General features: G+C 62.2%; 54 protein-coding genes (2 of these 54 running past the window's edge). 30 read left to right on the top strand and 24 right to left on the bottom strand.

Going from position 1 to position 56,518, the window contains the following annotated elements; all coding sequences use genetic code 11:
• Nucleotides 1-1,051: the 5' portion of an aldehyde dehydrogenase family protein gene (locus tag IB241_RS14620; protein WP_192299049.1), read on the bottom strand. The gene continues 470 nt to the left of window position 1, outside the view; only the first 1,051 of its 1,521 coding nucleotides appear in the window; its start codon is at nt 1,049-1,051; its stop codon lies off the left edge, out of view.
• Between the two features lie 271 nt (nt 1,052-1,322).
• Between IB241_RS14620 and IB241_RS14615 the strand changes: the two genes are divergently transcribed.
• The 5 genes from IB241_RS14615 to IB241_RS14595 all read left to right on the top strand — a co-directional run bounded on the left by IB241_RS14615 (nt 1,323) and on the right by IB241_RS14595 (nt 6,819).
• The gene (locus tag IB241_RS14615; RefSeq protein WP_192299048.1) at nt 1,323-3,224 is read left to right on the top strand and encodes a sigma-54-dependent Fis family transcriptional regulator; all 1,902 of its coding nucleotides are present in this window, start codon (nt 1,323-1,325) and stop codon (nt 3,222-3,224) included.
• A gap of 185 nt (nt 3,225-3,409) precedes the next feature.
• Complete coding sequence (locus IB241_RS14610; protein WP_225595494.1) at nt 3,410-4,462, top strand: hypothetical protein; 1,053 nt, start codon at nt 3,410-3,412, stop codon at nt 4,460-4,462.
• Nucleotides 4,463-4,566: 104 nt separating this feature from the next.
• Entirely contained in the window at nt 4,567-5,916 is a 1,350-nt protein-coding gene (gene mpl, locus IB241_RS14605; protein ID WP_192299047.1) for a UDP-N-acetylmuramate:L-alanyl-gamma-D-glutamyl-meso-diaminopimelate ligase, read from the top strand.
• The gene (gene ubiX, locus IB241_RS14600; RefSeq protein WP_017735613.1) at nt 5,913-6,542 is read left to right on the top strand and encodes a flavin prenyltransferase UbiX; all 630 of its coding nucleotides are present in this window, start codon (nt 5,913-5,915) and stop codon (nt 6,540-6,542) included. The genes mpl and ubiX overlap by 4 nt, the downstream gene beginning before the upstream one ends.
• A complete protein-coding gene (locus tag IB241_RS14595) occupies nt 6,535-6,819 on the top strand; it encodes a YceK/YidQ family lipoprotein (RefSeq protein WP_192299046.1) in 285 nt (94 codons plus the stop codon). Before ubiX ends, IB241_RS14595 begins: the two co-directional genes overlap by 8 nt.
• Nucleotides 6,820-6,942: 123 nt before the next feature.
• Here IB241_RS14595 and IB241_RS14590 read toward each other — a convergent pair whose 3' ends face one another.
• The 3 genes from IB241_RS14590 to IB241_RS14580 all read right to left on the bottom strand — a co-directional run bounded on the left by IB241_RS14590 (nt 6,943) and on the right by IB241_RS14580 (nt 9,892).
• Complete coding sequence (locus IB241_RS14590; protein ID WP_192299045.1) at nt 6,943-7,584, bottom strand: oxidoreductase; 642 nt, start codon at nt 7,582-7,584, stop codon at nt 6,943-6,945.
• A 28-nt stretch (nt 7,585-7,612) separates the two neighbouring features.
• On the bottom strand, nt 7,613-9,331 hold the full coding sequence (locus tag IB241_RS14585; protein ID WP_192299044.1) for a C13 family peptidase: 1,719 nt from the start codon (nt 9,329-9,331) through the stop codon (nt 7,613-7,615).
• Between the two features lie 105 nt (nt 9,332-9,436).
• On the bottom strand, nt 9,437-9,892 hold the full coding sequence (locus tag IB241_RS14580; protein ID WP_003194496.1) for a MaoC family dehydratase: 456 nt from the start codon (nt 9,890-9,892) through the stop codon (nt 9,437-9,439).
• A gap of 160 nt (nt 9,893-10,052) precedes the next feature.
• On the opposite strand from IB241_RS14580, the gene IB241_RS14575 reads away from it, so the two are divergent.
• From IB241_RS14575 to IB241_RS14565, 3 genes are read left to right on the top strand one after another with little or no spacing between them, the layout of a single operon-like run.
• Nucleotides 10,053-10,406 (top strand): CidA/LrgA family protein, encoded by a 354-nt coding sequence (locus tag IB241_RS14575; RefSeq protein WP_192299043.1) that lies wholly within the window; start codon nt 10,053-10,055, stop codon nt 10,404-10,406.
• Nucleotides 10,403-11,119, top strand: a complete 717-nt coding sequence (locus tag IB241_RS14570) for an LrgB family protein (RefSeq protein ID WP_192299042.1) — start codon at nt 10,403-10,405, stop codon at nt 11,117-11,119. Before IB241_RS14575 ends, IB241_RS14570 begins: the two co-directional genes overlap by 4 nt.
• Nucleotides 11,120-11,140: 21 nt before the next feature.
• Nucleotides 11,141-11,734 (top strand): LON peptidase substrate-binding domain-containing protein, encoded by a 594-nt coding sequence (locus IB241_RS14565; protein WP_192299041.1) that lies wholly within the window; start codon nt 11,141-11,143, stop codon nt 11,732-11,734.
• Here IB241_RS14565 and IB241_RS14560 read toward each other — a convergent pair.
• Entirely contained in the window at nt 11,728-13,044 is a 1,317-nt protein-coding gene (locus tag IB241_RS14560) for a bifunctional DedA family/phosphatase PAP2 family protein (protein WP_192299040.1), read from the bottom strand. The two genes, IB241_RS14565 and IB241_RS14560, sit on opposite strands and share 7 nt — an antisense overlap.
• A 218-nt stretch (nt 13,045-13,262) precedes the next feature.
• On the bottom strand, nt 13,263-13,946 hold the full coding sequence (locus IB241_RS14555; RefSeq protein ID WP_192299039.1) for a DNA-3-methyladenine glycosylase: 684 nt from the start codon (nt 13,944-13,946) through the stop codon (nt 13,263-13,265).
• A 175-nt stretch (nt 13,947-14,121) separates the two neighbouring features.
• Between IB241_RS14555 and IB241_RS14550 the strand changes: the two genes are divergently transcribed.
• The 13 genes from IB241_RS14550 (at nt 14,122) to IB241_RS14490 (ending at nt 26,586) form a co-directional block, all read left to right on the top strand.
• Nucleotides 14,122-15,387 (top strand): glutamate-5-semialdehyde dehydrogenase, encoded by a 1,266-nt coding sequence (locus IB241_RS14550; protein WP_192299038.1) that lies wholly within the window; start codon nt 14,122-14,124, stop codon nt 15,385-15,387.
• Nucleotides 15,387-16,031, top strand: coding sequence for a nicotinate-nucleotide adenylyltransferase (gene nadD / locus IB241_RS14545; protein WP_120450098.1), 645 nt, complete (start codon nt 15,387-15,389; stop codon nt 16,029-16,031). Before IB241_RS14550 ends, nadD begins: the two co-directional genes overlap by 1 nt.
• A 69-nt stretch (nt 16,032-16,100) precedes the next feature.
• A complete protein-coding gene (gene rsfS, locus IB241_RS14540; RefSeq protein ID WP_192299037.1) occupies nt 16,101-16,595 on the top strand; it encodes a ribosome silencing factor in 495 nt (164 codons plus the stop codon).
• A gap of 9 nt (nt 16,596-16,604) precedes the next feature.
• The gene (gene rlmH, locus IB241_RS14535) at nt 16,605-17,072 is read left to right on the top strand and encodes a 23S rRNA (pseudouridine(1915)-N(3))-methyltransferase RlmH (RefSeq protein WP_003176297.1); all 468 of its coding nucleotides are present in this window, start codon (nt 16,605-16,607) and stop codon (nt 17,070-17,072) included.
• Between the two features lie 15 nt (nt 17,073-17,087).
• Nucleotides 17,088-18,986, top strand: coding sequence for a penicillin-binding protein 2 (gene mrdA, locus IB241_RS14530; RefSeq protein WP_192299036.1), 1,899 nt, complete (start codon nt 17,088-17,090; stop codon nt 18,984-18,986).
• Nucleotides 18,987-19,017: 31 nt separating this feature from the next.
• Entirely contained in the window at nt 19,018-20,121 is a 1,104-nt protein-coding gene (gene rodA / locus IB241_RS14525; protein WP_050572452.1) for a rod shape-determining protein RodA, read from the top strand.
• Between the two features lie 17 nt (nt 20,122-20,138).
• Nucleotides 20,139-21,149: a lytic murein transglycosylase B gene (gene mltB, locus IB241_RS14520; protein WP_192299035.1), complete on the top strand. Its 1,011-nt coding sequence runs from the start codon at nt 20,139-20,141 to the stop codon at nt 21,147-21,149.
• Nucleotides 21,149-22,147, top strand: a complete 999-nt coding sequence (locus IB241_RS14515; protein WP_192299034.1) for a septal ring lytic transglycosylase RlpA family protein — start codon at nt 21,149-21,151, stop codon at nt 22,145-22,147. Before mltB ends, IB241_RS14515 begins: the two co-directional genes overlap by 1 nt.
• A gap of 179 nt (nt 22,148-22,326) precedes the next feature.
• Complete coding sequence (locus tag IB241_RS14510; RefSeq protein WP_192299033.1) at nt 22,327-23,484, top strand: D-alanyl-D-alanine carboxypeptidase family protein; 1,158 nt, start codon at nt 22,327-22,329, stop codon at nt 23,482-23,484.
• A gap of 83 nt (nt 23,485-23,567) precedes the next feature.
• Entirely contained in the window at nt 23,568-23,843 is a 276-nt protein-coding gene (locus IB241_RS14505; RefSeq protein WP_192299032.1) for a DUF493 domain-containing protein, read from the top strand.
• A complete protein-coding gene (gene lipB / locus IB241_RS14500; protein WP_192299031.1) occupies nt 23,843-24,490 on the top strand; it encodes a lipoyl(octanoyl) transferase LipB in 648 nt (215 codons plus the stop codon). Before IB241_RS14505 ends, lipB begins: the two co-directional genes overlap by 1 nt.
• A 26-nt stretch (nt 24,491-24,516) precedes the next feature.
• Complete coding sequence (gene lipA, locus IB241_RS14495) at nt 24,517-25,518, top strand: lipoyl synthase (RefSeq protein WP_166794335.1); 1,002 nt, start codon at nt 24,517-24,519, stop codon at nt 25,516-25,518.
• Between the two features lie 150 nt (nt 25,519-25,668).
• Nucleotides 25,669-26,586 carry a S66 peptidase family protein gene (locus IB241_RS14490; RefSeq protein ID WP_192299030.1) on the top strand — a complete coding sequence of 306 codons (918 nt, stop codon included), beginning with the start codon at nt 25,669-25,671 and terminating at the stop codon, nt 26,584-26,586.
• A 125-nt stretch (nt 26,587-26,711) separates the two neighbouring features.
• Here the strand turns inward: IB241_RS14490 and IB241_RS14485 are convergent, their stop codons facing one another.
• The 5 genes from IB241_RS14485 to leuS all read right to left on the bottom strand — a co-directional run bounded on the left by IB241_RS14485 (nt 26,712) and on the right by leuS (nt 32,861).
• On the bottom strand, nt 26,712-28,037 hold the full coding sequence (locus IB241_RS14485) for a lytic murein transglycosylase (RefSeq protein ID WP_192299029.1): 1,326 nt from the start codon (nt 28,035-28,037) through the stop codon (nt 26,712-26,714).
• 61 nt (nt 28,038-28,098) lie between these two features.
• Nucleotides 28,099-28,263, bottom strand: coding sequence for an alternative ribosome rescue factor ArfA (arfA, locus tag IB241_RS14480; protein ID WP_003176285.1), 165 nt, complete (start codon nt 28,261-28,263; stop codon nt 28,099-28,101).
• A 220-nt stretch (nt 28,264-28,483) separates the two neighbouring features.
• Nucleotides 28,484-29,521: a DNA polymerase III subunit delta gene (gene holA / locus IB241_RS14475; protein WP_192299028.1), complete on the bottom strand. Its 1,038-nt coding sequence runs from the start codon at nt 29,519-29,521 to the stop codon at nt 28,484-28,486.
• Nucleotides 29,522-29,560: 39 nt separating this feature from the next.
• On the bottom strand, nt 29,561-30,166 hold the full coding sequence (lptE, locus tag IB241_RS14470) for an LPS assembly lipoprotein LptE (RefSeq protein WP_192299027.1): 606 nt from the start codon (nt 30,164-30,166) through the stop codon (nt 29,561-29,563).
• Nucleotides 30,167-30,254: 88 nt separating this feature from the next.
• Nucleotides 30,255-32,861, bottom strand: a complete 2,607-nt coding sequence (leuS, locus tag IB241_RS14465) for a leucine--tRNA ligase (protein ID WP_192299026.1) — start codon at nt 32,859-32,861, stop codon at nt 30,255-30,257.
• Nucleotides 32,862-33,123: 262 nt separating this feature from the next.
• On the opposite strand from leuS, the gene IB241_RS14460 reads away from it, so the two are divergent.
• Nucleotides 33,124-33,441 carry a hypothetical protein gene (locus IB241_RS14460; protein ID WP_192299025.1) on the top strand — a complete coding sequence of 106 codons (318 nt, stop codon included), beginning with the start codon at nt 33,124-33,126 and terminating at the stop codon, nt 33,439-33,441.
• A 97-nt stretch (nt 33,442-33,538) separates the two neighbouring features.
• Nucleotides 33,539-34,300, top strand: coding sequence for a YdcF family protein (locus IB241_RS14455; protein WP_192299024.1), 762 nt, complete (start codon nt 33,539-33,541; stop codon nt 34,298-34,300).
• 144 nt (nt 34,301-34,444) lie between these two features.
• Here IB241_RS14455 and lnt read toward each other — a convergent pair whose 3' ends face one another.
• The 5 genes from lnt to miaB form a co-directional block, all read right to left on the bottom strand.
• Nucleotides 34,445-35,968: an apolipoprotein N-acyltransferase gene (lnt, locus tag IB241_RS14450; RefSeq protein ID WP_192299023.1), complete on the bottom strand. Its 1,524-nt coding sequence runs from the start codon at nt 35,966-35,968 to the stop codon at nt 34,445-34,447.
• Between the two features lie 8 nt (nt 35,969-35,976).
• Nucleotides 35,977-36,816: an HlyC/CorC family transporter gene (locus tag IB241_RS14445; protein ID WP_017528925.1), complete on the bottom strand. Its 840-nt coding sequence runs from the start codon at nt 36,814-36,816 to the stop codon at nt 35,977-35,979.
• A 42-nt stretch (nt 36,817-36,858) separates the two neighbouring features.
• Nucleotides 36,859-37,317, bottom strand: coding sequence for an rRNA maturation RNase YbeY (gene ybeY, locus IB241_RS14440; protein ID WP_017735642.1), 459 nt, complete (start codon nt 37,315-37,317; stop codon nt 36,859-36,861).
• Nucleotides 37,310-38,314 (bottom strand): PhoH family protein, encoded by a 1,005-nt coding sequence (locus IB241_RS14435; protein WP_192299022.1) that lies wholly within the window; start codon nt 38,312-38,314, stop codon nt 37,310-37,312. The genes ybeY and IB241_RS14435 overlap by 8 nt, the downstream gene beginning before the upstream one ends.
• 237 nt (nt 38,315-38,551) lie before the next feature.
• A complete protein-coding gene (gene miaB / locus IB241_RS14430; protein ID WP_192299021.1) occupies nt 38,552-39,880 on the bottom strand; it encodes a tRNA (N6-isopentenyl adenosine(37)-C2)-methylthiotransferase MiaB in 1,329 nt (442 codons plus the stop codon).
• 131 nt (nt 39,881-40,011) lie between these two features.
• Between miaB and IB241_RS14425 the strand changes: the two genes are divergently transcribed.
• Complete coding sequence (locus tag IB241_RS14425) at nt 40,012-40,338, top strand: DUF1820 family protein (protein ID WP_017735645.1); 327 nt, start codon at nt 40,012-40,014, stop codon at nt 40,336-40,338.
• A gap of 128 nt (nt 40,339-40,466) precedes the next feature.
• Here the strand turns inward: IB241_RS14425 and IB241_RS14420 are convergent, their stop codons facing one another.
• The 4 genes from IB241_RS14420 to IB241_RS14405 form a co-directional block, all read right to left on the bottom strand.
• The gene (locus IB241_RS14420; RefSeq protein WP_192299020.1) at nt 40,467-41,021 is read right to left on the bottom strand and encodes a tetratricopeptide repeat protein; all 555 of its coding nucleotides are present in this window, start codon (nt 41,019-41,021) and stop codon (nt 40,467-40,469) included.
• 225 nt (nt 41,022-41,246) lie between these two features.
• Entirely contained in the window at nt 41,247-42,530 is a 1,284-nt protein-coding gene (gene hemL / locus IB241_RS14415) for a glutamate-1-semialdehyde 2,1-aminomutase (RefSeq protein WP_192299019.1), read from the bottom strand.
• A 29-nt stretch (nt 42,531-42,559) separates the two neighbouring features.
• The gene (gene thiE, locus IB241_RS14410) at nt 42,560-43,186 is read right to left on the bottom strand and encodes a thiamine phosphate synthase (protein ID WP_192299018.1); all 627 of its coding nucleotides are present in this window, start codon (nt 43,184-43,186) and stop codon (nt 42,560-42,562) included.
• 18 nt (nt 43,187-43,204) lie between these two features.
• Complete coding sequence (locus tag IB241_RS14405) at nt 43,205-44,002, bottom strand: hydroxymethylpyrimidine/phosphomethylpyrimidine kinase (protein WP_192299017.1); 798 nt, start codon at nt 44,000-44,002, stop codon at nt 43,205-43,207.
• 275 nt (nt 44,003-44,277) lie between these two features.
• On the opposite strand from IB241_RS14405, the gene IB241_RS14400 reads away from it, so the two are divergent.
• The 4 genes from IB241_RS14400 to IB241_RS14385 all read left to right on the top strand — a co-directional run bounded on the left by IB241_RS14400 (nt 44,278) and on the right by IB241_RS14385 (nt 50,755).
• Nucleotides 44,278-46,647 (top strand): hybrid sensor histidine kinase/response regulator, encoded by a 2,370-nt coding sequence (locus tag IB241_RS14400; protein ID WP_192299016.1) that lies wholly within the window; start codon nt 44,278-44,280, stop codon nt 46,645-46,647.
• Between the two features lie 90 nt (nt 46,648-46,737).
• Nucleotides 46,738-48,390, top strand: a complete 1,653-nt coding sequence (locus tag IB241_RS14395; RefSeq protein ID WP_192299015.1) for an acyl-CoA dehydrogenase family protein — start codon at nt 46,738-46,740, stop codon at nt 48,388-48,390.
• Nucleotides 48,391-48,576: 186 nt separating this feature from the next.
• Nucleotides 48,577-50,049, top strand: coding sequence for an AMP nucleosidase (gene amn, locus IB241_RS14390; RefSeq protein ID WP_192299014.1), 1,473 nt, complete (start codon nt 48,577-48,579; stop codon nt 50,047-50,049).
• 70 nt (nt 50,050-50,119) lie between these two features.
• Nucleotides 50,120-50,755, top strand: a complete 636-nt coding sequence (locus tag IB241_RS14385) for a pseudouridine synthase (protein ID WP_225595493.1) — start codon at nt 50,120-50,122, stop codon at nt 50,753-50,755.
• Here the strand turns inward: IB241_RS14385 and IB241_RS14380 are convergent.
• Nucleotides 50,750-50,959 (bottom strand): DUF2788 domain-containing protein, encoded by a 210-nt coding sequence (locus tag IB241_RS14380; RefSeq protein WP_025999909.1) that lies wholly within the window; start codon nt 50,957-50,959, stop codon nt 50,750-50,752. The genes IB241_RS14385 and IB241_RS14380 overlap by 6 nt on opposite strands.
• A gap of 196 nt (nt 50,960-51,155) precedes the next feature.
• Nucleotides 51,156-51,635 (bottom strand): Lrp/AsnC family transcriptional regulator, encoded by a 480-nt coding sequence (locus IB241_RS14375; protein ID WP_017735654.1) that lies wholly within the window; start codon nt 51,633-51,635, stop codon nt 51,156-51,158.
• Nucleotides 51,636-52,050: 415 nt separating this feature from the next.
• Between IB241_RS14375 and IB241_RS14370 the strand changes: the two genes are divergently transcribed.
• A complete protein-coding gene (locus tag IB241_RS14370; protein ID WP_192299013.1) occupies nt 52,051-53,136 on the top strand; it encodes a DUF6515 family protein in 1,086 nt (361 codons plus the stop codon).
• Here IB241_RS14370 and IB241_RS14365 read toward each other — a convergent pair.
• Both IB241_RS14365 and IB241_RS14360 read right to left on the bottom strand, forming a co-directional pair.
• Nucleotides 53,133-54,026: a cation diffusion facilitator family transporter gene (locus tag IB241_RS14365; RefSeq protein WP_192299012.1), complete on the bottom strand. Its 894-nt coding sequence runs from the start codon at nt 54,024-54,026 to the stop codon at nt 53,133-53,135. The genes IB241_RS14370 and IB241_RS14365 overlap by 4 nt on opposite strands.
• Before the next feature lie 14 nt (nt 54,027-54,040).
• Complete coding sequence (locus tag IB241_RS14360) at nt 54,041-54,460, bottom strand: polyribonucleotide nucleotidyltransferase (RefSeq protein ID WP_192299011.1); 420 nt, start codon at nt 54,458-54,460, stop codon at nt 54,041-54,043.
• Nucleotides 54,461-54,675: 215 nt separating this feature from the next.
• On the opposite strand from IB241_RS14360, the gene hrpB reads away from it, so the two are divergent.
• Nucleotides 54,676-56,518: the 5' portion of an ATP-dependent helicase HrpB gene (gene hrpB / locus IB241_RS14355; RefSeq protein WP_192299010.1), read on the top strand. It continues 665 nt past the right edge of the window; the window shows 1,843 of its 2,508 coding nt (coding positions 1-1,843); the start codon lies at nt 54,676-54,678; the stop codon falls past the right edge of the window.

Genomic DNA, 56,518 nt, shown 5'->3' with positions numbered 1-56,518 from the left:
TGTCGAACTGCTGCTCGGATGCCTGGGCGCCAACCATGGTGTCGGTGTCCAGCGGGTCGCCACGTTTGATCGATTCGATCTTTTTCATCACCACTTTCATGAAGTCGTCGTAGATCGACTCCTGCACCAGGGCGCGAGATGGGCAGGTGCACACTTCGCCTTGGTTGAAGAACGCCAGCACCAGGCCTTCGGCGGCCTTTTCGATAAAGGACGGCTCGGCCTTCATGATGTCTTCGAAGAAGATGTTCGGCGACTTGCCACCCAACTCAACGGTCGACGGAATGATGTTGTTAGCCGCCGCATGCATGATGTGCGAGCCCACCGGCGTCGAGCCGGTGAACGCAATCTTGGCGATGCGCTTGCTGGTGGCCAGGGCTTCACCGGCTTCTTTACCGAAACCGTGCACCATGTTGAGTACGCCCGGTGGCAGCAGGTCGCCGATCACTTCGAGCAGCACGTTGATGCCCAGTGGGGTTTGCTCGGCCGGCTTGAGTACCACGCAGTTGCCGGCGGCCAGGGCCGGGGCGAGTTTCCAGGCGGCCATCAGGATCGGGAAGTTCCACGGGATGATCTGGCCGACCACGCCCAGCGGTTCGTGGAAGTGATAGGCGGCGGTGTGTTCGTTGATCTCGGCGCTGCTGCCTTCCTGGGCGCGGATGCAGCCGGCGTAGTAGCGGAAGTGGTCGGCGGCCAGCGGGATGTCGGCGTTGAGGGTTTCACGCACCGCCTTGCCGTTGTCCCAGGTTTCGGTGATGGCCAGCAGTTCGAGGTTCTGCTCGATACGGTCGGCGATTTTCAGCAGCACCAGCGAGCGGTCCTGCACTGAGGTTTTGCCCCAGGCGTCCGCAGCAGCGTGGGCGGCGTCAAGCGCCTTGTCGATGTCCTTGGCAGTGGAGCGCGGGAACTCGGCGATAGGCTTGCCGTTGACTGGCGAGGTGTTGGTGAAATAGTTGCCTTCGACCGGCGGCACAAACTCGCCGTTGATGTAGTTGCCGTACTTGGCCTTGAACGAAACGATTGCGCCTTCAGTACCGGGGTGTGCGTAACGCATGGTGGGTATCTCCTGGCTTTTATGTTTATTTGGAGTGCAGCGCTGCTGCGCTTGATAAGCGTAGAGCAAAGGTTGGGCCACCGCTGCGCAGGCCAGCTAAATCAAGGGCTTGGACTTTGTTGCAAGGCGCTACTGTGGCAGCGTTGACACAGGTGATGTGACAGGTTGTGCCATAAACGGTACAGCCCGTGACCAGTGAGTCTGCCCGGGATTGCATTGGTCGGATGGCTGGGGGATGCTGGGCGCTCTCACGCAGGGAGAATAATAAGAAATGCACAACGATCATTTCAGTCGCCATGCCCAGCAAGTCTTGACCGTGACACGCGGACAAGCACGTTCCCAAGGCCCCGCCAGTGATCCGTCGATCGCCCGGTCCTGGCTGCGTTGCCTGGAGGACTATCATCTCGACCCTGCGCAGACCCTCGCGCCCACCGTGCTTGAGCACGGCCGCTTGCTGGAAAGCCGCGAGCGCCTGCAACAGGTGCTGCACATTGCCGGCAGTGAGATGAACAGCCTGCACCAACAGCTCTCGGGCGCCGGTCATGCGGTGCTGCTGACCGATGCGCGCGGGGTGATCCTCAACTGTGTCACCGCGCCGTCCGAGCGCAAGATCTTCGAGCGTGCCGGGTTGTGGCTCGGTGCCGATTGGAGCGAAGCCTGCGAAGGTACCAACGGTATCGGCACTTGCCTGGTAGAGCGCCAGTCCCTGACCATTCATCGCGATGAGCATTTTCGCGGCCGCCATACCGGGCTGACGTGTTCGGCGAGCCCGGTGTTCGACCCTCATGGCGAATTGCTGGCGGTGCTGGATGTGTCTTCAGCCCGTGAGGCCGTATCGCGCCAGAGCCAGTTCCATACGATGGCGCTGGTCAACCTCTCGGCGAAGATGATCGAAAGTTGCTATTTCCTGCGCCACTTTGAACATCACTGGCTGCTGCGTTTTCATCTGCAAGCCGAGTCGGTGGGCCTGTTCAGCGAAGGACAGCTGGCGTTCGACGGCGATGGGCGGATTTGTGCGGTCAACCAGAGCGCCCTCAACCTGCTGGGGCAAATGCGCGGCAGTTTGCTGGGGCAGTCGGTAGACGCATGCTTCGACTGTTCCCTGGATCAACTGCTCGGACGCGCCAGTGCCAATGCCACTGCCAGTTGGCCTCTGCGCACACGTGACGGCCGGCACCTGTTCGCCGCGTTGCGCGGTCAGTCGCGCACGGTGCCGGTGTCGATGCCAGTGGCCAAGCCCGCGCCGGCGCGCTTGCCCGGTATCTGCCTGGGCGATCCGGCGCTGCAAAACGAGTTTCGCAAGGCGCTGCGGGTGTTCGAGCGCGATGTGCCCTTGTTGATCAACGGCGAGACCGGCTCTGGTAAAGAAGCCTTCGCCAAGGCCGTGCACCAGGCCAGCCAGCGCGCAGACAAGGCGTTTGTTGCACTCAACTGTGCGGCCATCCCGGAAAACCTGATCGAAAGCGAACTGTTCGGCTATCGTGGCGGCAGCTTCACCGGCGCGCTTAAAGAAGGCATGCGCGGCAAGTTGCAGCAAGCGGACGGCGGTACCCTGTTCCTCGATGAAATCGGTGACATGCCGCTGGCGTTGCAGACCCGCTTGTTGAGGGTGTTGGAGGACCGCCAGGTGGTACCCATCGGCGGTGCGCCCCAGGCGGTGAATGTCAGAATCGTCAGCGCGACCCACCGCAATCTGCTGGCGCGCGTGCAGGACGGCAGCTTTCGCGAGGATTTGTACTACCGCCTCAACGGTCTGGAAGTGGCCTTGCCGGCATTGCGCGAGCGCAGTGACAAGCAGCAGTTGTTCGACTTCCTGTTGACCGAGGAGGCGCAAGGACAGTCGATCAGCCTGGAGCCGGCGGCGCGTCAAACGTTGCTGGGCTATGCCTGGCCTGGGAATGTGCGGCAATTGCGCACCGTGTTGCGCACCCTGGTGGCGCTGTGTGATCACGGACGCATCGGGCTGGCCGACCTGCCGGCGCTATTGCACCAGGCCCCGCTGAACCGGGCCAGCGAGTTGCCGCTCGACGATGCCGAGCGCCAGACTTTGTTGGCGGCGCTGGAGCGTCAGCATTGGCGCATGACGCAAACGGCGGAGCATCTGGGTGTCAGTCGCAATACCTTGTACCGCAAGTTGCGAAAACACGGGATTACCCGTTTTGCTTCGGTTTAATTGAAAGTTGTAGGAGGGTGTTCTTTTCAACGGTCAGCTGAATTGATTTTTTATTGTTAAGTGGGAAGTTCCACGCACATTGAGTTGGCCTGTTCCTATAGGAACTGGTCAATGCCATTTATTCACTCAATTAGGGCAACTGCTCAAGGTGTTTTCATTTAATAAAAATCACTCGGGTGAACACGATGATAATTACAACTCCAACGCTTGCGTATATTCCCCAGCTGTCGGCAACTATCGATAAACCTGCGGCGCCGACGGTGGTGCGCAACAGCGATACCACCGCACAGCCTTTGGCGCGCAGCAAGCGCGGTATAAAAGACAAAGGCATTTTTTCGTTGTTCGGCAGTAAGTCGTCGGCGGCGCCACCCGTGGTCGTGCCGCCAAAACCACAGGTCCCTCCCAAGCCTACCGTGTCACCACCCCCTAAGCCGAAGCCGTCGAACAAGCCGTCCGGTTCAGGGCTGCCGACCCCGATCAACCGCTTCCAGAACGTGGCGAGCGCGGTGATTCATGCCAATAAGGTCAAACAAAATGACGCGTTGCTGTTGGCCAGCCTGTCCAAGCAAACGCCGAAAATCAGCGTTGCCGAGGCGGCCAAGCGGCTTATCGATGCGGACAGCCTGGTCAAGGCCGGCGTGATTTCCTCGGCGCCCAAAGCCAGCCAGGTTGCGCGGGATGCCTTTATCAGTGCCGGCATTACCGGCATCGTCAGTGCGCCGGTCAACGTGGGAGCCTATGCTGGCTCCGTGGCCGCCGGGGAGTCGATCAAGGCGACGTACGCTCCGGGCGTGCTGCCGCCGCCGTTTTTGCCGAGCGCCGCGACCGCGCCCAAGGCAGTGCAGTCGCCTGCCCCAGCGGAAACGACCCTCGGCGCGCAACTGGAGGACGCCGAGACCAAACTGTTAGGAATGGCTTCCACGGTGATGTTCATTCTTGGTGATACCAAGAGTGTGTTCACTAAAAATGAAAGTTGGCCAAAAGATGAGCCTGGGCGTCTGGGTAACCTGGAGAAACTGCTCGATGTATCAGAGCAGCAGCTTAAAAAGGCCACTCGTCAGAACGGCATTATTTTCAAACCCTATAAACCTGGCATGACACCTCCAGTCGATGCCAAGGGGCGTCTCGAGCTGATTGAAAAGCGCTTTGAGCGGATGGCCGAGTCGTATGAAAAGTTGCGCGTGTTCGCGGCCATCAAACAAAGTGAAAATGAAGAACAGGCGCTAGCCAAGGTCTGAAGTGTTCGCCGCCGGTGGGAGCGCCTGCTGCGCTCCTACCCGTATAAAGAGTGCGATTTCCCCCCTCCTGCGCTAACCTGCCTCGATGTTTTACGAGGTCGACTATGCACATTCATATTCTCGGTATTTGCGGCACGTTCATGGGCTCGATGGCGGTTCTGGCCAAGGAACTGGGCCATCACGTCACAGGCTCCGATGCCAACGTTTACCCGCCCATGAGCACGCAACTGCAGGCCCAGGGCATTGAGTTGACCCAAGGTTACGACCCGGTGCAATTCGACCCGGTCCCGGACCTGGTGGTGATCGGCAATGCCATGTCCCGTGGCAACCCGGCGGTCGAATACGTGCTCAACAAAGGCTTGCCGTATGTGTCGGGCCCGCAATGGCTGGCCGATCATGTGTTGCAAGGTCGCTGGGTGCTGGCAGTCGCCGGTACTCACGGCAAGACCACTACCAGCAGCATGCTGGCCTGGGTGCTGGAACATGCCGGCATGAGCCCGGGGTTCCTGATCGGCGGCGTGCCCCAGAACTTCTCGGTGTCGGCGCGCCTGGGCGATACGCCGTTCTTCGTGATTGAAGCGGATGAATATGACAGCGCCTTCTTCGACAAACGCTCCAAATTCGTCCACTACCGCCCGCGCACGGCGATCCTGAATAATCTTGAGTTCGATCACGCGGACATCTTCCCGGATCTGCCAGCCATTGAGCGGCAATTCCACCATTTGGTGCGCACCATCCCGAGCGAAGGCCTGGTGATTCACCCCACCACCGAGCCCGCCTTGCAGCGCGTGATCGAAATGGGCTGCTGGACCCCGGTGCAAACCACCGGCGCGGGCGGGCAGTGGCAGGTCAAGTTGCTCAGCGAAGACGGTTCCAGATTTGAAGTGCTGTTCGAAGGCCAGGCCCAGGGCGTTGTCGAGTGGGACATGACCGGCCAGCACAACGTTGCCAACGCCCTGGTCACGCTGGCAGCCGCACGGCACGTGGGCGTGGTGCCGTCGATGGGCATTGCGGCGTTGAGCGCATTCAAGAGCGTGAAGCGGCGCATGGAAAAAGTCGCCGACGTGAATGGGATTACCATCTACGACGACTTTGCCCACCACCCGACGGCGATTGCCACCACCCTGGACGGCCTGCGCAAACGCGTGGGCGATGCGCCGATCATCGCGATTGTCGAGCCGCGCTCCAATTCCATGAAGCTTGGTGCGCACCGCGATGGCCTGCCGGAAAGCGTCAACGATGCCGACGAGGCCGTCTGGTACGCGCCGGCCAACCTCGGTTGGGACCTGCCGGCGATCGCTGCGTTGTGCACCGTGCCGTCGACGGTCTGCGATTCCATCGAAGGCATCATTGAACACGTCAAACAGCAAGCCAAGCCCGGTACCCACGTGGTGGTGATGAGCAACGGCGGCTTCGGCGGCCTGCACGGCAAACTGGCCGAGGCCCTGAAATGAGTGGCCCGGAACGCGTCACCCTGGCGATGACCGGTGCTTCCGGCGCGCCTTACGGCTTGCGCTTGCTTGATTGCCTGGTGCGCGAGGACCGTGAGGTGCACTTCCTGATCTCCAAGGCTGCGCAGTTGGTGATGGCGACCGAGACCGACGTCGCGCTGCCGCCGAAGGTGCAGATGATGCAGGCGTTCCTCACCGAGTACACCGGTGCGGCGGCGGGGCAGATCAAGGTCTACGGCAAGGAAGACTGGATGTCGCCGGTGGCCTCGGGCTCCGGCGCGCCGGCGGCGATGGTGGTGGTGCCGTGTTCCACCGGCACCTTGTCGGCGATTGCCACGGGCGCGTGCAACAACCTGATCGAGCGCGCGGCGGACGTGACCTTGAAGGAACGTCGCCAGTTGATCCTGGTGCCGCGCGAGGCGCCATATTCGAGCATTCACCTGGAGCACATGCTCAAGTTGTCGAACATGGGCGTGACCATCTTGCCCGCGTCGCCGGGTTTCTATCACCAGCCACAGACCATCGATGACCTGGTGGATTTCGTGGTGGCGCGCATCCTCAATCTGCTGAACATTCCCCAGGACATGCTGCCGCGATGGGGTGAGCATCATCTGAGCAGCGATGAATAAGGCGCTGATGTTGGTTGTCGCGTTGCACCTGACGGGGTGCGCCACGGCGCGCACGTTGGATGCGGCGCAACCCGGCGCGCCGGTGGTGTATGCCGGCACGCGCCTGGATCTGTATGCCATGAACGGCGGCTGTTGCGCCAAGGATCGGTTTGGCGCGCAAGCGCCGAGTTATCCCGGCGTGGATCTGCCGGCCAGTGCGTTGCTCGACACGCTGTTGTTGCCGCTGTCGGTGTTGACGGTGCTGGGGGTTGGCTTCAACGCCACGGGCGGTCTTTAAGAGAAGTGGGTGCCTGTGCTGGCCTCTTCGCGGGCAAGCCCGCTCCCACATTTGAACGGTGTGAACCTGATCCGCTGTGGGAGCGGGCTTGCCCGCGAAGAGGCCCGCCCAGCCACCGCGAAATCACTTGCCGAGTTTGCGCAACTCATCCGACTCCACCACCCGCACACCATCCTGCTCTTCCAGCGCCAGGCGCCACATCGCCCGGGCCAGTTCGCATACTTCAATACCACGGTATTTGCCCGGAATCAGCCGCGACAACGGCCCCGCCAGTTGTTCGGCCAGGCGCGGTTCCAGGCGTTCACCCAGCAACAGCGAGGGCCGCACGATGGTCAACTGCGGCCAGCCTTGGGCTTTCAGCGCCTGCTCCATCTCGCCTTTGACACGGTTGTAGAAGATCGAGGATTTCGCGTCGGCGCCAATCGCGCTGATCACGATCAGGTGGCGCGCGCCCAGTTCCCGTGCACGCTTGGCGAAAGCCACCACCAGGTCCAGGTCAACTGCGCGGAACGCTTCTTCGGAGCCCGCGCTCTTGATGGTGGTGCCCAGGCAGCAGAAGGCAATGTCCACGCGCCCGCTCAATTGCGGCAAAACCACCGCCGGGTCGCCCACCGGGTTTTCCAGGTGCGGGTGTTCGGCCAGTGGCTTGCGGCTGGGCGCCAGCACGCGGGTCACGGTGGGTTCATTGAGCAGGCGATCCAACAGGTGTTCGCCGGTCAGGCCGGTAGCTCCGGCCAGCAGGATATGTTGAGGCGTCAGGTACATGGTGTTTCCCCCTGTTACACGTTACAGCTTAGTTGCCTTTGGCTTCCTTGCTATTCATTGAGACGCTTTCCAGCGCCTTTCGTGCCTGCTGTTTGCGTAATAACTGCCAGTGGGCGATCACGCCTTTCGGCGCCCAGATCTGCGGTTCCGAAGCTTCGAAGTTGTCTGCCTGTTCGCGTTCGCTGACATGCAGTTGCGCCAGTTTGAAGGCTTGCTGCAGGTCGTCGGTCTGGTTGAAGGCCTGGGCGAAGAGGGCGTCGCCGAAATAGGTGAAGTCGGCTTCTTCGGAGCAACCGAAGGACACCCGGTCGGCGCGCGAGGCGGTCATGATCAGGGTACGCTCATCCTTCAGCGTCGGGATAAACCCGCCGGAATAACACGCGGAAATCACGATGACCTTGTCGCGGTTTTTCAGCGGTGCGAGCACGGCGGCCAGTTCGTCGGCCGGCAAGTCAGCCAGCTCCATGCGCGGCTGGTCCAGCACCAGTTCGTGTTCATGGGTACCGTGGCTGGTCATGTAGATAAACACCAGGTCTTCCGGCCCGGTGCGTTCGGCCAGGGTCTGCACGGCGCGGCGCAGGCTTTCACGGGTGGCCAGGGGGCGGTCGGCGATATGGTCACGGTGGTTGACCAGGCGGATCTGCCCGCGCGCGCCGAAGCGGGTGGCGAGCATGTTGCTGACGTAATCGGCCTCACGCAGGAACACGCTTTGTTTACCATCGCCGGCCAGCACCAGGGTGTACAGCTCGACGGCGGGGGTGGAGGCGGGCACGGCGGCGAGGGCGGCATCGAGCAATTGGCCTTGGGCCAGTACGCCGATTTCCAGTGGGTCGGGGAGCAGTTTGCCGTCGGCGTCGCGCACGCGCATGCCGTTGACCCAGGTGCCGGCTTGCACGGTGCCGTCGGTCAGCACGAGAGTGCCGCGGCCCTGGTAGTTGTCGCTGTCGAAGCCGCCGATATAGAAACTGCCGTCGGTGAGGTTCAGGCGGCCCTCGCCGGTAAAGCGCCAATCGCTGAACTGGCCGACATAGTGGCTGCCGTCCACGCCGATCAACTCGCCTTTGCCACTCAGCGCGCCTTCCTTGAACTGGCCGATCCACACGTCGCCGTCGGCGTTTTCATAACGGCCCTTGCCGTTGAGCTGGTTTTGTTTGAACTGGCCCACATAGATGTCGCCGTCGGCGCTATTGAAAGTGCCATTGCCTTCGAGCTGACCATCGACGAAGTGGCCGCTGAACTGGTTGCCGCTGTCGTCGTTGCGCTGGCCTTCGCCATTGGGCTTACCGTGGGCGAACTGGCCCTGGTATTGGCTGCCATCGGCCAACTCCAGGCGCCCGAGGCCGGAGTACTGGTCATCCTTGAATTCGCCGCGATAGGTCATCTGCCCCTCTTTGAGGGTGCCTTCGCCGTTGCGTCGGCCACGCTTGAAACCACCGACATAGCTGCTGCCCGGCGTGGTCAGGCTGCCCTGGCCGTCGAACAGGCCTTGCTGGAACTCGCCTTTGTAGACTTCGCCGTTGCTGCCGTGCCATTCACCCAGGCCGTGCCACTGGCCGTTGTCGAACTGGCCGGCGTACCAGCTGCCATTGGGGTAGTCGACGCGGCCCTGGCCTTGCAGCAAACCATTGACCACATCACCCCGGTAGCGGCCGCCATCGGGCAGGCGCGCATCGGGCGGCAACAGCGATTCGCCGTCTCCGCAAGCGGTGAGCAACAGGGCAAGGGCAAGGGGAGCAAGTGGGCGCATAGCGGGATCCGGATAATTGAGCGCCGAGTATGCCGCAGCCGCGAGGTTCATACATAAATTTACATACCCTGTGATGAGTTTCAGTGCCTCATCACAGGGCCGGGCTTATACGAAGCAGAGTGACAGCGACTCGGCGATGTAAGCGGGTTTTTCCTGGCCTTCGATTTCCAGGGTCGCCGTGGCCTTGAACAGCCATTGGCCGGGTTTTTTCTCGGTGACGTCCGTCAGCGTCACGTTCAGGCGCACCTTGGAATTGACCTTGACCGGCTGGATAAAGCGCACGCTGTCCAGGCCATAATTGACGGCCATTTTCAGGCCTTCGGGCATGATCAGGATGTCTTCCATCAACTTGGGCATCAGCGACAGCGACAGGAAACCGTGGGCAATCGTGCTGCCAAACGGGGTTTGCGCGGCCTTGACCGGGTCGACATGGATGAACTGATGATCGCCGGTGGCCTCTGCGAACAGGTTGATCCGCGCCTGGTCGATGGTGAGCCATTCGGAACGTCCCAGTTCCTTGCCGACATAATCTTTGAGCTGCGCTACAGGTACATAGGGCATTGCGTCTCTCCTTGGTTCATCGGTTTTTATAGGTAGGCGAAATCCATCTTAGATCATCATGGGCAACAGGCTCGGTCAACCCACCATGCTTTTGGCGAATGCCGGAGCATAGGGCGGGCGTGCTTATAATGCGGGCGGGTTTTGACGGGGGAGAGAACGGATGCTGTTACGTGGGCTGACATGGCTGGTGCTGTTCCAATTGATCGGCACGGCGATCAACCATTTGCTGCTGCCGATATTGCCGGGGCCGATTATCGGCTTGCTGCTGCTGCTCGGCTTCCTGATCTGCACTGGCGAAGTCGGCGAGCCCCTGAGCCTGGCGGCCGGCAGCCTGCTGCGTTATCTGCCGCTGCTGCTGGTGCCGCCGGCGGTGGGGGTGATGGTCTATGCCAAGGACATCGCGGCGGACTTCTGGGCCATCGTCGGCGCGCTGGTGCTGTCGCTGGTGATCGCCATGGGGTTTGTCGGTGTGCTGATGCAGCGCATGGTCAAGCGCAAGGAGAAGGATCAATGATCTTCGACTGGCACGGCGCGTGGGCCGCAGTGATTCACCACCCCTTGTTCGGCATTGGTATTACCCTCGGCGCCTATCAGTTGGTGCTGGCCGGTTTCGAGAAAACCCGTTGGATCTTCCTGCAGCCGGTGCTGGTGTCCATGCTGCTGGTGATCGGCATCTTGCTCACCTGTGGCCTGAGTTACGCCGAGTACCGCAAGAGCACCGAGATCATGGGCACCTTGCTCGGCCCCGCGACCGTGGCGCTGGCGGTGCCGCTTTATCTGAACCTGCGGCGCATTCGTCAATTGTTCTGGCCGATTTTTACTACGCTGGTGATAGGCGGGGTGTTGGCCACCGGCCTGTGTGTGCTGCTGGGCTGGTGGTTTGGCGCCGAGCACATGATGCTGATGACCATGGCGCCCAAGTCGGTGACGTCGCCGATTGCCATGCTGGTGGCCGAGCAGATCGGCGGCGTGGCGGCCTTGGCCGCGGTGTTTGTGCTGATCACCGGCGTGGTCGGCGCAATGGTCGGCCCGGCGCTGTTGTCGCGCCTGGGGGTGCACAGTCCCGAGGCGCGCGGCATGGCACTGGGCATGACTGCCCACGCCGTCGGCACCTCGGTGGCATTGCAGGAAAGTGAAGAGTGCGGTGCCTTTGCGGCGCTGGCCATGAGTCTGATGGGCGTGGCTACGGCGGTGTTCCTGCCGCTGGCTGTGTCGGTGATCGTTTAAACCGGGTTTAAGGAAACCTTTATGAGTCTGGCGCTGTTTCCGCTCAATACCGTGTTGTTCCCTGGCTGCACCCTCGACTTGCAACTGTTCGAGGCGCGCTATCTGGACATGATCAGCCGCTGCATGAAAAAGGGCGAAAGCTTCGGCGTGGTGTGCATCCTCGACGGCAAGGAAGTGGGCCTGGCCCCGGATGGCTACGCGTTGATTGGCTGCGAAGCGTTGATCCGCGACTTCAAGCAACAGGACAACGGCCTGCTGGGGATTCGTGTCGAAGGCGGGCGGCGTTTCCGCGTGCTTGATGCCGGGGTGCAGAAGGACCAGTTGCTGCTGGCCGAGGTGCAATGGCTGGACGAGGCGCCGGACCAGCCGCTGGAAGAGGAGGATGCCGACCTGCTGGCGTTGCTCCAGGCGCTGGCCGAGCATCCGATGGTGGCCTCGCTGGACATGGACACCCACGCCGACGGCCAGCAAGCCCTGGGCAACCAGTTGGCCTATCTACTGCCGTTCACCGAGGCCGACAAGATCGACCTGCTGCAACTCGACGATCCGCAGCAGCGCCTGGATGCGATCCAGATGTTGCTCGACGAGTTGCAGGGCGAGCTCTTCACTCAATAGGCGTATCGCAGCAGCGCGTGAGGCGTGCCGGTGAGGGCGATAAAGCTCAGTACCGCGACGATGGCCGGCAACAGTAACCACCAGGCTTTGCGCGACAAGGCTGGCAGTGGGCTGCGCTGCTGGCTGAGGCTCAGGCTGAAGGCGCAGACGCTCATCGCCAGCAGGGTACCGGCGAGGATGTCGGTCGGCCAGTGCACGCCCAGGTAGACCCGCGACAAGGCGATGAACGCGGCGGGAATGCAGCCCAGCAGGAGCCAGGTCATGCGCAGTCGTGTCGGTTGCCCAAGGCCGGCCAGCATCGCCAGCGCCAGGAAAAATGCGAAAGAGCCCGACGCATGGCCGCTGGGCATGCTGAAGCTGGTCAGCGGGTCGGTGAGGATCTCCGGGCGGCCACGGGCGAAAAACAACTTGGCGGCGGTGTTGATCACGGCGGCGCCGGCCAGCGTGGCGCCGACAAACACCGCATGGCGCCATTGCCGGGCCAGCAGCAGCAAGCCGGTGAAGATCGCACTGGCAACGAACATCTTCTTGAATTCACCCAGTTGGGTGATCCGCACCATCACTTCGTCCAGCCATGGGCTGCGGTGCTCTTGTACCAGCGCGATCAGGCCCTGGTCGAAGTCATTGAGGTGGGGGTAGCCGATAAACAGCGCGATCAACAGCGTCAGGCTGGCGCAACCCACCCACAGCGTGGCCCGCCGATGGCCGCGCAGGCTGCTGTTCAGGCTCAGTCCCAGCAATATGGCGATAGATGCCGCGACAACCGCCGCTTCCGGCCAGAATCCCTCCGGCAATGGCAGGCGCAACGCCGCACCGGTCGCCCAGCCGGGCAGCAGGTAGGCCACCGACCAGCCAGCGCCCGCCAGAATACTCACGGCGACGAAGCGGGGGAGCGGCATGTCGCACATGCCGGCAACCATCGGCAGCATAGGGCGCAAGGGGCCGATAAAACGTCCGACCAGCAGGCTGGCAATGCCGTACTTGTGGAAGTAACTCTCGGCAGCGTTCATCCATTCAGGATGATGGCGCAGGCCGGGCAGGCGCCGGATGTTCTGATGGAAGTGTCGGCCAAGGAAGTAGGAAATTGCGTCGCCGAGCAAGCCGCCGAGAAAGCCCAGCAACAGGGTTTCACTCAATGACAGTGCACCGCTGCCGGCGAGTGCGGCGATCGCAAACAGCATCACCGTGCCCGGCACGATCAACCCGGCGATGGCCAGGCACTCCACGCACGCGACGATAAACACTGCCGCCGCCAGCCATTCGGGGTTGAGGGTCAGCCAGCCGGTGACGCTATCGAGCCATTGGCCCATACAAATCCACTCCATCTATTCTATTCAGCTTGCGCGCTTGGTAATGCGTAGCCCGAAACACTGAAGATCAAACTGTGGGAGCGGGCTTGCTCGCGAAAGCGGTGTATCGGTTGATAAAATCGGTGACTGAGCCACCGCTTTCGCGAGCAAGCCCGCTCCCACATGGGGTCTGCTGTGCCTGCGAATTTATGTTCAGCAGGCATAACTGGCCAATCAGTTCACATCAAAAAATAATCGCGACCTTCGACCTGGCCCCTGCGCAGCGGGTTCCGTGTGCAATAAGGCGCGTAGCCCGCATCGACGAAGCGATACATCAGGTGCTCGTCGCGGCCGCTGGGGATGCCCAGGCGGGTGGTCTGGATGGTCTGCGTCGGCACCTGGCCTACGTCTTCAACGTAGAGATTCTGCGGGTCGAAGCGTTTGGCATCCCACATCGGCACCTTCAATCCCAGCGCCTTGCACAACAGCGTCTGGCCCGCACACAGCTTTTGCGCGGCGCGCGGGCTGCCATTGGCATCGGGGTTGTTCAGCAGCATCTGCGCCAGGCTCGCTGGCCCGGACAGTTCATCGACCCATGGATAAGCCGATTTGATCAGCACGGCATTGCCCGGCCCCTGGGCGCTGAAGTTCAGCGAATCACCGCCACGGGCGTAGTACATGTAGATGTGCCCACCGTCCAGAAACAAAGCCTTACGCTTTTCTGTGTAGCCGAGTGAGGCGTGGCTGCCTTTTTCGGCCACGTAATAGGCTTCGGTTTCGATAATTCGCGCCGAAAGCCAGATTTCACCGACACGATGACGTATGACTTTTCCGAGCAATTCCCGCGCGAGAATCTGCGCGTCACGGTCGAAGAAGCTGTCGGGCAGGGCGCTGGCGGGGCGTCGGGTGGCTGAATTGGGCATGGCGGTCAGGGGTTGATACGGCTAAAAGTGACGGAATAGTAACAACTCCCACCTTAATTACCGCTGAACCCCAGGTTTTTACAGTTCATTTCGACCATCCGCCCCTCACCGCTGTCAGTCGAGCGGCGTCACAGCTATAATCTGCCGCTTTCCTCCCTGCCAAGACTCCCTGACTATGACTGAGTCCGTTCTTGACTACATGACCCGCCTGGGTCGCGCTGCCCGTCAGGCCTCGCGGTTGATCGCCCGTGCGAGCACTGCGCAGAAGAATCGCGCCCTCCTGGCGGCCGCCGACGCTCTGGATGCCTCGCGCTCCGAGCTCAGCGCCGCCAACGAACTGGACCTGGCCAACGGCCGCGCCAATGGCCTGGAGCCGGCACTGCTGGACCGCCTGGCGCTGACCCCGGCACGTATCGACGACATGATCGAAGGCCTGCGTCAGGTGGCCAAGCTGCCTGACCCCATCGGTGAAATCCGCGATATGCGCTACCTGCCGTCCGGCATCCAGGTCGGCAAGATGCGCGTGCCCCTGGGCGTGATCGGCATCATCTATGAGTCGCGTCCGAACGTGACCATCGACGCTGCGAGCCTGTGCCTCAAGTCCGGCAACGCCACTATCCTGCGTGGCGGCTCCGAAGCCATCAACTCCAATCGCGCCATTGCTACGTGCATCCAGCAGGGCCTGGCCGTGGCCGAATTGCCGGCCGAAGTGGTGCAAGTGGTGGAAACCACCGACCGCGCCGCTGTTGGCGCGTTGATCACCATGCCGGAATTCGTCGACGTGATCGTGCCGCGCGGTGGCAAGAGCCTGATCGAGCGCGTCAGCCGTGATGCCAAGGTGCCGGTGATCAAGCACCTGGACGGCGTGTGCCACGTGTACATCGACATCGCTGCCGACATCGACAAGGCGATCCGCATCGCCGACAACGCCAAGACCCACCGCTACGCCCCGTGCAACACCATGGAAACCCTGCTGGTGCACGCCGGCATTGCCGAGCGCGTGCTGCCGCCGCTGGCTGCCATCTACCGGGATAAAGGTGTGGAATTGCGTGGTTGCGAGCGTACCCGCGCGCTGCTCGGCGCGGACGTGATCGAGGCGACCGAGCTGGACTGGTACACCGAATACACTGCGCCGATCCTGTCGATCAAGATCGTCGATGACCTGGACGAGGCCATCGAGCACATCAACACCTATGGCTCCAAGCACACCGACGCGATCGTCTCCGAGCATTTCAGCGATGCGCGGCGTTTCCTCAACGAAGTGGACTCCGCTTCGGTGATGATCAACGCCTCGACGCGTTTTGCCGACGGCTTCGAGTATGGCCTGGGCGCCGAGATCGGTATTTCCACCGACAAGCTCCACGCCCGCGGCCCGGTTGGCCTCGAAGGCCTGACCAGCGAGAAGTACGTGGTGTTCGGCGACGGTCACGTGCGCACTTGATGGCTAAACGCATCGGGCTGCTCGGCGGTACTTTCGACCCCGTGCACATCGGCCATTTGCGCAGTGCCCTGGAAGTCGCGGATGCCCTCGCGCTGGATGAGTTGCGCCTGATCCCCAATTTCCGGCCGCCGCACCGCGATACACCGCAGGTGTCGCCGCAGCAGCGCCTGGAAATGGTGCGCCTTGCCGTTGAAGGCATCGCGCCGCTGGTGGTGGACGACCGTGAGCTCAAGCGCGATAAACCGTCCTACACTGTTGACACCCTGGAGCTGATGCGCGCCGAACTGGCCGCCGATGACCAGTTGTTTTTGCTTCTGGGCTGGGACGCATTTTGCGGCCTGCCCTCTTGGCATCGCTGGGAGGAACTCCTCCAGCATTGCCACATCCTGGTTCTGCAACGCCCGGATGCCGACAGCGAACCGCCGGATGCCTTGCGCAACCTGCTGGCCGCGCGGTCGGTAAGTGACCCCTTGGCCCTGACCGGGCCGAACGGGAATATTGCATTCGTCTGGCAGACCCCGCTTGCGGTGTCCGCCACCCAGATCCGTCAACTGCTGGCCAGCGGTAAGTCGGTACGTTTCCTGGTGCCTGACGCGGTCCTGGCCTACATCGATGCGCACGGGCTTTACCGTGCGTCGAACTGAAAAGGCGTGCTTGAACGTACGAACAGTCGTACAGCGAGCACCCGAACATACGAGCAAAACGAGTTTTATATGACGAACAAAGACGTAAGCAAAGTTAAGCGCAAAGGCACCTTCAAAAGCGCCCCGCTGCCGGTTGAAGCCCACGTTGGCCCAGAGCTGGCTGGCGAAGAGCTGGTCAAAGTCGCCGTGGCGGCCCTGGAAGACGTCAAGGCCCAGGACATCCAGGTGCTGGACGTGCGTGACAAGCAAAGCATCACCGACTTCATGATCATCGCCACCGGTACGTCGAACCGTCAGATCGGCGCGATGCTCGATAAAGTCCGCGAAGCCGTCAAAGCCCAAGGCGTCAAGCCGCTGGGTGAAGAAGGCAAGGGCGACAGCGACTGGGTCCTGCTGGATATGGACGACGTGATCGTTCACATGATGACCGCCAGCGCCCGTCAGTTCTACGACCTCGAGCGTCTGTGGAAAGGCGCCGAGCAGAGCCGTGCCGCCGATGGCAAGCACCACAGCCCGGAAGTGGGCCACGCGCACTTCGACAAGCTGAACAAAGACCAGGAATAAGGAACGGCTGTGCGCCTGCGTCTGATTGCTGTCGGTTCACGCATGCCCAAGTGGGTAGAAGAAGGCTGGCACGAGTATGCCAAGCGTCTGCCCGCCGAGCTGTCGCTGGAACTGGTGGAGATACCGCTCAATACCCGGGGCAAGAATGCCGATGTGGCGCGCTTTATCCGTCAGGAAGGCGAAGCCATGTTGGCCAAGGTCGGCCCCAACGAGCGCATTGTCACCCTCGAGGTGCACGGCAAACCCTGGAGCACCGAGCAGTTGGCGGTGGAACTGGATCGCTGGCGCCTGGATTCGCGCACGGTCAACTTCATGGTCGGTGGCCCCGAGGGGCTGGCGCCGGAAGTCTGTGCGCGGGCGGACCAGCGCTGGTCGCTGTCGGCGCTCACGTTGCCGCACCCGTTGGTAAGGATTCTGATCGGTGAACAGCTGTATCGCGCCTGGACAGTCCTGTCCGGGCACCCTTACCACAAATAGCCTGCGCCCCTCCCGATGACCCAGCCGATCCGCATCAAGGACCACGAGAAAGACGCACGTCTGGTACGCGCTCGCGTGGTGTTTGGTGCGTTTCTGGTGGTGGGGTTGATCGGCGTGCTGATCGCGCGCCTGTATTTCCTGCAAGTGATCCAGTACGACTATCACTCCACGCTGTCGGAAAACAACCGGGTGCATGTGCAGCCGATTCCACCGACCCGTGGGCTGATCTTCGACCGCAATGGCGTGGTGGTCGCGGACAACCGGCCCAGCTTCAGCCTGAGCATGACCCGCGAGCGTTCCGGCGATTGGCAGCAGGTCCTCGATGTGATCGTCGAAGTGCTGCAACTGACCCCGGAAGACCGGGTGGTCTTCGAAAAACGCATGAAGCAGGGGCGCCGGCCATTTGAGCCGGTGCCGATCCTGTTTGAGTTGACCGAAGAGCAGATCGCCCGGATCGCGGTGAACCAGTTCCGTTTGCCAGGTGTGGAAGTGGTGGCGCAGTTGGTACGGCATTACCCGCAAGGGCCGCACTTTGCCCACTCCGTCGGCTACATGGGGCGGATCAACGAGAAAGAGCTGAAAAGCCTCGATCCGGTCAATTACAGCGGCACCCACCATATCGGCAAGACCGGCATCGAGCGTTTCTACGAGCCGGAACTGCACGGCCAGGTGGGTTACGAGGAAGTCGAGACCAATGCCCGTGGCCGTGTGCTGCGGGTGCTCAAACGCACCGACCCGGTGCCGGGCAAGGACATCGTGTTGAGCCTGGACATCAAGCTGCAGGAAGCGGCGGAGATGGCCCTGGGCGGGCGGCGTGGTGCCGTCGTGGCGCTGGACCCGGCAACGGGCGAAGTGCTGGCGATGGTCAGCCAGCCGAGTTTCGACCCCAACCTGTTTGTCACTGGTATCAGCTTCAAGGCGTATGCCGAGTTGCGCGATTCGATCGACCGGCCACTGTTCAACCGCGTGTTGCGCGGCCTGTATCCACCGGGCTCGACGATCAAGCCGGCGGTGGCGATTGCCGGGCTCGACGCGGGCGTGGTCACGGCCTCCAGCCGGGTGTTCGACCCGGGCTACTACATGCTGCCCAACTACGATCACAAATACCGCAACTGGAACCGTACCGGTGACGGCTATGTCGATTTGGACACCGCGATCATGCGCTCCAACGACACCTATTTTTACGACCTGGCCCACAAGCTGGGGATCGACCGCCTCTCTGCCTACATGGGCAAGTTCGGCCTTGGCCAGAAAGTCTCCCTGGACATGTTCGAAGAATCCCCTGGCCTGATGCCATCGCGGGAATGGAAGCGCGCGACCCGCCGCCAGGCCTGGTTCCCCGGCGAAACCCTGATCCTCGGGATCGGCCAGGGCTACATGCAGGCCACGCCGTTGCAACTGGCCCAGGCCACCGCGCTGGTGGCCAACAAAGGCATCTGGAACCGTCCGCACCTGGCCAAGACCATCGAAGGCGAGAAACCGGTGGACGAAAACCCGATTGCCGACATCGTGCTGCGCGACCCGTCTGACTGGACCAAGGTCAACCACGGCATGCAGCAAGTGATGCACGGCGCCCGTGGCACCGCGCGCAAGGCGGCGATTGGCGCGCAATACCGCATCGCCGGCAAGAGTGGTACGGCCCAGGTGGTCGCGATCAAGCAGGGCGAGAAGTATGACCGCTCCAAGGTCCAGGAGCGCCACCGTGACCACGCCTTGTTTGTCGGCTTCGCGCCGGCGGATGATCCGAAGATCGTGGTCGCGGTGATGGTCGAGAACGGCGAGTCCGGCTCCGGTGTCGCCGCCCCCGTGGTGCGCCAAGTGATGGACGCCTGGCTGTTGGCCGACGACGGCAGGCTAAAGCCCGAATATGGCGGCCCCCCTTCAAGCACCGAGGTTACGGCCAGTGAAGAGTAATTTTGACCGCATCCTCTCCAGCGAGGATGTGATGCGTCGCCGCGCGACGTTGTTGCAACGCATGCACATCGATGGCCCGTTGCTGATCCTGCTGCTGACCCTGGCGGCCGGCAGCCTGTTTGTCCTGTATTCGGCCAGCGGCAAGAACTGGGACCTGCTGATCAAGCAAGCGTCGTCGTTCGGCCTGGGCCTGTTGTCGATGGTGGTGATTGCCCAGCTGGAGCCGCGATTCATGGCGCGCTGGGTGCCGCTCGGTTATGTGGCCGGTGTGCTGCTGCTGGTGGTGGTGGATGTGATGGGGCACAACGCCATGGGCGCGACCCGCTGGATCAACATTCCGGGGGTGATTCGCTTCCAGCCGTCGGAATTCATGAAGATCCTGATGCCGGCGACCATCGCCTGGTACCTGTCCAAGCGCACCTTGCCGCCGCAGCTCAAGCACGTGGGTATCAGCCTGATCCTGATCGGCATACCGTTCATCCTGATTGTGCGCCAGCCCGACCTCGGCACCTCGCTGCTGATTCTCGCGGGCGGTGCGTTCGTGCTGTTCATGGGCGGCTTGCGCTGGCGCTGGATTCTCAGCGTGCTGGCCGCCGCCGTGCCCGTGGCGATCGCCATGTGGTTCTTCTTTATGCACGACTATCAGAAGCAGCGGATTCTCACGTTCCTCGACCCGGAAAGCGATCCGCTGGGCACCGGCTGGAACATCATCCAGTCGAAGGCCGCCATCGGCTCCGGCGGCGTGTTCGGCAAGGGCTGGCTGCTCGGCACCCAGTCGCACCTGGACTTCCTGCCGGAAAGCCATACCGACTTCATTATTGCGGTGATGGGCGAAGAGTTCGGCCTGGTGGGCATTTGCGCGCTGTTGCTGATCTACCTGCTGTTGATTGGTCGCGGCCTGGTGATCACCGCCCAGGCGCAGACGCTGTTCGGCAAACTGCTGGCCGGCGCCTTGACCATGACTTTTTTTGTTTACGTTTTCGTCAACATCGGTATGGTCAGTGGCCTGCTGCCGGTGGTTGGGGTGCCGTTGCCGTTCATTAGCTACGGCGGAACTTCGCTGGTGACATTGCTGTCAGCGTTTGGGGTTTTGATGTCGATTCATACGCATCGCAAATGGATCGCACAGGTTTGAATAAGGTGAAGATGTCAATGCAAGTAATGCGCGGCTGGGCGACTCGGCACGCGTCCTGGATGGGCCTGATTGGCCTGCTGGGCGCAACGCAAGAGGCGCAGGCCGGTGACTACGATGGTTCACCCCAGGTCGCCGAATTTGTCGGTGAAATGACCCGCGACTACGGTTTTGCCGGCGAACAGCTGATGGGCGTGTTTCGCGAGGCCCAGAAAAAGCAGGCGATCCTCGACGCCATCTCCCGCCCGGCCGAACGCGTGAAGCAGTGGAAGGAATATCGCCCGATGTTCCTCACCGACGCCCGTGTGGCGCGGGGCGTGGACTTCTGGCGCCAGCACGAAGCGGTGCTGGCCCGCGCCGAGCAGGAATACGGCGTGCCAGCCCAGGTCATCGTGGCGATCATTGGCATTGAAACCTTTTACGGGCGCAATACCGGCAGTTACCGGGTGATCGACGCGTTGTCGACCCTGGGCTTCGACTACCCGCCGCGCGCCGAATTCTTCCGCAAGGAACTGCGCGAGTTCCTGCTGCTGGCCCGCGAAGAGCAGGTCGACCCGTTGACCCTCAAGGGCTCCTACGCCGGTGCGATGGGCTTGCCGCAGTTCATGCCGAGCAGTTTTCGCGCCTATGCAGTGGACTTTGACGGCGACGGGCATATCAATATCTGGAGTAACCCGGACGATGCCATCGGCAGCGTGGCCAGCTACTTCAAGCGTCATGGCTGGGTGGCCGGCGAACCTGTGGTGATCCGCGCGGATGTCAGCGGGGAGCGCGCCGATGAAGGCCTGACCCAGGGCATCGAGCCGGCCAAGACGGTCGGGGAGTTGCGGGCGCTGGGCTGGTCGAGTCAGAATGCGCTGCCTGATGATATGCCGGTCACGGCATTCCGTCTTGAGGGCGAAAACGGCCCGGAATACTGGATGGGCCTGAAGAATTTCTACGCAATCACGCGTTATAACCGCAGTGTGATGTACGCCATGGCCGTGCATCAGCTGTCAGACATGCTGGTCCAAGCACGGGGCAACAAGTAATGCGGGTATCGCCGATCAACAAACCGCTCAAGCTGGTGGCGTTTGCCGCGTTGTCCTTGCTGGTTGTCAGTTGCTCCACCAGCCGAGGTCCGGCGCAGAAGTCCGGGGGGGCGGTAGTCCGTTCCCAGCCGGGCCTGGACATCAACCGCGCGCACAAAGACGGCGCGCCGTGGTGGGACGTCGATGTCTCGAAAATCCCGGATGCCACGCCAACCCTGCACACCGGGCCCTACAAGGCCAACCCGTATACCGTGCTGGGCAAGAATTACTTCCCGTTGCAAGAATCCAAGACCTACGTGCAATCGGGCACGGCGTCCTGGTACGGCACCAAGTTCCATGGCCAGAACACCGCCAACGGCGAAGTGTATGACCTGTACGGCATGAGCGCGGCCCACAAGACCTTGCCGCTGCCCAGCTATGTACGGGTGACCAACCTGGACAACAACCGCACGGTGATCCTGCGGGTCAACGACCGTGGGCCGTTCTATTCGGATCGCATCATCGACCTGTCCTACGCCGCCGCGAAGAAGCTCGGCTATGCCGAAACCGGCACGGCGCGGGTGAAGGTCGAAGGCATCGACCCGGCGCAATACTGGGCCCAGCGTGGCAAGCCGGCGCCGTTGATGCTCAATGAGCCGACCACCCAGCAACCGCAAGTCAACGCGTCGGCTGGCAAGATCGAACAGTGGACGCCACCGCCGCAGCAACACGCACCGGACACCGTGGTTGTACCGCGGGCCGCGCCTGGCGCCTCGCTTGCGGGCGGGCAATACCTGCAGGTGGGCGCTTTCGCCAACCCGGATGCGGCAGAGCTGTTAAGGTCGAAACTCAGCGGCATGGTCAACGCGCCGGTTTTCATCAGCTCCATCGTGCGTAACCAGCAGACCCTGCACCGCGTGCGCATGGGCCCGATCAGCTCGCCAAGCGAAGTCGCGCAAGTACAGAACAGTGTGCGTCTGGCCAACCTGGGGCAACCCAGCGTGGTCACCGCCGAATAACAGAGGATTGATGGCTCGGGCGCGCATGCGTGCCTGAGCCGTGGTTGTTGGCTCGTTGAACAATAAAACCCAGGGGCAAGGGGTGAGCGGGCAACCGAACACGCGACAGTCTGGTAGCGGGCTGTCTGAATAAGTTTTGCCCGAGAGGGCAAGTTTCCATAAGCAATTTCGAGAGACGGATGAACATCACCACCTTAGCCAAACGCACGTGCCTGCTTCTTTCGCTGATCATCACCCCGGCCGCCTGGGCGGTCGAAATGGTGCCGGCTTCCCCGCAACTGGCTGCCAAGGCCTGGGTCCTCATGGATGCCGCCAGCGGCAACGTGCTGGTCGAGAGCAACGGTGACCAGCGTCTGCCCCCAGCCAGCCTGACCAAGCTGATGACCGCCTACATCGCGACCCTGGAAATCCGTCGCGGCCAGATCGGCGAAAACGATCCAGTGACCGTCAGCGAAAACGCCTGGCGCACCGGCGGTTCGCGGATGTTCATCAAGGTTGGCTCGCAGGTGACTGTCAGCGACCTGCTGCACGGCATCATCATCCAGTCCGGCAACGATGCCAGCGTGGCCCTGGCCGAGCACATCGCCGGCAGCGAAGATGCGTTCGCCGACATGATGAACAAAACCGTCGCTGACCTGGGCATGACCAACAGCCACTTCATGAACCCGACCGGCCTGCCGAACCCGGAGCACTACTCGTCGGCTCACGACATGGCGATCCTGGCGCGCGCGATCATTCGTGTCGACCCGGTGCACTACGCGATCTACTCCCAGAAAGAATTCTTCTGGAACAACATCAAGCAACCTAACCGCAACCTGTTGCTGTGGCGTGACAAGACCGTCGATGGCCTGAAAACCGGTCACACCGACGAAGCCGGTTACTGCATGGTGTCGTCCGCCGTACGTGATGGCCAACGCCTGATCGCCGTGGTCTTCGGCACCAACAGCGAGCAGGCCCGTGCGGCCGAGACGCAAAAACTGCTGACCTACGGTTTCCGTTTCTTCGAAACCCAGACCTTCTACCAGAAGGGTGCCGAACTGGCACAGGCGCCGGTTTGGAAGGGCGCGACCCACCAAGTCAAGGCCGGCCTGGCTGAAGACCTGACCCTGACCATGCCAAAAGGCCAGCTGAAAAAGCTCGCCGCCAGCATGACCATGAACCCGCAATTGGTTGCTCCAATCGCCAAGGGTGATGTGATCGGTAAAGTCGAAGTGAAGCTGGACGACAAGGTGGTGCACAGCGCCGACCTGATCGCGCTGGACGCCGTCGACGAAGGTGGCATCTTCCGCCGCGTGTGGGATAGCATCCGTCTATTCTTCTACGGCTTGTTCAACTGACACTGAGCATCTGCAAAGCCCCGCGTTGATCCGACGCGGGGCTTTGTCGTCGCCAAGGCTTACGCTTACGAGGCCGTTACGCCATGACCGATACCGAAGTAAAGGCGCCAAAGATCGAATTCCCAGTGACGGACTATCCCGTCAAAGTGATCAGCGATACCGGCGTGGGCAACAAAGACAAGATTATCGAGATCGTGCGTAAACACGCGACGATCAACGACAACCGGGTGGACGAGCGTTCGAGCACCAACGGTAAATACACCACGATCCAGTTGCACATCGTTGCGACCGGTCAAGACCAGCTCTACGACATCAACAGCGAACTGCGGGCCACCGGCTTCGTGCACATGGTGCTTTGATGCCAGGCGTCCTGGGCTTTCGCGAGCTCGGCCAGATGGCCTACGAGCCGGTCTGGCATGCCATGCAGCGGTTCACCAACGAGCGCGGTACGTCGGCCCCGGACGAAATCTGGCTGGTCGAACACCCGCCGGTGTTTACCCAGGGCCAGGCCGGCAAGGCCGAGCACCTGCTGGTGCCGGGGGATATTCCGGTGGTGCAGGTCGACCGAGGTGGCCAAGTGACTTACCATGGCCCCGGACAACTTGTCGCATACCTCTTGCTGGATGTGCGCAAGCTGGGGTTTGGCGTGCGTGATCTGGTCAGCCGCATGGAGGCTTGCCTGATCGAGCTTTTGGCCAGCTACGGCGTGAGCGCTGCGGCCCAGCCCGATGCCCCGGGCGTGTATGTGGATGGCGCGAAAATCGCCTCCCTGGGCTTGAGGATTCGCCACGGTTGTTCGTTTCATGGCCTGGCCCTGAACGTGGACATGGACCTCGCACCGTTTCGCCGGATCAACCCGTGCGGCTATGCCGGGCTGGCGATGACCCAGCTGAGCGAACACGCCACACCGATTAAATTTGCCGAGGTAAGTGCCCGGCTGCGTGCGCAGCTCGTCAAACACCTCGACTATGCTGAGCAGACGACCCTTACGGGCGGAATCGACTGATTATGACTACTGATGCAGTGCAAACCATGATCCCGACGGTGGACGTTACCGAACGTCCGGCCCCGGCCCCGCGTGCCAAGGTGGAAGCCGGCGTCAAGCTGCGCGGCGCCGAGAAGGTTGCACGCATCCCGGTGAAGATCATTCCGACCACCGAACTGCCGAAGAAACCCGACTGGATTCGCGTGCGCATCCCGGTTTCGCCGGAAGTCGACCGTATCAAGGCCCTGCTGCGCAAGCACAAGCTGCACAGCGTGTGCGAAGAAGCCTCGTGCCCGAACCTGGGTGAGTGTTTCTCCGGCGGCACCGCCACCTTCATGATCATGGGTGACATCTGCACCCGTCGTTGCCCGTTCTGCGACGTGGGCCACGGCCGACCGAAGCCACTGGACGTCAACGAGCCGGAAAGCCTGGCCATCGCCATCGCCGACCTGCGCCTCAAGTATGTGGTGATTACCTCCGTTGACCGCGACGACCTGCGTGACGGCGGTGCCCAGCACTTTGCCGACTGCATCCGCGAGATCCGCAAGCTGTCGCCGAACGTGATGCTCGAAACCCTGGTTCCGGACTACCGTGGCCGCATGGACGTGGCGCTGGAAATCACCGCCGCCGAGCCGCCGGATGTGTTCAACCACAACCTGGAAACCGTGCCACGCCTGTACAAGGCGGCGCGTCCGGGGTCGGACTATCAGTGGTCGCTGACCCTGCTGCAGAAATTCAAGCAGATGATGCCGCACATCCCAACCAAATCCGGCCTGATGCTGGGCCTGGGCGAGACCGACGAAGAAGTCATCGAAGTCATGAAGCGCATGCGCGAACACGACATCGACATGCTGACCCTGGGCCAGTACCTGCAACCGTCCCGCAGCCACTTGCCGGTGCAACGTTTCGTGCACCCGGACACCTTCGCCTGGTTCGCCGAGGAAGGCTACAAGATGGGCTTCAAGAACGTCGCGTCGGGCCCGTTGGTGCGTTCTTCGTACCACGCTGACGAGCAGGCCAAACTGGTCAAGGCGAGCCTGGTTTCGTAAATATCGCTGCTCAAATTTGGGAGTGGGCTTGTGTGGGAGCTGGCTTGCCTGCGATAGCATCACCTCGGTGCGACTGATACACCGAGGTGCCTGCATCGCAGGCAAGCCCGCTCCCACATTTCGTTCTGCGTTATTTAGGGAGAATTGTGGATGAGCATTGCCGTACCTGCGTTGCGACCAGAAGGCACCATCGCCCTGATCGCCCCCGCCGGCCCTGCCGCACTGGACGTCGAAAAAGCCGGCCAATGGATGCGCGCCCGAGGCTACGACCTGCACATCTTCCCTGGCGTCTACGAGCGCGACGGCTACCTCGCCGGCAGCGATGAAGTGCGCCTGCGCGACCTCCACGCCGCCTTCGCCAGCCCTGAGATCGACGCCATCTTCTGCCTGCGCGGCGGCTACGGTACGCCACGTCTGCTCGATGGCCTGGATTTCAACCTGCTGCGCGCCAATCCCAAACCGTTTGTGGGCTACAGCGACATCACCGCCCTGCACCTGGCGATCAGCCGCTACGCCGGCTTTGTGACCTTCCACGGGCCGATGCTCAATGCCGACCTGCTGGGCGGCAAGCAACCGCCGACCGAGTCTTCGCTACTGGGCCTGCTGCGCGGCGATCTCGGCGCCGGCAGCGTGCTGGCGCACCCGGTGGCCTACCCGTTGACCACGATTGCACCTGGCATCGCTTGTGGGCGCTTGCTGGGGGGGAACTTGTCGATGATCGCAGCGGTGATGGGGACGCCATACGAAATCGATGCCGAGGGCATCATCCTGCTGATCGAGGACGTCAACGAGCCGATTTACCGCATCGACCGCTTGCTCACACACCTGCGCCTGGCAGGCAAGCTGGCCCAGGTGGCGGGGGTGCTGGTGGGCGATGTGGCGGGTGTGGACGGCATGGCGCTGGAGCGGTTGCTCAAGCAGACCTTTGAACCGCTGTGCATTCCAGTGTTGGCCGGTTGGCGCAGTGGGCATTGTGATCCGAACCTGACGCTGCCGATGGGCGCGTTGGTGCGGTTGGATGCGGGGGAGCAGCGGGTGGTGTTGGAACAGGATGTGGTCTTTAAATAGTTGTTGCTTGTGATGCCGCTATCGCAGGCAAGCCAGCTCCCACATTCAACCCTGTACATCCTTTGGAATGCGGTTGAATGTGGGAGCTGGCCTGCCTGCGATAGCGGCAGTAGCCATAAGCAGATCTAGCGGTTCTGCAAAGACTCCAGCAGTTTCACCGTCGGATACCCATCCGCGGGCCATCCCAGCGCCTGCTGCGCCGCACGGATCGCCTTGCGTGTATTGGCACCGATAATCCCATCCGGGTTGCCCGCGTCATACCCCTTGGCGCTCAGCGCCGTCTGCAGGTCGATGCGCTGGGAGCGACTCAGTGGCAGCTCATCCTTTGGCCAATCGCCCCGAATCACGCCGCCGCCGCCAAAGCGCTCCGACAACAGGCCTACTGCCAACGCGTAGGACGACGAGTTGTTGTACTTGAGGATCGCGCGGAAGTTATCCAGCACCAGGAACGCCGGGCCACGGTAACCCGCCGGCAACAGCAGGGCGGCAGACAGTTGCTCGACGTTCGGCGGCATGCTTGCGCCAAACGGCAGCTGCACGCCGAGTTTCATCCATTCGGCCACGGTCTTGCGCACACCGCCGTCGGCCAGGGCGTAATCGAAATTCGTCGGCAGTTGTTTGACCTCAAAGCCCCACGGCTGGCCTTTCTGCCAGCCGGAGCTTTGCAGGTAGTGGGCGGTGGAGGCGAGGGCGTCGGCCGGGCTGTTCCAGATGTCGCGGCGGCCGTCGCCATCGAAGTCGACGGCGTGGGTGTTGTAGGTGGTCGGGATAAACTGGGTCTGGCCCATGGCGCCGGCCCAGGAGCCTTTCATCTGGTCGGCCTGGATGTCGCCGTGCTGGATGATCTGCAATGCGGCCAGCAATTGCGCCTGGGCAAACGCCGGGCGACGACCTTCGTAGGCCAGGGTTGCCAGTGAGCGGATCACCGAGTTGTTGCCCTGGAACTGGCCGAAGTTGCTCTCCATGCCCCACACCGAGACCAGTGCCTGGCGGTCGACGCCGTAGCGTTCTTCGATGCGTTGCAGGATGTCGGCGTGCTTGATCAGCAGCGCCTGACCGTTGCGCACGCGCAGAGCTGACAGGGCGCCGTCGAGGTATTCCCACACCGGACGGGAAAACTCCGGCTGGCTGCGGTCGGCACGGATCACCGCCATGTCCGGCGTGACATTGGCGAAGGCGTTATCAAAGACGGCGGGGGTGATCCCGGCTTTCAACGCTTGCTCGCGGAAAGCGGCCTGCCATTCGGCAAAGGTCTGGGTCGGCTGTATGTCGAGGTTGTCGACGGCCAGGGGCGCCACGACGGCAGGTGCCGCGACCGGTGCGGCCTGGAGTTTGGGCAGGGGTTGAGCGTCCGCGGCGGTGGGTTTCTCCGCGCAGGCGACGAGCAGAATGAGGCTGGAGGCAGCGATCAGCTGGCGAAGGTGCCAACGACGGGAAAGACAAGAGGGCATGCACAGGTCCAGGGATTACAAATCAGGTGCAGACCTTATCATGCCGAAGGGGCGCTTGCCTTCAGGCAGCCAGAAAGTAAGAAGCCTCCCAGCTATTAGACTGGAAGGCTTCGCGGCGGTAGCTGCCTTTGCCCTTGCCGGCGCGTTCCTGACGGCTGCGGAACAGTGGCTGGGCGATGATGGATTTGGCCTTGTTGGGGCCATGCTTGGATGGCTTTTTGCTCATGCTTGATACTCTCTGGGTGGGTTGGAGCGGTGCAAATCATCTGCCGAAGTTACGCTACTGTAAAGCCCGGCGAAATGTAGGAAAGGTAGACACGGTTAAAACTGTGGGAGCGGGCTTGCTCGTGAATGCGGAGTGTCAGTTTATAGACCAAGTGACTGACCCAACGCATTCGCGAGCAAGCCCGCTCCCACATTGGACTGTGGTGTTTTTGAGGGAGGGGTTATTCGGCAGGCAATGTCAGGCGTTGTCCGGCCATCAGCAGCGACAACCGGCTCAAGCTCATCCATGGCGAACCCGCCGCCTGGCCCTTGATCTGTGCATCGATGCGCTGGGCCTCCAGCAACAGTTGCGCCCAGCGTTGCGCCGAGTGCCGTTGCAGGGCTTTGCTCATCAGGGGCTTGCGCTTGTCCCACACGGGCGGTCGGGCCTGGCTGAAGCACTTGTCCAGCGGCGTGCCCTGGCTGTATTGCAGGGCAATATTGGCCAATACCCGCAGCTCCCGGGCCAGGGCCCAGAGAATCACCGGCGGCTCCACGCCTTCGCCGCGCAGGCCTTCGAGCATGCGCAAGGCGTGGGCAGGTTCGCCATTGAGGATCGCATCCACCAGCCCGAACACGTCAAACCGGGCACTGTCAGCCACCGCACCCTGTACGGTTTCGACAGTGATCTGCCCGTCTTCGGCCATCAGCTTGAGCTTTTCGATCTCCTGGGCGGCGGCCAGCAAGTTGCCCTCGACGCGCGCGGCAATCAGCTCCACGGCGTCTTGCGTCGCCGATAGCCCCGACTGGGACAGGCGCTGACGAATCCACTGCGGCAATTGATTGCTGTCCACCGGCCAGATCTGGATGAACTGGGTTTGCGGACCCTCCACCAGCGCCTTGCCCCACTTGGTTTTCTGCGCACTGCCGTCAAGCTTGGGCAGGCTGATCAGCAGCACCGTGTCTTCGGCGGGGCGTGAGCAGTATTCCATCAAGGCGGCCGCGCCTTTGTCACCCGGCTTGCCCGAAGGCAGGCGCAGTTCCAACAGGCGCTTTTCGGCAAACAGCGACATGCTCGCACCGGCCTGCAGCAACGTGCCCCAGTCGAAACTGGCGTCGGCGGCAAACACCTGGCGCTCGTCGAAACCTTGCTGGCGCGCAGCGGTGCGGATGGCGTCGGCGGCTTCCTGGCACAGCAACGGGTCATCACCGCTGACGATGTAGACAGGCGCAAGGCCACCTTGCAGGTGTTTGGCGAGTTGGGCGGGGGCGAGTTTCATAGGCGGGGCGAACGGGGCGCTTGGGGCGCCCCGCATGGCTTACTCGACAGGGACTTCAACAGGCGATTGTTTCGGCGTGTTGTCTTCGTATTCCTGCGCCGCTTTCAGGGCGTCGGCTTCAGCCTTGGCCTTGTTGTCAGCGGCTTGCTGCAAGGTTTCGAGTTTTTCCGGGGTCAGCATCTGCAGACGCAGGACGACACGTTGTACCAGCTCGCGACGGATTTCCTTGCGGACCTGGATGGTCTCGGAGTCCGAACCGACCAGGTTGTTGCCGTCGTGGCTGACGATTTTCTGTACCACGATCTTGTCGCCCATCAATGGCAAGTGATCGCGGCCCTGGACTTCGATGTTCAGCTCGGTGGCCAGTTCGATGTCCGACGCGCGGCCAGCGCTGGCGTAGCTCAGGTTACGCTGGGTTTCTTTCTCGTTGACCAGGACCAGCTTGTACGTCGCGCCGGTGTAGACGTGCACGCCGCTGTTTTCCAGTACCTGGCGCAGCTGGGTGACGGTATCGCCGTAGGCATCGCGTGCGCTGACGTCCAGTTCCTTGATTGCCAGCTCGTTGGTGCCGGTGCCGCGCAGCTGGAAGCCGCAAGCGCTCAGCAGTACGGCCAGGCCCATCACCAGCAGATTGCGTTTGATCATTGTGTTGCTCCCCTTGAAACCAGATGGGCCTTATCGAGGCCCTGAAGGTTTAGTTCGGCGCGGGCTCGAGCTCCGCGCCTGATCCGATTTAGCTGGCGACGATGTTGACCAGTTTGCCGGGCACCACGATCACTTTGCGGATCGTCAGGCCTTCGGTGAAGCGCAGCACATTCTCGTTGACCCGTGCGGCGGCTTCGACGTCTTCGCGACTGGCGCTGGCCGGCATGTCGATCTGGCCACGCAGTTTGCCGTTGACCTGGATCACCAGTTGCAGCGTGTCCTGTACCAGGGCGCTGTCATCCTGCTTTGGCCAGCCGGCATCGATGACTGCACCGCTGTGGCCCAGACGGCTCCACAGCTCATGGCTGATGTGCGGTGTGATCGGCGCCAGCAGCAGGGTGACCGTTTCCAGGCCTTCCTGAACCAGCGCGCGGTCCTGTTCGGTTGCCTGTGGTGCTTTTTCCAGCACGTTCATCAGCGTCATCACCTGGGCGATGGCGGTGTTGAACTTGTGGTTCTGGCCCACGTCCTGGCTCGCTTGGCGGATGGCCAGGTGAGTGCTGCGGCGAACGGCTTTCTGCTCGTCGCTCAGGCTCGCAACGTCCAGCTTGCCCGGCAGGCCCTGGCTCACATGGGCGTGCGCCAGGCGCCAGACGCGCTTGAGGAAACGATGCGAACCTTCGACGCCGGAGTCGGACCATTCGGCGCTCATGTCAGGCGGCGACGCGAACATCATGAACAGGCGGCAGGTGTCGGCGCCGAACTGGTCGATCATCGATTGTGGGTCGACGCCGTTGTTCTTCGACTTGGCCATCTTCTCGGTGCCGCCGATTTCTACCGGCAGGCCGTCCGAGATCAGCTTGGCGCTGATGACCTTGGCTTTGCTGTCACGCTCCAGCTCGACGTCCGCCGGGTTGAACCAGGTGTAGGCACCATTGGCTTCGCGACGGTAGTAGGTCTCGGCGATCACCATGCCTTGGGTCAGCAGGTTCTTGAACGGCTCGTCGGAGCTCACCAGGCCTTCGTCACGCATCAGCTTGTGGAAGAAGCGCGCGTAGAGCAGGTGGAGGATGGCGTGTTCGATACCGCCGATGTACTGGTCCACTGGCAACCAATGGTCGGCTGCGGATTTTTCCACCAGGCCACCCTCGTAGTGCGGCGAGGCGTAGCGGGCGTAGTACCACGAGGACTCGACGAAGGTGTCCATGGTGTCGGTTTCACGCTTGGCAGGCTGGCCGCATTTCGGGCAGTTGCACTCGTAGAACTCAGGCATGCGCGCCAACGGCGAACCGGCGCCGTCCGGCACCACGTCTTCGGGCAGGACGACCGGCAGTTGGTCTTCCGGCACCGGCACGTCACCGCAGGTTTGGCAGTGGATGATCGGGATCGGGCAGCCCCAGTAGCGCTGACGGCTGATGCCCCAGTCGCGCAGGCGGAACTGGGTGCGCGAGGCGCCCAGGTTCTTTTTGATCAGCGCAACTTCGATGGCGTCGAACGCGCCCTGGAAGTCCAGGCCGTCGAACTCGCCGGAGTTGATCAGGGTGCCGTGTTCGCCATAGGCGTCTTGCCACGGCGCCGGGTTGGTGTCACCGGAGCTGGTGCGCACCACGGATTTGATCGGCAGGTCGTACTTGGTGGCGAATTCGAAGTCGCGTTCGTCGTGAGCCGGCACTGCCATTACGGCGCCATCGCCGTAGTGCATCAGCACGTAGTTGGCGACCCATACCGGCAGCTTTTCGCCAGTCAGCGGGTGCTCGACGAACAGGCCGGTCGGCAGGCCTTTTTTCTCCTGGGTAGCGACGTCGGCTTCCGCCACGCTGCCGCCTTTGCATTCGGCGATGAACGCCTGCAGCTCAGGGTTGTTCTGTGCCGCCTGGGTGGCCAGCGGGTGCTCGGCGGCCACGGCGACGTAGGTCGCGCCCATCAGGGTGTCCGGGCGGGTGGTGAATACTTTCAGTGCGCCAGCAACGCCGATCGAATCAACGTTGTACGGGAACTGTACTTCCATGCCCTTGGACTTGCCGATCCAGTTGCGCTGCATGGTCTTGACCTGTTCAGGCCAGCCCGGCAGATCGTCGAGGCTCGACAACAGTTCATCCGCGTAGGCGGTGATCTTGAAGTAGTACATCGGGATTTCGCGCTTTTCGATCAGCGCGCCGGAACGCCAGCCGCGACCGTCGATCACCTGTTCGTTGGCGAGTACGGTCTGGTCGATCGGGTCCCAGTTCACGGTACCGCTCTTTTTGTAGATCACCCCTTTTTCGAACAGGCGAGTGAACAGCCATTGTTCCCAGCGGTAGTAGTCCGGCTTGCAGGTGGTCACCTCGCGGGACCAGTCCACCGCCAGGCCCAGGCTGCGCAGCTGGGTCTTCATGTAGGCGATGTTTTCGTAGGTCCACTTGGCGGGGGCCACGTTGTTTTTCATCGCGGCATTTTCCGCCGGCATGCCGAAAGCGTCCCAACCCATGGGTTGCAGAACGTTTTTACCGAGCATGCGCTGGTAGCGGGAAATCACGTCACCGATGGTGTAGTTGCGCACGTGCCCCATGTGTAGCTTGCCGCTGGGGTAAGGGAACATCGATAGGCAGTAGTAAGTCTCCTTGCCTGGCTGTTCACTGACTTCAAAGGACTTTTGCTCGTCCCAGAAGGTTTGGGCGGCATTTTCGATTTCACGGGGCTGATATTGTTCGTGCATGGCTACTTTTGAACTGAATAGGGGTGGCCTAATCCTCTTCGGTGCATGGCCGGGGTTGATCGACACCAAAAAGCGGCGCGTCCGTGCCCAAACCCTGCGGGAAGTGGAGTTACAGGAAGCGCCGTAGCATACATGACCCCACTCTATCGAGGGAAACCCTGATTGCGCAGGCCTGGCCGTCTGTCGCGGCACCGGGCAGGCGCAGCCACGGGGGCTACGCTGTTTATTGGGGAGCAAGAACTTTCTTCAATGAGGTGAGGGGATGGCTGAATCGCAGCGAACTTTAACGAAACCGCAGTTGTACGAAGGACTGATCGACCGTTTGGGTCGTGCATTGGATGCAGCAGATACCGCAGGCCGTTTGTGTGATGAGCGGCCTCAGGAGCTGGAGTTGCGTGGCTTGAGCCAGGCAGAGCTTGAATTGATCAAGGTTTACCTGGAGTCCAATCACCACCGCGCAGCACTTGGGCAGGCCTCCCCGCCAGCCCAGGAGCCCTCGCGCTCGGCTAAGGTGATTTGGCTGAAAGACTTGCCCACCGCCCGCGGCCCGGAAAAGCGCCGGGCCGTACGGTGCAAGTGAAGCACAGCGTTATCCGTTAACCTTCTCAAAATGTGCTGGTAAAGATTGTCGCTAAATCCCGTTGCATCTAGGCTTCGGGCATCTTTGGAGATGCCCGATGCCTTTTCGTTATTTCATTAAACAATTGTTGTTGCCGCCCGGCATTTTCTTGCTGCTGCTCGCACTTGCCTGGTGGTTTCGCCGCAGCCGCCCGCGCCTGGCTGGCGTGTGCTTTGCCCTTGGGTTTGGCGGCATGTGGCTGATCAGCCTGCCGGTGATGGTGGAGTGGGGCGCCCGGGCCCTGGAGACGGAGCCGCCTTTGGCGCAGGAAGACTGGTCGACCCTGGCCCAGCGTGCGGATGCCATTGTGGTGCTGGGTTCGGGGCGTGAGCGCGGCGATCCGGCGTGGGGCACCGACCAGCCGACCGGCGTCGGGCTTGAGCGCCAGCGCTATGCGGCGCGCCTGGCCAAGGCGTCGGGGTTGCCGGTGCTGACCAGCGGCGGGCTGCACTACGGCACGCCGCCCAGTGAGGCCGAGTTGATGGCGGTGTCGATGCGTGACGACTTCGGTGTGACGGTGCGTTGGAAGGAAGAGCGCAGCCGCACCACCTGGGAGAATGCGCAGATGAGTGCCGAGATTCTATTGCCCCAAGGCATCAAGCGCGTGGTGGTGGTGACTCAGGCGTGGCACATGCCGCGTTCGGTGTGGAGCTTTGAGAAGGCCGGTTTCACCGTGGTGCCCGGGCCGGTCGGCTTTCTGGGGGTGGACAACTCCCGGCCGCTCGGTGGCTGGATGCCGGAGTTCGTGTCGGTATGGCGCAGCGGGCAGTTGATCAATGAGGCAGTGGGGCAGGTAGGTTATCGATTGTTTTATAAGTAGCACCGCAGGACAAATGTGGGAGCGGGCTTGCTCGCGAATGCGGTGGATCAGTATCAGATGTGTTGACTGACACGCCGCCTTCGCGAGCAAGTCGCACCGCCGCTCCCACACAAGCCCGTTCCCACATGGGTTTTGTGTTGTCGTTTAGACCGTCTTGGCCATTCTTGCGGCCAGCAGCGCCCAGCCAAACAGCAGTACACACACAATGATCAACGGCCACGACCGCCATTGCAGGTACGGCGTGAGGTTGTGCATCGGCACCACTTCACCGTAAAGAATGCCGCGCTCGAACTGTGGGATCTGCTCGGTGATCTGCCCGTAGGGGTTGATCAGGCCGGTCACGCCGTTGTTGGTGGCGCGGATCATCCAGCGGCCGGCTTCCAGCGCACGCATCTGCGCCATTTGCAGGTGTTGCAAGGGGCCGATGGACGTGCCGAACCACGTGTCATTGCTGATCGTCAGGAGCAAATCGCTCTGTGCCGAGAGGCCGGCGGCAAACTCCGGGTACACCACTTCGTAGCAAATGAACGGTGCGATCTGATAACCCTTGGCCTGCAACATTGCCTGATCGGCCGGGCCTCGGGCGAAGTCCGACATCGGCAAGTCGAAGAACGCGATCAGCCCGCGCAGCATGTCTTGCAGCGGCACGTATTCGCCGAACGGCACGAGTTTTTGTTTCAGGTAGGTGCCATCACCTTCGCCCACCACGGTGATGCCGTTGAAGTAGCGCTTCTGGTGATGCACTTCCTGGCGGATCGGCACGCCGGTGATCAGCGCGGTATGCCGGTCCGCGGCAAACTTGCCCATCATCCCCAGATAGCCTTCAACCGACTCCTTGAGCACTGGCACTGCGGTTTCCGGCCAGATCAGCAAGTCGACGCGCTTGGAGGCGAAGCTCATGTCGCGGTACAGCGCCAGCTGCGCGTTGAGCTGTTCCGGGTCCCACTTCATGCTCTGTGCGACGTTGCCCTGGATCGCGGCGACGCTCAACGGTGCGCCGGACGGCGAGGTCCAGGCGTGATGCTTGAGGGCCAGGCCGATGGCCCACGGCGCAACCAGCAAGACCAGGCCCGCGCCGATAAAGGCGTTGCGCTTGCTCGCCAACAGGCGCGGCAAGTTGCACAGCACGGCGGCAGTCAGCGCCAGGGCGAAGGAGATCAGCCACATCCCGCCCAACGGCGCGAGGCCGGTCAGCGGACCGTCGAGTTGACTGTAGCCGGAGTACAACCACGGGAAACCGGTGAGGAACCAGCCACGAAACGCTTCCTGGCCGACCCACAATGCAGCAAAGGTCAGGGCATCGGCCAGCGGTGCTTCATTGCGGCGCAGCCAGCGGGCCCACAGCCAGGCGGGCAGGGCGAAGAACAGGGCGATGGCGGCGGTAAACAGCAGCATCAGGAAGCCAGCCAGCAGCACCGAGGCGCCGCCGAAATGGTGGATGCTGTAGTAGATCCAACTGGTGCCGGCACCAAACAGGCCGAAACCGAAACACCAGCCACGGCCCAAGGCCTGGCGTGGGCTCAGTTCCCGCAGGCCGATATAGAACAATCCGACGGCGATCAGCGCAAACGGCCACAGATCGAACGGCGCCAGCGCCAGGGTAGTGATGGCGCCGGCCACCACGGCCAGCAGGTTACCGGGCCAGCCGGGTGCGGTGAGACGGCGCATGTCAGTCCTTAGCGGGCAATAGGGGTCAAGCGGATCAAGTGGATACGACGACTGTCCGCATTAAGGATGCGGAAGCGGTACGCGCCGATCTCGGTGGTCTCGTTGCGTTTTGGCAGGTGGCCAAACGCATTCATCACCAGGCCGCCAACGGTGTCGAACTCATCGTCGGAGAATTCGCTGTCGAAGAACTCGTTGAAGTTTTCGATCGGTGTCAGCGCCTTGATCAGGAAATCACCGCTGGGCAGCGGCTTGATGTAGCTGTCTTCTTCGACGTCGTGTTCGTCTTCGATGTCGCCGACGATCTGTTCCAGCACGTCTTCGATGGTCACCAGGCCCGCCACGCCACCGTATTCGTCGATCACGATGGCCATGTGGTTGTGGTTGGCGCGGAACTCACGCAGCAACACGTTCAGGCGCTTGGATTCCGGCACGAAGGTGGCCGGGCGCAGCAGGTCCTTGATGTTGAAGCTGTCGCCGTTCTCCTTGAGGATCAGCGGCAGCAGGTCCTTGGCCAGCAGGACGCCCATGACGTCGTCATGGCTTTCACCGATCACCGGGTAGCGCGAGTGCGCCGAGTCGATCACGGCCGGGAGGAATTCCCGTGGGGTCTGGGTCGCCTTGATGCTGATCATCTGCGAGCGCGGCACCATGATGTCGCGTACTTGCAGGTCAGCCACCTGGATGGCGCCTTCGACGATGGCCAGCGCTTCGCTGTCCAGCAACTTGTTCTGGTGGGCCTCGCGCAGCAGCTCCAGCAGCTCCTGGCGGTTTTTCGGCTCGTGGGCAAAAGCCTGGGTCAGTTTACCCAGCCATGACTTCTGCCCGTTGCTCGATCGGTCTTCGCTCATAGCGATTACTCTAAATCCTTTGTTGTTTCAGTTAGGTGTCGATCAGTTTTCGTCGTCTGCGTAGGGGTCAGGGTGACCCAATTCAGCAAGCAACGTTTGTTCCAGTGTTTCCATTTCCTCGGCTTCGTCATCGTCTATATGGTCGTAACCCAAGAGATGCAAGCAGCCGTGGATGACCAGATGAGCCCAGTGGGCTTCAAGGGCCTTGCCTTGTTCCTTGGCCTCGCGCTCGACGACTTCGACGCAGATCACCAGGTCGCCCAGCAGGGGGATGTCCAGCAACTCGTCGGGTACGTCGGCGGGGAAGGACAGCACGTTGGTCGCGTAGTCCTTCTGGCGCCAGGTGTGGTTCAGTTCGCGGCCTTCGGGCTCGTCCACCAGGCGGATGGTCAGTTCCGAGTCAGCGGTGCGCTGGCGCAGGGCCAGGGCACACCATTGACGGAACTGCTCTTCGCTGGGGGCGGGCGCTTCGGTGGCCAGCTGCAGGTCTAGCTCAAGCATCGCGGCGAACATCCCTGGACAAGCCATCGTCACGGTGTTCGAAACGCTCGTAGGCTTCGACAATGCGCTGTACCAACGGGTGGCGGACCACGTCCTTGGGCATGAAGTGGGTGAAACTGATGCCCGGCACGTCCTTGAGCACCTCGATCACCTGGCTCAGGCCCGACTTGGTGCCTTTCGGCAGGTCGACCTGGGTGATGTCGCCCGTGATCACGGCGGTGGAGCCGAAACCGATCCGGGTCAGGAACATCTTCATCTGCTCGACGGTGGTGTTCTGGCTTTCGTCGAGGATGATGAAGCTGTTGTTCAGGGTGCGACCGCGCATGTACGCGAGCGGTGCGATCTCGATGACTTGGCGTTCGATCAGCTTGGCCACGTATTCAAAGCCAAGCATCTCGTACAGCGCGTCGTAGAGCGGGCGCAGGTACGGGTCGATCTTTTGTGCGAGGTCGCCAGGCAGGAAACCGAGCTTCTCGCCGGCTTCGACCGCCGGGCGTACCAGTAGGATGCGGCGCACTTGCTCGCGCTCCAGGGCGTCGACCGCACACGCCACGGCGAGGTAGGTCTTGCCCGTACCGGCGGGGCCGATGCCGAAGTTGATGTCGTTGCCGAGGATTTCCTTGACGTACTTCTGCTGATTCAAGCCGCGCGGGCGAATCATGCCTTTTTTGGTACGCAGGGCCACGCTGGCTTCGGCCACAGGGTTGTTGGCCAGGTCTTGCACGGCCGATTCCTGCAGGTACAGGTGCACGGTTTCCGGCGACAGCTCGCTACCTTTGGTTTCGCGGTAGAGGCGGCGCAGCAGGTTTTCCGCAGACGTGGTGTGCTGGGTTTCACCAATGAGTTCGAATTGATTGCCGCGGTTGCGGATCTCGATGCTCAGGCGTTGTTCGATCAGGCGCAGGTGCTCGTCGAACTGTCCGCACAGATTGGCGAAACGACGAGCCTCAAACGGCTCGAGGATAAAACGATGGGGTTCTGCTATGGGTGCGTTCAAGGTCGCTTTTAGCCGCCCTTTGGCTGTTGAGTTGAAAGAGAGAATAACGCCAGCTGCCTGTGTGCGAAAGCACTTAAATGGACTGACCCCACTCTCCAGAACAATGAAGAACCTTTGTGGGAGCTGGCTTGCCTGCGATGAGGCCGGCACATCCAAAATAGAGGTTGGCTGTTGCATCGCTATCGCAGGCAAGCCAGCTCCCACATTTGAGCTTCATTGGTCTTCAGGTTTTTGCGATCAGTTGATCAACGAGCCCCGCAGCGAGTGCGGTTGCGCCGCGTCGATGTGCACATCGGCGAACTGGCCGATCAAGGTCGGGTTGTCGCAGCGGAAGTTGACGATCCGGTTGTTCTCGGTGCGGCCTTGCAGCTCGCCTGGGTCTTTCTTGGAGTAGTCGGTAACCAGGATGCGCTGGACCGACCCGACCATTTGTCGGCTGATCTCGAACCCTTGCTGGTTCAAGCGGTGCTGCAATGCATTCAAGCGTTCTTTTTTCAGCGCTTCCGGGGTCTCGTCCAGCAAGTCGGCCGCCGGTGTGCCGGGGCGCTGGCTGTAGACGAACGAGTAGGAAAAGTCGAAACCGACGTCTTCGATCAGCTTCATGGTCTGCTGGAAGTCTTTCTCGGTCTCGCCGGGGAAGCCGACGATAAAGTCCGAACTGATGCAGATACCCGGCACCGCCGCACGCAATTTGCGCAGTTTGGATTTGTACTCCAGCGCGGTGTGGTTGCGTTTCATCGCCGCGAGAATGCGGTCCGAGCCCGATTGCACCGGCAAATGCAGGTGTTTGACCAGCTCCGGCACTTCGGCGTGGGCCTGGATCAGGCTGTCGGAAAACTCCAGCGGGTGCGAGGTGGTGTAGCGAATGCGCTCGATACCGTCCACGGCGGCGACCACGCGGATCAACTCCGCCAGGTCCGCCAGGCGGCCGTCGTCGGTCAGGCCGCGATAGCCGTTGACGTTCTGGCCGAGCAGGGTCACTTCACGCACGCCGTTTTCGGCGAGGTGGATGATTTCCGACAGCACATCGTCAAACGGCCGGCTGACTTCTTCACCACGGGTGTAAGGCACCACGCAGAAGGTGCAGTACTTGCTGCAACCTTCCATCACCGACACATAGGCGCTCGGCCCGTCGATACGCGGCTCGGGCAAGTGGTCGAATTTTTCGATTTCAGGGAACGACACGTCCACCTGCGGCAGCTTGGTGAAGCGCGCGGCGTCGATCATTTCCGGCAGGCGGTGCAGGGTTTGCGGGCCGAAGACCACATCGACATAGGGCGCGCGATCGCGAATCGCCGCGCCTTCCTGGCTGGCCACGCAACCGCCGACGGCGATCACCATGTCCGGGTTGGCCAGTTTCAATTCGCGCCAGCGGCCCAGCTGGGAGTACACGCGGTCCTGGGCCCGCTCACGGATCGAGCAGGTATTGAGCAGGATCACGTCGGCATCTTCGGCGCGGGCGGTGACTTCCAGGGCCTGGTGTTCGCCCAGCAGATCGACCATGCGCGAGCTGTCGTACTCGTTCATCTGGCAACCGTGGGTTTCGATGTAAAGCTTCTTGGCCATGGGAATCGTCAACTGGTGGTAAAGAACCGCGCATTATAGGGGGCATGCCCATTGGTTCCTAGCGTTGTGCATCGGGTGCCATGCTATAGTTCGCGCCCTCTTTTATATCCCCGATGTGTTGTTCGCCCACCATGACCAAACGTGAAGCTCCAATCTATAAGGTGATTTTCCTCAATCAGGGCCAGGTGTTCGAAATGTACGCCAAGCAGATCTATCAGAGCGATCTGTGGGGATTCCTGGAGGTGGAAGAGTTCGTCTTTGGCGAGCGCACCCAGTTGGTCGTCGATCCGGGCGAAGAGAAGCTCAAGGCGCAATTCGAAGGTGTGGTGCGCAGCTTTGTGCCGATGCATTCGATTGTGCGCATCGATGAAGTCGAGCGTTTGGGTACGCCGAAGATCAGTGAGGCGCGGGGGATGGGCAATGTGATGCCGTTTCCGATGCCGATGCCTGAGAAGTAGGGCGTTAGACCGCGTCGCTCCCTTCGCGAGCAAGCCCGCTCCCACATTCGACCGAGTTCCAAATTTGGAATGCAATTAAATGTGGGAGCGGGCTTGCTCGCGAAGAGGCCTTCAAAAGCACTGAAGATTCAGGGGAGGGGTGAGAAAGGCGAACGCCCGTCTGCACTCTGCAATTCCTGCAGATAATTGCGGAAGATCTGCCCCAGCACCTGGGTCGCCACTTCCAATTCATCACGCTGCATGTGCTCGGCCACTTCGTCGGCCGTGTCCAGCGCATCTTCGGCACCGTTGACCGCGGCCATCTTCAGCACGATATACGCCTGGACGTTGTTGGCCGGTACGCCTTCGCCGTGGAAGAACATGGTGCCCAGCTTGAATTGGGCTTCGGCATGGCCCTGCAACGAGGCTTTCTCGAAGTAGCTCAAGGCTTTGTTGAGGTCGCGGGCGGGGTTCTTGCTGTCATGGTAATACTCGCCCAACTCGTATTGCGCCTGCGCATCCCCGCCGTCGGCCTGTTTCTGACACGCGCTCAGGGCTTCGGCCTGGCTGTCTGGCTGGGTATTGAGGGTGCAACGACCCATCGCTGGGATTAACAACGAGTTGCCGCCTGCTTGTGCATGTGCCAGCAGCGGCTGAAGGAGCAACAGGCAGCCCAGAACCAGGGTGCGGCCGGTGCGTTTCATGGGAATCGACTTACCTCTGACGGGGCACGCGGACCCTCGCGGGATCCAATAAGCGCGCATTATGAAATAAGCAGGCCTCTGCTTACAAAGTCTTTACTCGTTTTTCTGCTGGTTGGGCAAGTTATCTGCCGGATTGCAGGTGATTTCTCGAAAAAACAAGGAAATGTCTGTAAGCAAAGTAGCAAATCTGACGCCACCGGGGGCGGCGTCAGGCGATGCATCGGCTTATTTCAAGGCAGCGAAGGCACGCTCGGCGGCATCCAGGGTCAGTTTCAGCTCGGCTTCGCCATGGGCGATCGAAGTGAAGCCGGCTTCGAATGCACTCGGCGCCAGGTATACGCCGCCTTCCAGCATCAGGTGGAAGAAGCGCTTGAACAGGCCGGCGTCGCTGCCCATCACATCGTCAAAGGTGACGATGTCGTCGGCACCGCTGAAGTACAGGCCGAACATGCCGCCTGCCTGTGTGGTAACGAACGGGATACCGGCAGCGTCGGCGCGTTGTTGCAGGCCGTCGAGCAGGCGGGTGGTGTAGTCGGTCAGCTCGGCGTGGAAGCCCGGGCGGCTGATCAGGCGCAAGGTGGTCAGGCCGGCCGCCATCGCCAGCGGGTTACCGGACAACGTGCCCGCCTGGTACACCGGACCCAGCGGTGCGATGTGCTGCATGATTTCGCGCTTGCCACCGAAGCAGCCGACAGGCATGCCGCCACCAATGATCTTGCCGAAGGTGCTCAGGTCTGGTGTGACGCCGTAGTACGCCTGTGCGCCGCCGAGGGCCACGCGGAAGCCGGTCATCACTTCGTCGAAGATCAGCACGACGCCGTGCTTGTCGCACTGCTCGCGCAGGCCTTCGAGGAAGCCCGGCGCCGGCGGTACGCAGTTCATGTTGCCGGCGACCGGCTCAACGATGATGCACGCCACGTCCTGGCCCACTTCACTGAGCATCTGCTCGACCGCAGCGATGTCGTTGAACGGCAGGGTCAGGGTGTGTTTGGCGAACGCCGCCGGCACGCCGGCCGAGCTTGGCACGCCTTGGGTCAGCAGGCCGGAACCGGCCTTGACCAGCAGGCTGTCGGAGTGGCCGTGGTAGCAGCCTTCGAACTTGATGATGCTGTCGCGGCCGGTGAAACCACGGGCCAGGCGGATTGCGCTCATGGTCGCTTCGGTGCCGGAGCTGACCATACGCACCATTTCCATCGACGGCACGATCGAGCAGACCAGGTCGGCCATCTCGGTTTCCATCGCCGTCGGCGCGCCGTAGGACAGGCCGTGTTGCAGTTGCTGGCGCACTGCGTCGAGCACGTCCGGGTGGCTGTGGCCGAGGATCATCGGCCCCCAGGAACCGACGTAGTCCACATAGCGCTTGTCATCTTCGTCGGTGACGTAGGCGCCTTCGGCATGCTTGAAGAACAACGGCGTGCCGCCCACGCTCTTGAACGCACGCACGGGGGAGTTCACACCGCCGGGGATGTGCTTCTGGGCATTGGCAAACAGCGTTTCGGAACGGGACATGATGGGCTCTCTGAAGTCAGAATTGCTTTCTATTTAAGGCGCAGAAGGGTGTTGAAGGCGCGGGCGCGGCGTGTCACTTCCTGGGTGCTGTCGGCACCGAACAGGCCGTGGACCACCGCCAGCAGGTCGGCACCGTGGGCCACCAGCGGTTCGGCGTTCTCCAGGGTAATGCCGCCGATCACGCAGATCGGCACCTGCAACCGCGCGCGGGCCTGGGCCAGCATTTCAACGGTGGCCGCCGGGGCGCCGGGCTTGGTGTTGGAATTGAAGAAGCGGCCGAAGGCGACATAACTCGCGCCTTCTTTGGCGGCCTGCTCGGCCAGTTCGATCTGGCCGTGGCAGGTGGCGCCGATGATCGCCTTGGAACCGAGCAGCGCACGGGCCGGAGTCAGCGGGCCGTCGGTCTGGCCCAGGTGCACGCCGACGCCCAGGCGCGCGGCCAGTTCGGCGTCGTCGTTGATGATCAACTGGGTCTTGTAGCGCGAGCACAGTTCGCGCAGCTTTTCCGCTTCACGCAGGCGGCGGGCTTCGTCGCTGCTTTTGTCGCGGTACTGCAGCAGGGTCACGCCACCGTCCAACGCCGCTTCGACGTAGGCGAGGAATTTGCCGGCCAACAGTTGGCTGTCGGTAATGGCATAAAGGCCACGTAGTTTCATCGGGCAGGTTCCTTGGTCTTACGAGCAGAAATCCAGCGGCAATCGGCGCGGTACGAACTGGCCCTGGCCGAGTTGTTCGGCGTCACGCAGGGTGCGCCAAGTGTAGTTGAGGGCCGATTGCACGGCACTGACCAAACCTTCGCCCTGGGCAATCCGCCCACTCAGTGCACTCGCAAGCGTACAGCCCGAACCGTGATAACTGCCCGGCAGACGCTGGCAGGTAAAGGTCTGCTGCGTGCCATCACGGCTATATAGGCGGTTGTGTACTTCATGCTCATCGCCATGGCCGCCGGTGATCAGCAGGTGCTTGATAAACGGCAATAGCTTCGCGGCGCATTCATCCGCCGTACCTTCGGGCAACTCGGCGAGGATGCGGGCTTCAGGCAGGTTCGGCGTGGCGATCAGCGACAGCGGGAACAAACGCTCGCGCATCGCATAACCGACCTCGTCCTTGCCCAGGCTGCCGCCGCCACCGGCGCGCAGCACCGGGTCGCACACCACTGGCAGGTGCGGGTGCGCCTGGAGCAGCTCGACCACGGTGTCGACCATCGCGGTGGAGCCGAGCATGCCCAGCTTGACCGCCGCGACTTCGGAGTCGCCAAGCACGGCATTGGCCTGGGCCAACACCCACTCGCGGTCGAGTACGCGGAAGTCGCTGACATTGACCGTGTTCTGCACGGTCAAGGCGGTGACGGCCGGAGCCGCATGGCAACCCTGGGCGAGCAGGGCTTCGATATCTGCCTGCAGGCCGGCGCCACCACTGGGGTCATGGCCGGAGAGACAGAGGACAACGGGGCGAGAGCTGTAGATATTCATGGTGCGCGAGCTTACCACCAAACGCTTTTTGCGTGGCTGTCTGGCGATGGCTGAATTTTGCTGCGCTAATGACGCTTTTCTGGCGCTGGCCTTGCCGGATAAAACGCGCCGAAAGGCCCGTGCTAGAGCCTCCGTAAAAATTAATTACATGGTGTCCAATGGCCTTTAGCGGCTATGCTAGAGTGGATCCAAATTACTAACAGTATCGCCGGTATACGTCTTCTCAAAAGGAATGGGGGGCTTTTGACTAACCGGACAGGCCACGCTGGGGCTCTATGCGCTATTTTTTCATTCTACTGTTGTGCGGGCTGCCGCTGTTCGCCAACGCCATCGGGTTCAACCAGGACACGCGAAGCCTGCCCCTGGGCCGAGTGATGCAAGTCCTTGAAGACCCCACCGATGCCCTCACTATCGCCGAGGTCAGCTCCCCCGCCTACGCCGCACAGTTCAAGCCCCATGACAAAGCCACCCTGAATGCCGGTTACTCGCGCTCGGTGTTCTGGCTCAAGGTCGACCTGCATTATCAAGCCAAGGACCCGCGCGCGCCGCGTACGTGGTTTCTGGAGTTGGCCTACCCGCCGCTCAACCACCTGGACCTGTACCAGCGCGACAGCACCGGCGCCTACCGCCTGAGCACCCGCACCGGCAGTGCGCTGCCGTTTTCCAGCCGTGAAGTGCGCCAGAGCAACTACCTGTTCAAGCTCAACTTCGTGCCCGACCAGCAGGAAACCCTCTACCTGCGCCTGCAAAGTGAAGGTTCGATCCAGGCCCCCCTGACCCTCTGGGCCGGCACCGCCTACCTGGAAGAACAACCGCTGCGCCTCTATGTCCTCGGCGCGATCTACGGTGTGCTGCTGGGGATGCTGATCTACAACCTGTTCATCTACCTGAGCGTGCGCGACACCAGCTACCTCTATTACATCCTCTATATCGCCTCGTTCGGCCTGTACCAGTTGTCGGTCAATGGCGTGGCCGTGGAGTACTTCTGGCCGGACAGCCCGTGGTGGACGAATGCCGCGGTGCCGTTTCTGATCGGGTCGGCCGCGCTGTTCGGCAGCCTGTTTGCGCGCAGCTTCCTGCACACCGCCCAGCACAGTCGCTGGCTTGACCGGATCTTGCTGGCGCTGGCCGCCTGTGGCGCGCTGGTGATGGCGCTGGCCCTGCTGACCAGCTACGCCGTGGCCCTGCGCCTGGCCACCGGCTTGGCGCTGGTGTTCACCGTGACCATCTTTATTGCCGCGATCAAGGCCTGGCTGTGTGGCCAACGCATGGCGCGCTATTTCATCATCGCCTGGTCGGCGTTCCTGCTCGGCGGGGTGGTCAACACGATGATGGTGCTGGGTTACCTGCCCAACATCTTCCTGACCATGTACGCCAGCCAGATCGGCTCGGCCATCGAAGTGGCGCTGCTGTCCCTGGCCCTGGCGGATCGCATCAACGGCATGCGTGAGCAGCAAGCGCAGATCCTGTTCGATGCCAGCCAGAAACTCGAAGTGCTCAACCAGCAACTGGCCCGCAGCAACCGGCTCAAGGACGAGTTCCTCGCCACCCTGACCCACGAATTGCGCACCCCCATGAATGGGGTGATCGGCTCCCTCGAACTGATGCAGACCGTGCCCCTGGGCGACGACCTCGCGCATTACCAGCAAACCGCCGCCGGTTCGGCGCGGGACATGATGCGCATGGTCAACGGCATCCTCACCCTCACCGAACTGCAAGCCGGGCGCCTGAGCGCCCAGCCGCAGGTGTTCAGCCTGCGCGGTGTACTCGACACCCTGCGTCAGCAATTCAACGCCAGCGCCCAGGGCAAGGGCCTGGAGTTTTCGATTGATGTGGCCGATGAACTGCCGGACCGAGTGCTCGGCGATGCCGACAAACTGACCCAGTGCCTGGGTTGCCTGCTGGACAACGCCTTCAAGTTCACCCACCAGGGCGCCGTGCGTCTGCGCGTGGTCGGCGTGCCGGATAGCAGCGGCGCGTTGCACTTGAGCTTTATCGTCACCGACACCGGCATCGGTTTTGCCTTTCTTGACGAGGCCACGCTGTACCAGCGCTTCTTCCAGCTCGACGGTTCGACCACCCGTGAGTACGGCGGCCTGGGCATTGGCCTGGCGATCTGCCGACAGTTGACTGAGTTGCTGGGCGGGCGCCTGACCCATCATTCCGAGCCGCGCAAGGGTAGCCGCTTCCAGTTGGAGGTGGAGGTCAGCCCGGTGCCGTCCGAACCGAAAAAAGCGCCCGACCGCCAGCGCTGCCCGCAGGACTGCACGGTACTGCTGGTGGACGACAACAGCGTCGGCCAACTGGCGGTGCGTGGCATGCTGCTCAAGCTCGGCTACCGGGTCAAAACCGTGGACACCGGCGCGGCGGCATTGGCGGCCTTGCAGGCGGACAGCTTCGATGCGGTATTGTTGGATGTGCCTGAAGGCGGTTTCTCGTTGTGCTGTCAGATTCGAGCACTGCCCGGTTGCGGTGAATTGCCGGTGATTGCGCTGAGCACGTCGTTGAATGTGTCGGACCGCGAGCGTTGCCATGGCATCGGCATCACCGACCAGCTGGGCAAGCCGGTGCGTTTCGACGCGTTGCAAGCGGTGCTGGAGCGTCGTGTGCTGTGCCAGGTCGAGGGCGAAAGCGCCGGACATTAGGCGCCTATGCCACTTTTTTAAGCGCAGAGCCGGTGCTTAACTGAAATTCAGGCCGCTGATGACCGTGGCCTTTTTTCCAGGAGGCCCGTCATGAACCTGCATCAATTCGCCGAAACCCACGACGTCACCAACCAGCCGCCCTCCCTGGACGGCACCAACCTGTATCGCATCGACCTGCCCCTGCAAGACTGGTCGCGCCGTTTCGGCGCCGGCTGGGCAGAGACGCGCCTGGATGCCTACGGCGCGCTGGCCGGTGGACCACTGATGGCGGCCGGTTTCCTGGCGAATCAGCACAAGCCGGAGTTCAGCAGCCATGACCGTTATGGCCATCGCATCGACACTGTGGCGTTTCATCCGGCGTACCACGAACTTATGCGCACCGCCGTCGAGCATGGCCTGCCGTCGCTGCCGTGGGCACACCCGCAGCCCGGCGCCCATGTGGCCCGCGCTGGCTTGACCTACCTGCATAGCCAGGCCGAAGCGGGCACCGGTTGCCCGCTGACCATGACCTTCGCCTGTGTCCCGGCCCTGCGCTTGCAGCCGGACTTGGCTGACATCTGGTTACCGAAAATCCTCAACACCGAATACGACCCGCGCAACGTCGGTATCGCCCACAAAGGCGGTGCCACCATCGGCATGGCCATGACCGAGAAACAGGGGGGCACCGATGTGCGCGCCAACACCACCCGCGCCTACCCGGTGGGCGCCGGTGGTCCTGGCCAGGCGTATGAACTGGTGGGTCATAAGTGGTTCTGCTCCGCGCCGATGTGCGATGGGTTCCTGACCTTGGCCCAGACCGACAAGGGGCTTACCTGTTTCCTACTGCCCCGGCACCGTCCGGATGACACGCGCAACGAGTTTTACATCCAACGCCTGAAGAACAAACTTGGCAACTGCTCCAACGCCTCCAGCGAAGTGGAGTTTCGCGGCGCCCTGGCCTGGATGGTCGGCGAAGAAGGTCGTGGCGTACCGACCATCATCGAAATGGTCGCCATGACCCGTTTCGATTGCATGGTCGGTTCCAGCGCGCTGATGCGCCAGGCGCTGACCCAGGCCAGCCATCATTGCGCCCATCGTACGGTGGGTGGCCGCCTGCTCAGCGAGCAACCGCTGATGCAAAACGTGCTCGCCGACCTGGCCCTGGAAAGCGAAGCCGCGCTGGCGTTGAGCATGCGCATGGGCGGCGCGCTGGATCATCTGGATGATGCGCGGGAAGCCAAGTTCGCCCGGCTGGTGACGGCGGTGGGCAAGTATTGGATCTGCAAGCGTGCGCCGGCGATGATCAACGAAGCAGCCGAATGCATGGGCGGTGCCGGGTATGTCGAGGACAGTATCCTGCCGCGTCTGTACCGTGAGGCGCCGGTGAATTCAACGTGGGAAGGTTCCGGCAACGTGCAGTGCCTGGACGTGTTGCGTGCGTTGTCGAAGGAGCCGGGAGTGTTGGAGGCGCTGTTCGTCGAACTGGGGGATGGGCATGGCGATAAATTGTTGGCGCGGCATGTTGAACAATTGAAAGCGGCGTTCATGGACACCCAGGACATTCAGTACCGTGCGCGGCAACTGACCGAGGACATCGCCGTGGCGTTGCAGGCCAAGTTGTTGCTGGAGGCGGGGAATGCGGCGGTCAGTGACGGGTTTATTGCCAGCCGGTTGGGTGAGTCGTCCGGGCGGGTGTATGGCACCTTGCCGCGTGGGGTGGATGTGGAAGCCATCGTCGCCCGCTCCACCCCCCAATCTCTCTGACAGCACTCGGTCAAAATTGTGGGAGCGGGCTTGCTCGCGAATGCGGTGTATCAGTCACCTATTCAGTAGCTGATCCACTGCATTCGCGAGCAAGCCCGCTCCCACATTATTAATCACATTCCAATTGCGCTGTTTCAGTAGGGCTGGGATACAGGCAAGATAAAGGCCTGCACGTCAGAACACAGGATGCTTACCGTGACCGAAGCTTTTGTTGTCGTTCAATCCGCCGAAGAAGCCGTGGACCGGCTGGCGGCCCTGCATGAGCGTGCTACCGGCGCACTCAACAGAGCCCTCAAGCAATACCTCAAGGACCGCGTCGAACCCGACGCCGAACAACGCGCGCTGTTTCGCTACCCGGAACTGCGCCTGACCTACCACTGCCACGGCGAAGTCCCACAGACGACCCGGGCGTACGCCAAGGTCCAGTTGCCTGGAACCTACAGCGTCACCGTGACCCATCCCGCCGCGTTCCGTAAGTACCTGCTGGAGCAACTGGTGCCGCTGATGCACGACTTCACCGTGACGGTGGAAGTGGGCGTCAGCGAGCAGAACATCCCGTACCCGTACGTGGTGGAGCAGGGCGACGAACTGGCCGGCTCCGGCGTGACTGCCGCGACCCTGGCCCGCGTGTTCCCGAGCACCGACCTGTCGGCCGCCACCGATGGCATCGCCGATGGCCTCTACGATTGGGAAAACACCGACCCGCTGCCGTTGGCACTGTTCGATGCGGCCCGCGTGGACTTCTCCCTGCGCCGACTGGTGCACTACACCGGCAGCGACTGGCGCCATGTGCAGCCGTGGATCCTGCTGACCAACTACCACCGCTACGTTGACCAGTTCATCCTGCATGGCCTGGAACAATTGCGCAGCGACCCGCGTTTTATCCGCATGGTGCTGCCGGGCAACGTGGTGATCGACAAGGCCATGGACCATGGCGAAGCGTCGGCGATTGCCGCAGGCGTGGTCTGGCACCGCTATCAGATGCCGGCCTATCACCTGCAGGCCAGCGACGGCCACGGGGTGACCCTGGTGAACATCGGCGTCGGCCCGTCCAACGCCAAGAACATCACCGACCACCTTGCCGTGCTGCGTCCGCATTGCTGGCTGATGATCGGCCACTGCGGCGGCCTGCGCCAATCCCAGACCATCGGCGACTACGTATTGGCCCACGCCTATATGCGCCGCGACGGGATTCTCGATCGTGTGGTGCCGCCGAACATTCCGATCCCGGCCCTGGCCGAGGTGCAAATGGCGCTGCAACAAGCGGCGGCCAATGTCACTGGCGAAAAAGGCGAAGAGCTGAAAAAACGCCTGCGCACCGGCACCGTACTGACCTACGACGACCGCAACTGGGAACTGCGCTGGGCCCAGGAACGGCCGCTGATCAACCTGTCCCGCGCCGTTGCCGTGGACATGGAAAGCGGCACCATTGCCGCCCAGGGTTATCGCTTGCGGGTTCCGTACGGCACCCTGCTGTGCGTATCGGACAAACCGCTACACAGCGAAATCAAGCTACCGGGTTCGGCCAACGCGTTTTATGAGCGTGCAGTCAGCCAGCACTTGAAGATCGGCATCGCCGCGGTGGATTTGCTGCGCACCGAACTCAACTCACTGCACTCGCGCAAACTGCGCAGCTTTGACGAGCCGCCGTTCCGCTAAGCGGTTGGGATGGTCATTTAACGGTCAGGCCACTAGCATTGTCGGTCCTGACCGTTAGATGTTCCTTGCCATGTCCCGTCCCACCCGTCCCGATTCGCGTCGCCCAGGCGTGAAACCCCCGTATTGCGCCGCACGGCGTGTCGCCAAGGCGCCACCGGCCGAGCCGAAGCTGATCCTGTTCAATAAACCCTTCGACGTGCTGACCCAGTTCAGCGACGAAGGCGGGCGCGCGACCCTCAAGGATTTTATCGACATCCCTGGCATTTACCCGGCGGGCCGCCTCGACCGTGACAGTGAAGGTTTGCTGCTGCTGACCAATGACGGCCAGTTGCAGGCGCGCATTGCCGACCCCAAGCACAAACTGGCGAAAACCTATTGGGTGCAAGTGGAAGGCGAGCCGACCACCGAGCAACTGCAACGCTTGCGCGACGGCGTGGAACTCAATGACGGCATGACCTTGCCTGCCCAAGCCCGGCAGTTGGACGAGCCCGAATTATGGCCGCGCAACCCGCCGGTACGCTTTCGCAAAAGCGTGCCCACGACGTGGCTGGAATTGGTGATTCGTGAAGGGAGAAATCGTCAGGTTCGACGTATGACCGCAGCGGTGGGCTTGCCCACGTTGCGTCTGGTGCGTGTACGAATTGGCGATTGGTCGATCGACGGCCTGGATCAAGGCCAATGGAAGGCAGTGCCGGCGCGCCTATAGGGCGCCGGACTCGATCAGGCCTATCACCACGCTCTTGATGATGAACGCGGCCACGCCCAGGCCCAGTACGAAAAACAGGATGAACGAGCCAAAGCGTCCGGCCTTGGATTTCTTCGCCAGGTCCCAGACGATAAAACCCATGAAAATGATCAGGATCGTGACCAGGCCGGTCATCATCCATTCTTCAAACAGGGCGGGGTCGATGTTGTTCATGGGGGCATTTCCGACAAAGGCAGGCGCGGAGTATAAGGCAGGGGCGCAGGCACTACATTGATCTGCGTCGAGCGCGGTCAAAATGTGGGAGCTGGCTTGCCTGCGATAGCATCACCTCGGTTTTGCTGACACACCGAGTTGCCTGCATCGCAGGCAAGCCAGCTCCCACATTTGTTTAGTGGTGATCTCAGGTTCTCAGGTGAGTCAGCGGCAACTCAGTGCTATTGAGCACTTGGTTCAGCACAAAGCTGGAACGCACGCTGGTCACGCCGTCGATGCGGGTGAGATGCCCCAGCAGCAGTTTCTGATAGTGATCCATGTCCGGCACCACCACCTTCAACTGATAGTCGGCATCCATCCCGGTGACCAAGCTGCATTCCAGCACCTGGGGCAGGGTGCGGATCGCCGCCTCGAAGTTCTCGAAACGCTCCGGTGTGTGTCGGTCCATGCCGATCAGAACGTAGGCCGTAAGGCTAAGGCCAAGCATCTTGCGGTCGAGCAGGGCGACCTGGCGGGCGATGTAGCCGTCGTCTTCCAACTGCTTGACCCGGCGCGAGCACGGCGAAGGCGACAAGCCGATGCGTTCGGCCAACTCCTGGTTGGAGATCCTCGCGTCGCGCTGCAATTCCGCCAAAATACTCAGGTCGTATCGGTCAAGCTTGCTCATTGGGTTGGCCTTTGTCGTAACTATTGCGGTGAATTATCCATGAAGGGTTAAAAATTGCGCAAGCACTGTTTATTGACGCAATCTTCGCAATCATCTGCCGGGCACTAGCAGGTATCTTTATCAACAGAATCACCGCCTGGACAACAGTCCAAAGCAGCTCGCCCAATCAGGCCCGCTGCGGCCACCACCCCAGCAGGGTTGAGTTGGCCTCCAGGCTGCACACTGTCCACAAGACGGCGTGAGGTGAGCCAACGTCAAAAGCGTTGAGCACGGACGAAGTTCTCAAGGGGTGGCCGACGGGTCACCCCTTTTCTTTTGCCCACGAAAATAGTTCTCGTGACTGATAACCTGTCTCAGAACCGGGCCGCGCTTTTCCAGTCTCATGGACAGGCCCCAATCCGCAGTGAGGAATAGCATGAAGCGCATCTGGCGTTTGACAGGTGTAGGTTTGCTGATGGTCGCCGTGGGCGCCAACGTGATGGCCGACGAGCGTGATAACACACCGCGCCCTGAAGGCGGTGGCCAGCATGAGCGCGGCCAGGGTGGCGGCCGACAGCCGGGCAATGAACCGCCACGCCCGCAGAACAATGCGCCACGGCCGGAGAATAACCAGCCACGGCCAGAGAACAATCAGCCGCGCCAACAGAATCCGCATTTTGAACAGCACAGTGGCCAGAACGACCACTGGCAAGGTCGTCAGCCGGGCAATGAACCGAGCCGGCCGGTGCAACAGCCGCAGCCACAGCCGTCGAACAACCTGCCGATCCAGAGCCGCCCCGATACCGTGCGCCAGACCCAGGAACCGCGTCAGGGCAATTACCGCGACATCCCTCGCCGCAACGACGGCAACCCACACTGGGAGGCCGGCGGCCCCGGGTCGCGTCCGGGTTACAACGGCGGTGGTTACAACAATAACCGGCCTGGCGATAACCATTGGCCCGGCCGTCCCGATGGCCACGGCAATGGCTGGGGCCCAGGCCCGCAGCATCGCCCGGGGTATGTCATCGACCGCTTTCCCGACCGCCACTACCGCGTGCCTTACCGTGGCCAGGACTATTTCTTCTCCGGGGGTTACTGGTATCGCCCGCAAGGCCCGCGCTACGTGGTGGTGACGCCGCCTTACGGCATCCGCGTGCAATATCTGCCGGACTATGCGCGGGAAGTGTGGGTGGGCAGCGCGTTGTTCTTCCTCGCGGCCGGTGCCTACTACACCTATGAAAGCAGCACCCAGCAGTATGTGGTGGTGCAACCGCCGACCGAAGTCCCGGTCGCCCAGCCGGCGCCCCAGGGCAACGGGTATGACGTGGTGGCGTATCCCGCCAACGGCCAGTCACCGGCCCAGGTGCAGCAGGACGGCTATGACTGTTACCGCTGGGCCGTGCAGCAAAGCGGCTTTGATCCACAGCAAGTCACCTATGCCCCCGACCCGGCGGTGGTGCAAACCTACCGCCAGGCCCAGGGCAACTGCCTGAGCAGTCGCGGCTATCAGGTGCAGTACTAGGCCTTGGTGCCGGTGACCACTTCCCGCGGGTCGGCGTGCACCAGCACTTCGGCACGCGGGTAGGCGTCGTGAATGGCATCGGCGGCCCTGTCGCTGATGGCGTGGGCCACGGACAAGGTCAACTCCCCCGGCAACTCCAGGTGCAACTGCACAAACCAGTGGTTGCCCGAAATGCGCGTGCGCAAGTCATGCGCGCCCAACACCCCCGGCACGCCACGGGCCAGTTCCAGCATGTGCTGGCTGACGTCCGGCGGCAGCTCTTCATCCATCAACACCGCAAAACTTTCCCGGGCGATATGGATGGCGCTCCACAGGATATAAACAGCGATGCCCAAGCCAAACCAGGCATCCACCTGGTGGTAGCCAAACGCCGCGAGCCCCAGGGCCACCAGGATGCTGCCATTGAGCAACAAGTCCGAGCGATAGTGCAGCGAGTCGGCGCGCACCGCGTTGGAGCCGGTTTCGCGCACGACCCGGTGTTGCAGCATCAGCAAGGCCACGGTCAGCAGCAGGGAAAAGATGATCACCCCAATGCTCAACCACGGCGCACCGACCGGTTCCGGGTGCTGCAAGCGTTCGTACGCCTGCAGCGCAATCAACACCGCACTGCCGCCGATAAACAACGCCTGGGCCATGCCTGCCAGTGATTCGGCCTTGCCATGGCCGTAACGGTGATCGTCATCGGCCGGGCGCAGGGCGTAATGCACCGCGAGCAGGTTCAGCAGTGAGGTCACCCCGTCCAGCAACGAATCGGTCAACCCGGCGAGCATGCTCACCGAGCCGCTGAGCCACCAGGCGATGGCCTTGGTGATAATCAACGCACACGCCACGCCCACCGAGGCGCGGGTAGCCAGGCGCAGAAGCCTGGCGTGTTCGGGACTGCTGGTCATAGGCGGATCGAACCTCAGGCGGCGGGTTTTAGGCCGAGGGAGGCGAGTTGCTGCACGCTACCCTTGAACTGGATCAGGCGCGGGTCGTCCAGCGGCAGGTTGCGGCCGGTTTCTTTCTGGATGATGGATTGCAGCTTGGCGTTGTCGACCTTGCCGTCGGCGCCGATGGCTTCGTGCAGCTTCTCGGGGGCCACCTGGGCGGTCTTGCCCGGTTCGAAGTAGATCGCGCCGGTGGCGAAGTCCACACCGAAGGCGATCAGGCCGGGGATCACATAGAACAGCAGGCCCACGGCATCGAGTACGGCAATCGCCGGGTCGATCTTGCCGTCGATCTGGCCACGGCGGTCCGGGTAGAAGATCGAACCGCAGGCCGTCAATTGGCTCAGCAGGGTGACGGCGAGGACACCGCCGATGACACGGGAAGCGATACGCATGGGGAATCTCCTGAATACGATTGATACGGGACTATAAGCGACGAAGATCCAGTGTGGGAGCGGGCGTGCTCGCGAATGCGGAGTATCAGTCGCATATCCATCAACTGACAGACCGCATTTGCGAGCAAGTCCGCTCCCACATTTAACCGTTTCTGTGACCATCACCGGTACTCGGCAGTTCGCCGTTATACTCGCCGCTCTGCTTTGGAGCCAGTATGAATTCGTTGCCCATCGATGATGTTTTACCCGCCCTGCGTGACGCCTTGGCGAATCGCCATGAAGCCGTGCTGGAAGCACCGCCCGGCGCCGGTAAAACCACCCGTGTGCCCTTGGCCCTGTTGAACGAGCCGTGGCTGGCCGGGCAAACCATCCTGATGCTCGAACCACGCCGCCTCGCCGCCCGCGCGGCAGCCGAGCGGCTGGCCAGCGAGTTGGGCGAAAAAGTCGGCGAGACGGTCGGCTATCGCATCCGCCTCGACAGCAAGGTCGGCCCCAACACCCGTATCGAAGTGGTCACCGAAGGCATCCTCACGCGCCGCCTGCAGGACGACCCGGCGCTCGACGGCGTGGGCCTGCTGATCTTCGACGAGTTCCACGAGCGCAGCCTCGACGCCGACCTCGCCCTGGCCCTGAGCCTCAACGGTCGCGAACTGTTTCGCGATGAGCAGCCGCTGAAAATCCTGCTGATGTCCGCCACCCTTGAAGGCGAACGCTTGTCTGTGCTGTTGGACAACGCGCCGATCCTGCGCAGCGAAGGGCGCATGTTCCCGGTACAGATGCGCTGGGGCCGGCCGTATCAGGCCGGGGAGTTCATCGAGCCGCGCGTGGTGCAGACGATCCTTGACGCGCTGCACGATGAAAGCGGCAGTGTGCTGGTGTTCCTGCCCGGTCAGGCGGAGATTCGGCGGGTCAACCAGCAACTGGCTGACGCCCTCGCTGAACGCAGCGATGTGCTGTTATGCCCGCTGCACGGCGAACTCGACCTCAACGCGCAGCGCGCGGCCATCGACCCGGCGCCCGCCGGCAAACGCAAAGTGGTACTGGCCACCAACATCGCCGAGACCAGCCTGACCATCAACGGCGTGCGCGTGGTGATCGACGCCGGGCTGGCGCGGGTGCCACGTTTCGACCCGGGCAGCGGCATGACCCGTCTCGACACCCAGCGCATTTCCCGCGCCAGTGCCACCCAGCGCGCCGGTCGGGCGGGGCGCCTGGAACCGGGGGTGTGTTACCGCTTGTGGTCCGAAGACCAGCACGAGGGCCTCGCCGCCTACGGCAGTGCAGAAATCCTCGCCGCCGACCTCGCCGGCCTCGCCTTGCAACTGGCGCGTTGGGGTGTCACGCCTACGCAACTGGTCTGGCTGGATGTGCCGCCCACCGCTGCGTACGCCCAGGCCCAGGATTTGCTCGAACGTCTCGGCGCCTTGAATGACGACACGCTCACCGCCCACGGCCAGAAAATGGCCGAGCTGCCGGCCCACCCGCGCATCGCCCATTTGCTACTGCGCGGCCAGGACCTGGGGCTGGCGGCGACCGCGTGTGATGTCGCCGCGCTGTTGGGCGAGCGCGACATTTTGCGCGGTGGCGGCGCGGATCTGCACAGCCGCCTGGCGCTGCTGTCCGGTGAAGAACGCGCACGCGGCGGCCAGGGCGGCGTGCAACGGGCCAGGCAACTGGCGCGCCAATACCGTGGCTACCTGAGGGGCCAGGCCACGCAGGCAGTGGCCGACCCCGACCACCCGCGCTGGCTCGGCGCCTTGCTGGCGCTGGCCTACCCGGACCGCGTCGCCCAGCAACGTCGCCCCGGTGGCGCCGAATACCGCCTGGCCAACGGCCGCGCCGCGTTGTTTGCCGAGGCTGACAGCCTGATGAAACAGGCCTGGCTGGTGATCGCTGACCTCGGCAGCCGCCAGGGCCAGCGCGAAGAACGTATCTACCTCGCGGCGGATTTTGATCCGACGCTGTTCGACACGGTGCTCGCCGAGCAAGTGCGCAATGTCGACCAACTCGACTGGGATGAACGCGAAGGCGTGCTGCGCGCCGAGCGCCAGCGCAAAG

The organism is Pseudomonas sp. PDM05, assembly GCF_014851685.1.
In the GTDB taxonomy this organism is placed as follows: domain Bacteria; phylum Pseudomonadota; class Gammaproteobacteria; order Pseudomonadales; family Pseudomonadaceae; genus Aquipseudomonas.
The sequence above is the reverse complement of the archived record's forward strand: the minus strand, read 5'-3'. Positions and strand labels throughout refer to the sequence as shown.

Bases quoted from the DNA above. Each gene is read 5' to 3' on its own strand.
- thiE (WP_192299018.1), bottom strand. From the start codon at position 43,186: ATGAAACTACGTGGCCTTTATGCCATTACCGACAGCCAACTGTTGGCC.
- lptE (WP_192299027.1), bottom strand. From the start codon at position 30,166: ATGATCAAACGCAATCTGCTGGTGATGGGCCTGGCCGTACTGCTGAGC.
- IB241_RS14590 (WP_192299045.1), bottom strand. From the start codon at position 7,584: ATGTACCTGACGCCTCAACATATCCTGCTGGCCGGAGCTACCGGCCTG.
- IB241_RS14515 (WP_192299034.1), top strand. From the start codon at position 21,149: ATGCGGGTATCGCCGATCAACAAACCGCTCAAGCTGGTGGCGTTTGCC.
- IB241_RS14370 (WP_192299013.1), top strand. From the start codon at position 52,051: ATGAAGCGCATCTGGCGTTTGACAGGTGTAGGTTTGCTGATGGTCGCC.
- mpl (WP_192299047.1), top strand. From the start codon at position 4,567: ATGCACATTCATATTCTCGGTATTTGCGGCACGTTCATGGGCTCGATG.
- IB241_RS14580 (WP_003194496.1), bottom strand. From the start codon at position 9,892: ATGCCCTATGTACCTGTAGCGCAGCTCAAAGATTATGTCGGCAAGGAA.
- IB241_RS14560 (WP_192299040.1), bottom strand. From the start codon at position 13,044: ATGGGCCAATGGCTCGATAGCGTCACCGGCTGGCTGACCCTCAACCCC.
- arfA (WP_003176285.1), bottom strand. From the start codon at position 28,263: ATGAGCAAAAAGCCATCCAAGCATGGCCCCAACAAGGCCAAATCCATC.
- IB241_RS14570 (WP_192299042.1), top strand. From the start codon at position 10,403: ATGATCTTCGACTGGCACGGCGCGTGGGCCGCAGTGATTCACCACCCC.
- rsfS (WP_192299037.1), top strand. From the start codon at position 16,101: ATGACGAACAAAGACGTAAGCAAAGTTAAGCGCAAAGGCACCTTCAAA.
- IB241_RS14365 (WP_192299012.1), bottom strand. From the start codon at position 54,026: ATGACCAGCAGTCCCGAACACGCCAGGCTTCTGCGCCTGGCTACCCGC.
- IB241_RS14455 (WP_192299024.1), top strand. From the start codon at position 33,539: ATGCCTTTTCGTTATTTCATTAAACAATTGTTGTTGCCGCCCGGCATT.
- mltB (WP_192299035.1), top strand. From the start codon at position 20,139: ATGCAAGTAATGCGCGGCTGGGCGACTCGGCACGCGTCCTGGATGGGC.
- hemL (WP_192299019.1), bottom strand. From the start codon at position 42,530: ATGTCCCGTTCCGAAACGCTGTTTGCCAATGCCCAGAAGCACATCCCC.
- IB241_RS14375 (WP_017735654.1), bottom strand. From the start codon at position 51,635: ATGAGCAAGCTTGACCGATACGACCTGAGTATTTTGGCGGAATTGCAG.
- mrdA (WP_192299036.1), top strand. From the start codon at position 17,088: ATGACCCAGCCGATCCGCATCAAGGACCACGAGAAAGACGCACGTCTG.
- IB241_RS14550 (WP_192299038.1), top strand. From the start codon at position 14,122: ATGACTGAGTCCGTTCTTGACTACATGACCCGCCTGGGTCGCGCTGCC.
- IB241_RS14555 (WP_192299039.1), bottom strand. From the start codon at position 13,946: ATGCCCAATTCAGCCACCCGACGCCCCGCCAGCGCCCTGCCCGACAGC.
- ubiX (WP_017735613.1), top strand. From the start codon at position 5,913: ATGAGTGGCCCGGAACGCGTCACCCTGGCGATGACCGGTGCTTCCGGC.
- IB241_RS14405 (WP_192299017.1), bottom strand. From the start codon at position 44,002: ATGAATATCTACAGCTCTCGCCCCGTTGTCCTCTGTCTCTCCGGCCAT.
- IB241_RS14385 (WP_225595493.1), top strand. From the start codon at position 50,120: ATGTCCCGTCCCACCCGTCCCGATTCGCGTCGCCCAGGCGTGAAACCC.
- IB241_RS14565 (WP_192299041.1), top strand. From the start codon at position 11,141: ATGAGTCTGGCGCTGTTTCCGCTCAATACCGTGTTGTTCCCTGGCTGC.
- ybeY (WP_017735642.1), bottom strand. From the start codon at position 37,317: ATGCTTGAGCTAGACCTGCAGCTGGCCACCGAAGCGCCCGCCCCCAGC.
- IB241_RS14505 (WP_192299032.1), top strand. From the start codon at position 23,568: ATGACCGATACCGAAGTAAAGGCGCCAAAGATCGAATTCCCAGTGACG.
- leuS (WP_192299026.1), bottom strand. From the start codon at position 32,861: ATGCACGAACAATATCAGCCCCGTGAAATCGAAAATGCCGCCCAAACC.
- rodA (WP_050572452.1), top strand. From the start codon at position 19,018: ATGCGTCGCCGCGCGACGTTGTTGCAACGCATGCACATCGATGGCCCG.
- holA (WP_192299028.1), bottom strand. From the start codon at position 29,521: ATGAAACTCGCCCCCGCCCAACTCGCCAAACACCTGCAAGGTGGCCTT.
- IB241_RS14420 (WP_192299020.1), bottom strand. From the start codon at position 41,021: ATGAAACGCACCGGCCGCACCCTGGTTCTGGGCTGCCTGTTGCTCCTT.
- lnt (WP_192299023.1), bottom strand. From the start codon at position 35,968: ATGCGCCGTCTCACCGCACCCGGCTGGCCCGGTAACCTGCTGGCCGTG.
- miaB (WP_192299021.1), bottom strand. From the start codon at position 39,880: ATGGCCAAGAAGCTTTACATCGAAACCCACGGTTGCCAGATGAACGAG.
- IB241_RS14585 (WP_192299044.1), bottom strand. From the start codon at position 9,331: ATGCGCCCACTTGCTCCCCTTGCCCTTGCCCTGTTGCTCACCGCTTGC.
- IB241_RS14575 (WP_192299043.1), top strand. From the start codon at position 10,053: ATGCTGTTACGTGGGCTGACATGGCTGGTGCTGTTCCAATTGATCGGC.
- IB241_RS14360 (WP_192299011.1), bottom strand. From the start codon at position 54,460: ATGCGTATCGCTTCCCGTGTCATCGGCGGTGTCCTCGCCGTCACCCTG.
- nadD (WP_120450098.1), top strand. From the start codon at position 15,387: ATGGCTAAACGCATCGGGCTGCTCGGCGGTACTTTCGACCCCGTGCAC.
- IB241_RS14595 (WP_192299046.1), top strand. From the start codon at position 6,535: ATGAATAAGGCGCTGATGTTGGTTGTCGCGTTGCACCTGACGGGGTGC.
- IB241_RS14395 (WP_192299015.1), top strand. From the start codon at position 46,738: ATGAACCTGCATCAATTCGCCGAAACCCACGACGTCACCAACCAGCCG.
- IB241_RS14615 (WP_192299048.1), top strand. From the start codon at position 1,323: ATGCACAACGATCATTTCAGTCGCCATGCCCAGCAAGTCTTGACCGTG.
- IB241_RS14400 (WP_192299016.1), top strand. From the start codon at position 44,278: ATGCGCTATTTTTTCATTCTACTGTTGTGCGGGCTGCCGCTGTTCGCC.
- IB241_RS14425 (WP_017735645.1), top strand. From the start codon at position 40,012: ATGACCAAACGTGAAGCTCCAATCTATAAGGTGATTTTCCTCAATCAG.
- IB241_RS14510 (WP_192299033.1), top strand. From the start codon at position 22,327: ATGAACATCACCACCTTAGCCAAACGCACGTGCCTGCTTCTTTCGCTG.
- lipA (WP_166794335.1), top strand. From the start codon at position 24,517: ATGATCCCGACGGTGGACGTTACCGAACGTCCGGCCCCGGCCCCGCGT.
- IB241_RS14445 (WP_017528925.1), bottom strand. From the start codon at position 36,816: ATGAGCGAAGACCGATCGAGCAACGGGCAGAAGTCATGGCTGGGTAAA.
- IB241_RS14485 (WP_192299029.1), bottom strand. From the start codon at position 28,037: ATGCCCTCTTGTCTTTCCCGTCGTTGGCACCTTCGCCAGCTGATCGCT.
- IB241_RS14610 (WP_225595494.1), top strand. From the start codon at position 3,410: ATGATAATTACAACTCCAACGCTTGCGTATATTCCCCAGCTGTCGGCA.
- lipB (WP_192299031.1), top strand. From the start codon at position 23,843: ATGCCAGGCGTCCTGGGCTTTCGCGAGCTCGGCCAGATGGCCTACGAG.
- IB241_RS14490 (WP_192299030.1), top strand. From the start codon at position 25,669: ATGAGCATTGCCGTACCTGCGTTGCGACCAGAAGGCACCATCGCCCTG.
- IB241_RS14460 (WP_192299025.1), top strand. From the start codon at position 33,124: ATGGCTGAATCGCAGCGAACTTTAACGAAACCGCAGTTGTACGAAGGA.
- amn (WP_192299014.1), top strand. From the start codon at position 48,577: ATGCTTACCGTGACCGAAGCTTTTGTTGTCGTTCAATCCGCCGAAGAA.